The organism is Streptomyces sp. NPDC005774 (assembly GCF_042871645.1).
GTDB lineage: Bacteria > Actinomycetota > Actinomycetes > Streptomycetales > Streptomycetaceae > Streptomyces > Streptomyces pratens.
In genome coordinates this window covers 57341-114206 of the sequence record NZ_JBIAIV010000019.1, presented here as the reverse complement: position 1 = coordinate 114206, position 56866 = coordinate 57341, and the positions used below count along the sequence as shown (strand labels likewise).

47 protein-coding genes and 1 riboswitch (1 of these 48 only partly in view) are annotated in these 56866 nt (G+C 72.4%); of the genes, 14 read left to right on the top strand and 33 right to left on the bottom strand.

What is annotated here, in order from left to right:
- Window positions 1-13: 13 nt before the first annotated feature.
- The 6 genes from ACFYQA_RS19355 to ACFYQA_RS19330 form a co-directional block, all read right to left on the bottom strand.
- Entirely contained in the window at window positions 14-4660 is a 4647-nt protein-coding gene (locus ACFYQA_RS19355; protein WP_388918975.1) for a hypothetical protein, read from the bottom strand.
- An 85-nt stretch (window positions 4661-4745) separates the two neighbouring features.
- A complete protein-coding gene (locus ACFYQA_RS19350) occupies window positions 4746-5627 on the bottom strand; it encodes a hypothetical protein (RefSeq protein WP_388919034.1) in 882 nt (293 codons plus the stop codon).
- 169 nt (window positions 5628-5796) lie between these two features.
- Complete coding sequence (locus ACFYQA_RS19345; RefSeq protein ID WP_388918972.1) at window positions 5797-7323, bottom strand: hypothetical protein; 1527 nt, start codon at window positions 7321-7323, stop codon at window positions 5797-5799.
- Between the two features lie 383 nt (window positions 7324-7706).
- Window positions 7707-8909 carry a glycosyltransferase family 4 protein gene (locus ACFYQA_RS19340; protein WP_388918970.1) on the bottom strand — a complete coding sequence of 401 codons (1203 nt, stop codon included), beginning with the start codon at window positions 8907-8909 and terminating at the stop codon, window positions 7707-7709.
- Between the two features lie 162 nt (window positions 8910-9071).
- Window positions 9072-10490: a HEAT repeat domain-containing protein gene (locus ACFYQA_RS19335; RefSeq protein ID WP_388918967.1), complete on the bottom strand. Its 1419-nt coding sequence runs from the start codon at window positions 10488-10490 to the stop codon at window positions 9072-9074.
- A 362-nt stretch (window positions 10491-10852) separates the two neighbouring features.
- A complete protein-coding gene (locus tag ACFYQA_RS19330) occupies window positions 10853-11245 on the bottom strand; it encodes an ankyrin repeat domain-containing protein (protein WP_388918964.1) in 393 nt (130 codons plus the stop codon).
- Between the two features lie 314 nt (window positions 11246-11559).
- Here ACFYQA_RS19330 and ACFYQA_RS19325 point away from each other — a divergent pair, with 314 nt between their 5' ends.
- Together ACFYQA_RS19325 and ACFYQA_RS19320 are read left to right on the top strand one after the other, a co-directional pair.
- Entirely contained in the window at window positions 11560-11754 is a 195-nt protein-coding gene (locus ACFYQA_RS19325) for a hypothetical protein (RefSeq protein ID WP_388918961.1), read from the top strand.
- Window positions 11755-11806: 52 nt separating this feature from the next.
- Complete coding sequence (locus ACFYQA_RS19320; protein ID WP_388918958.1) at window positions 11807-13564, top strand: hypothetical protein; 1758 nt, start codon at window positions 11807-11809, stop codon at window positions 13562-13564.
- A gap of 66 nt (window positions 13565-13630) precedes the next feature.
- On the opposite strand, the gene ACFYQA_RS19315 is transcribed toward ACFYQA_RS19320, so the two are convergent.
- The gene (locus tag ACFYQA_RS19315) at window positions 13631-15130 is read right to left on the bottom strand and encodes a PLP-dependent aminotransferase family protein (RefSeq protein ID WP_388918955.1); all 1500 of its coding nucleotides are present in this window, start codon (window positions 15128-15130) and stop codon (window positions 13631-13633) included.
- 98 nt (window positions 15131-15228) lie between these two features.
- Here ACFYQA_RS19315 and ACFYQA_RS19310 point away from each other — a divergent pair, with 98 nt between their 5' ends.
- The 4 genes from ACFYQA_RS19310 to ACFYQA_RS19295 all read left to right on the top strand — a co-directional run bounded on the left by ACFYQA_RS19310 (window position 15229) and on the right by ACFYQA_RS19295 (window position 18698).
- A complete protein-coding gene (locus ACFYQA_RS19310) occupies window positions 15229-15894 on the top strand; it encodes a YitT family protein (protein WP_388918952.1) in 666 nt (221 codons plus the stop codon).
- Window positions 15891-16658: a glycerophosphodiester phosphodiesterase gene (locus ACFYQA_RS19305; RefSeq protein WP_388918949.1), complete on the top strand. Its 768-nt coding sequence runs from the start codon at window positions 15891-15893 to the stop codon at window positions 16656-16658. The genes ACFYQA_RS19310 and ACFYQA_RS19305 overlap by 4 nt, the downstream gene beginning before the upstream one ends.
- Window positions 16659-16707: 49 nt before the next feature.
- Window positions 16708-18057: an MFS transporter gene (locus tag ACFYQA_RS19300; RefSeq protein WP_388918946.1), complete on the top strand. Its 1350-nt coding sequence runs from the start codon at window positions 16708-16710 to the stop codon at window positions 18055-18057.
- Between the two features lie 266 nt (window positions 18058-18323).
- A complete protein-coding gene (locus tag ACFYQA_RS19295; RefSeq protein WP_003977404.1) occupies window positions 18324-18698 on the top strand; it encodes an RNA polymerase-binding protein RbpA in 375 nt (124 codons plus the stop codon).
- Window positions 18699-18888: 190 nt separating this feature from the next.
- Here ACFYQA_RS19295 and fxsA read toward each other — a convergent pair whose 3' ends face one another.
- From fxsA to ACFYQA_RS19275, 4 genes are all read right to left on the bottom strand, one after another.
- Window positions 18889-19458: an FxsA family membrane protein gene (gene fxsA / locus ACFYQA_RS19290; protein ID WP_388918943.1), complete on the bottom strand. Its 570-nt coding sequence runs from the start codon at window positions 19456-19458 to the stop codon at window positions 18889-18891.
- A 335-nt stretch (window positions 19459-19793) separates the two neighbouring features.
- Complete coding sequence (locus tag ACFYQA_RS19285; protein ID WP_388918940.1) at window positions 19794-20681, bottom strand: polyprenol monophosphomannose synthase; 888 nt, start codon at window positions 20679-20681, stop codon at window positions 19794-19796.
- Between the two features lie 533 nt (window positions 20682-21214).
- On the bottom strand, window positions 21215-22846 hold the full coding sequence (locus tag ACFYQA_RS19280) for an amidohydrolase (protein WP_388918937.1): 1632 nt from the start codon (window positions 22844-22846) through the stop codon (window positions 21215-21217).
- Between the two features lie 112 nt (window positions 22847-22958).
- A complete protein-coding gene (locus ACFYQA_RS19275; protein ID WP_042173992.1) occupies window positions 22959-23399 on the bottom strand; it encodes an Lrp/AsnC family transcriptional regulator in 441 nt (146 codons plus the stop codon).
- 267 nt (window positions 23400-23666) lie between these two features.
- Here ACFYQA_RS19275 and ACFYQA_RS19270 point away from each other — a divergent pair, with 267 nt between their 5' ends.
- A complete protein-coding gene (locus tag ACFYQA_RS19270) occupies window positions 23667-24101 on the top strand; it encodes a hypothetical protein (RefSeq protein WP_388918933.1) in 435 nt (144 codons plus the stop codon).
- Between the two features lie 515 nt (window positions 24102-24616).
- Here the strand turns inward: ACFYQA_RS19270 and ACFYQA_RS19265 are convergent.
- The gene (locus ACFYQA_RS19265) at window positions 24617-25792 is read right to left on the bottom strand and encodes an acyl-CoA dehydrogenase family protein (RefSeq protein ID WP_388918930.1); all 1176 of its coding nucleotides are present in this window, start codon (window positions 25790-25792) and stop codon (window positions 24617-24619) included.
- A gap of 328 nt (window positions 25793-26120) precedes the next feature.
- On the opposite strand from ACFYQA_RS19265, the gene ACFYQA_RS19260 reads away from it, so the two are divergent.
- Window positions 26121-27359, top strand: coding sequence for a glycoside hydrolase family 18 protein (locus ACFYQA_RS19260; RefSeq protein WP_388918927.1), 1239 nt, complete (start codon window positions 26121-26123; stop codon window positions 27357-27359).
- Window positions 27360-27427: 68 nt separating this feature from the next.
- Here the strand turns inward: ACFYQA_RS19260 and ACFYQA_RS19255 are convergent, their stop codons facing one another.
- The 3 genes from ACFYQA_RS19255 to ACFYQA_RS19245 all read right to left on the bottom strand — a co-directional run bounded on the left by ACFYQA_RS19255 (window position 27428) and on the right by ACFYQA_RS19245 (window position 29893).
- Window positions 27428-28084, bottom strand: a complete 657-nt coding sequence (locus ACFYQA_RS19255; RefSeq protein WP_388918924.1) for a TetR/AcrR family transcriptional regulator — start codon at window positions 28082-28084, stop codon at window positions 27428-27430.
- A gap of 82 nt (window positions 28085-28166) precedes the next feature.
- A complete protein-coding gene (locus tag ACFYQA_RS19250) occupies window positions 28167-28328 on the bottom strand; it encodes an SCO1431 family membrane protein (RefSeq protein WP_388918921.1) in 162 nt (53 codons plus the stop codon).
- Between the two features lie 179 nt (window positions 28329-28507).
- Window positions 28508-29893 carry a peptidase C39 family protein gene (locus ACFYQA_RS19245; protein ID WP_388918918.1) on the bottom strand — a complete coding sequence of 462 codons (1386 nt, stop codon included), beginning with the start codon at window positions 29891-29893 and terminating at the stop codon, window positions 28508-28510.
- 365 nt (window positions 29894-30258) lie between these two features.
- On the opposite strand from ACFYQA_RS19245, the gene ACFYQA_RS19240 reads away from it, so the two are divergent.
- Together ACFYQA_RS19240 and ACFYQA_RS19235 are read left to right on the top strand one after the other, a co-directional pair.
- Complete coding sequence (locus ACFYQA_RS19240; protein WP_388918915.1) at window positions 30259-30879, top strand: hypothetical protein; 621 nt, start codon at window positions 30259-30261, stop codon at window positions 30877-30879.
- Between the two features lie 428 nt (window positions 30880-31307).
- Window positions 31308-33170 (top strand): AAA family ATPase, encoded by a 1863-nt coding sequence (locus tag ACFYQA_RS19235; protein ID WP_388918912.1) that lies wholly within the window; start codon window positions 31308-31310, stop codon window positions 33168-33170.
- Between the two features lie 85 nt (window positions 33171-33255).
- Here the strand turns inward: ACFYQA_RS19235 and ACFYQA_RS19230 are convergent, their stop codons facing one another.
- From ACFYQA_RS19230 to ACFYQA_RS19190, 9 genes are all read right to left on the bottom strand, one after another.
- Window positions 33256-34452, bottom strand: a complete 1197-nt coding sequence (locus ACFYQA_RS19230) for a hemolysin family protein (protein WP_388918909.1) — start codon at window positions 34450-34452, stop codon at window positions 33256-33258.
- Window positions 34449-35792: a hemolysin family protein gene (locus ACFYQA_RS19225; protein ID WP_388918906.1), complete on the bottom strand. Its 1344-nt coding sequence runs from the start codon at window positions 35790-35792 to the stop codon at window positions 34449-34451. The genes ACFYQA_RS19230 and ACFYQA_RS19225 overlap by 4 nt, the downstream gene beginning before the upstream one ends.
- Before the next feature lie 280 nt (window positions 35793-36072).
- Window positions 36073-36582 carry a PH domain-containing protein gene (locus ACFYQA_RS19220; RefSeq protein WP_388918903.1) on the bottom strand — a complete coding sequence of 170 codons (510 nt, stop codon included), beginning with the start codon at window positions 36580-36582 and terminating at the stop codon, window positions 36073-36075.
- A 25-nt stretch (window positions 36583-36607) separates the two neighbouring features.
- The gene (gene hisG, locus ACFYQA_RS19215) at window positions 36608-37471 is read right to left on the bottom strand and encodes an ATP phosphoribosyltransferase (RefSeq protein WP_386398881.1); all 864 of its coding nucleotides are present in this window, start codon (window positions 37469-37471) and stop codon (window positions 36608-36610) included.
- A gap of 55 nt (window positions 37472-37526) precedes the next feature.
- Complete coding sequence (locus ACFYQA_RS19210; RefSeq protein ID WP_388918899.1) at window positions 37527-37799, bottom strand: phosphoribosyl-ATP diphosphatase; 273 nt, start codon at window positions 37797-37799, stop codon at window positions 37527-37529.
- 34 nt (window positions 37800-37833) lie between these two features.
- Complete coding sequence (ribH, locus tag ACFYQA_RS19205) at window positions 37834-38319, bottom strand: 6,7-dimethyl-8-ribityllumazine synthase (RefSeq protein ID WP_381213377.1); 486 nt, start codon at window positions 38317-38319, stop codon at window positions 37834-37836.
- 88 nt (window positions 38320-38407) lie between these two features.
- Window positions 38408-39697 carry a bifunctional 3,4-dihydroxy-2-butanone-4-phosphate synthase/GTP cyclohydrolase II gene (locus tag ACFYQA_RS19200; protein WP_388918896.1) on the bottom strand — a complete coding sequence of 430 codons (1290 nt, stop codon included), beginning with the start codon at window positions 39695-39697 and terminating at the stop codon, window positions 38408-38410.
- Window positions 39694-40338, bottom strand: coding sequence for a nicotinamide riboside transporter PnuC (locus tag ACFYQA_RS19195; RefSeq protein ID WP_388918893.1), 645 nt, complete (start codon window positions 40336-40338; stop codon window positions 39694-39696). The genes ACFYQA_RS19200 and ACFYQA_RS19195 overlap by 4 nt, the downstream gene beginning before the upstream one ends.
- Window positions 40335-40949, bottom strand: a complete 615-nt coding sequence (locus tag ACFYQA_RS19190) for a riboflavin synthase (protein WP_388918890.1) — start codon at window positions 40947-40949, stop codon at window positions 40335-40337. The genes ACFYQA_RS19195 and ACFYQA_RS19190 overlap by 4 nt, the downstream gene beginning before the upstream one ends.
- 144 nt (window positions 40950-41093) lie before the next feature.
- Window positions 41094-41224, bottom strand: a riboswitch (FMN riboswitch).
- A gap of 445 nt (window positions 41225-41669) precedes the next feature.
- On the opposite strand from ACFYQA_RS19190, the gene ACFYQA_RS19185 reads away from it, so the two are divergent.
- Window positions 41670-42428 (top strand): SDR family oxidoreductase, encoded by a 759-nt coding sequence (locus ACFYQA_RS19185; RefSeq protein WP_388918887.1) that lies wholly within the window; start codon window positions 41670-41672, stop codon window positions 42426-42428.
- A 79-nt stretch (window positions 42429-42507) separates the two neighbouring features.
- Here the strand turns inward: ACFYQA_RS19185 and ACFYQA_RS19180 are convergent, their stop codons facing one another.
- Window positions 42508-43716: an ROK family transcriptional regulator gene (locus ACFYQA_RS19180; RefSeq protein WP_388918884.1), complete on the bottom strand. Its 1209-nt coding sequence runs from the start codon at window positions 43714-43716 to the stop codon at window positions 42508-42510.
- Window positions 43717-43958: 242 nt separating this feature from the next.
- On the opposite strand from ACFYQA_RS19180, the gene ACFYQA_RS19175 reads away from it, so the two are divergent.
- Window positions 43959-45164 (top strand): MFS transporter, encoded by a 1206-nt coding sequence (locus ACFYQA_RS19175; RefSeq protein ID WP_388918881.1) that lies wholly within the window; start codon window positions 43959-43961, stop codon window positions 45162-45164.
- Between the two features lie 158 nt (window positions 45165-45322).
- Window positions 45323-46777: a uracil-xanthine permease family protein gene (locus ACFYQA_RS19170; protein WP_388918878.1), complete on the top strand. Its 1455-nt coding sequence runs from the start codon at window positions 45323-45325 to the stop codon at window positions 46775-46777.
- Here the strand turns inward: ACFYQA_RS19170 and ACFYQA_RS19165 are convergent.
- A complete protein-coding gene (locus ACFYQA_RS19165) occupies window positions 46759-47907 on the bottom strand; it encodes a glycoside hydrolase family 6 protein (protein WP_388919031.1) in 1149 nt (382 codons plus the stop codon). The two genes, ACFYQA_RS19170 and ACFYQA_RS19165, sit on opposite strands and share 19 nt — an antisense overlap.
- 172 nt (window positions 47908-48079) lie before the next feature.
- On the opposite strand from ACFYQA_RS19165, the gene ACFYQA_RS19160 reads away from it, so the two are divergent.
- Window positions 48080-48766 (top strand): DUF5995 family protein, encoded by a 687-nt coding sequence (locus ACFYQA_RS19160; protein ID WP_388918875.1) that lies wholly within the window; start codon window positions 48080-48082, stop codon window positions 48764-48766.
- A gap of 46 nt (window positions 48767-48812) precedes the next feature.
- Here the strand turns inward: ACFYQA_RS19160 and ACFYQA_RS19155 are convergent, their stop codons facing one another.
- The 7 genes from ACFYQA_RS19155 to ACFYQA_RS19125 all read right to left on the bottom strand — a co-directional run.
- A complete protein-coding gene (locus ACFYQA_RS19155) occupies window positions 48813-50510 on the bottom strand; it encodes a flavin monoamine oxidase family protein (protein WP_388918872.1) in 1698 nt (565 codons plus the stop codon).
- A 58-nt stretch (window positions 50511-50568) separates the two neighbouring features.
- On the bottom strand, window positions 50569-51357 hold the full coding sequence (locus ACFYQA_RS19150) for a carbon-nitrogen hydrolase family protein (RefSeq protein WP_388918869.1): 789 nt from the start codon (window positions 51355-51357) through the stop codon (window positions 50569-50571).
- Window positions 51358-51789: 432 nt separating this feature from the next.
- Window positions 51790-52203 carry a DUF742 domain-containing protein gene (locus tag ACFYQA_RS19145; RefSeq protein WP_388918866.1) on the bottom strand — a complete coding sequence of 138 codons (414 nt, stop codon included), beginning with the start codon at window positions 52201-52203 and terminating at the stop codon, window positions 51790-51792.
- Window positions 52200-54173 (bottom strand): nitrate- and nitrite sensing domain-containing protein, encoded by a 1974-nt coding sequence (locus tag ACFYQA_RS19140; protein WP_388918863.1) that lies wholly within the window; start codon window positions 54171-54173, stop codon window positions 52200-52202. The genes ACFYQA_RS19145 and ACFYQA_RS19140 overlap by 4 nt, the downstream gene beginning before the upstream one ends.
- Before the next feature lie 83 nt (window positions 54174-54256).
- On the bottom strand, window positions 54257-55459 hold the full coding sequence (locus ACFYQA_RS19135; protein WP_388918860.1) for an MFS transporter: 1203 nt from the start codon (window positions 55457-55459) through the stop codon (window positions 54257-54259).
- 130 nt (window positions 55460-55589) lie between these two features.
- Entirely contained in the window at window positions 55590-56042 is a 453-nt protein-coding gene (locus ACFYQA_RS19130; protein ID WP_332426139.1) for an Lrp/AsnC family transcriptional regulator, read from the bottom strand.
- A 136-nt stretch (window positions 56043-56178) separates the two neighbouring features.
- Window positions 56179-56866: the final stretch of a GuaB1 family IMP dehydrogenase-related protein gene (locus ACFYQA_RS19125; protein WP_388919028.1), read on the bottom strand. The gene runs 755 nt beyond the window's last position; the window shows 688 of its 1443 coding nt (coding positions 756-1443); the start codon falls outside the window, past its right edge — the gene reads right to left on this strand; its stop codon occupies window positions 56179-56181.

The window sequence follows — 56866 nt, the reverse complement described above, 5'->3', positions numbered from 1 at the left end:
CAGCCCCGCGCCCCTAGGGGGTTGCAGGTGTCGGGCGTTTGAACATCCGTGTGGCCGTGATCTCGCTGTGCGCCTCCTCGGCCGGGCCCTGCTGGGGCAGACCCGGCCGGAGATGTTCCTCCACTCTGATGTATTTCAGGCCGGCCCGGAGGTCGGCGTCGTTGCGGAGCCGGATGACCAGGGGGAACTCCGCGAGTGCCGTCGTGTCGAACAGACCGGTGGTGTAGAGGAGCTGTACACCGAGCGCGTCGGCCACGGCCCTCTGGAGCTCCAGCAGGTAGGTGGCGTTGGCGCGGCCGATGGGGTTGTCGAGGAACAGGGTGCCGGCGTGCCGGTGCCGGTCGCGGCCCCGGTCGTTGGAGCGCAGCGCGGCCATCGTGCAGTACAGGGCGATGGCCGCGGTGAGCAGCTGCCCTCCGGAGAACACGTCGCCCATCTGTCCGACGGGGACCCGCTCGGCGCGCAGCACGGCGTCCGGTTTGAGGATCTCGACGGCGATGCCCTTCGGCCGGAGGGCAGCGGCAACTCCGCGCAACAGCAGGGACATGCCGTCACGGCGCAGGTCGGAGTTCTTGCGGACGGCTGCGCGGGTCGCCTCGTCGACGACCTCGCCGAGCCGCTCGGTGAGGGTCGCCTGGTCGGTTTCCTCGAAGCGGATACGCAGAAATTCCTGCCCTGACCACTCGCCGAGCCCTTCGGGCAGCCGCGACAGTCGCTGGGCGGAGCGCAGAGTGGCGAGGGCCGATTCGACGAGCCCCCTGAGCCGGTCCACGATCGAGTCGCGGTTGCGTTCCAGCTGTTCCAGTTCGTCGGTGAGGACCCGGAGCCGGGGTGCGAAGGCGTCCGCCCACTTCTGGGCGTGCTCGGGCAGCGCCGAGGCGGGCAGCTCGCGGATCTGCTGCCGGGCGGGGGTGCGGACCTGCTCGTAGCGTGTGGAGTTGGCGTGCCGGACCAGGATGTCGCTCGCCTCGCGCACCGTGGACTCGGCGGCGGACAGGTCGGCGGCGCATCCGCGGAGTGATCTGCGGGCCTCCCCGGCGGACCGCCGGGCCTCCTCCGGGCTGCCGGGATAGGGCTCGGGCTGCTCCGGCTCCTCCTCCAAGGTGTGTTCCCGCAGCAGGTCGCGGAGCATGGCTGCGATCTCGTCGAAGCCTTCGGCCGCTTCCTCGGCGCCGCGGTGCGCGTCGAGGAGTTCGCCGTGGATCTCCCTGGCGCTGTCCAGCCCCTCCGTCCGGGAGGCCAGTTCGGCCGTGGCGGTGCGCAGCAGCACCTGTGCGTGCTCGGCGTCGCGCGGCACCATTTCCTCGGAGAGCGCGGTGTGCTGCCCGCCGTCCTCGGGTGCCAGCCGCTCGGTCTCGCCGCGCAGTCGCCCGAGCTGCTCGCTCGCGCTCGACATCCGGGTCTCCAGGAGCTGCACCAGTTCCTCGGCACGGGCGGCGGCGGCCTGCCGGCTGGGACCGTCCGAGCCGTCGGGCGACTCGAGCAGCTGCTCCGCGCGGTTGCGGACCTTGTTGCTCAGCCGGTCCAGCTCCGCGCGGGCCGCGCTCTCGTCGCTCTCCGCGCGGGCCTGCTCGGCGCGCAGGTCGGCGCCTACGCCGACCTTCTCGTACACCTGGGACGCGGCACGGTACGCCTCGCGCAGAGCGGGCAGGGAAATCCGCGACGGCTCGGTGCCGGCCCCGGCCGCATCATCGGGTACGTCCTCGGGGGCGCCCGCGATCTCGGAGCGCTCGGCGCGCAGCGCACGCGCGGTGCGCCGGGCATCGTCGGCTGCCCGCTGCGCGCCGCGCCGGTCCTCGTCGGCGGTCCGCGCGCGCTCCAGGCAGGCCTGGGCGCGGGCCTCGGCCTCGGCGGCGTCGTCGGCCAGCTCGCGCAGTTTGGCCTGCCAGCCTGCCCGTTCGCGGAGCCGGAAGGCGAGTCCTGCGAGGGCGTCAGCGGCGCGCCGGGCCTTCTGCGCGGTCTCCTGGAGCTCGTCACGCACCCGGGCGGCCTCGGCGGCGGCCTCCTCGGCCTCCGCCCGCGCGGTGCGTGCCTCGGCCAGCTCCGCCTCGGTCTCCTCTGCGAAGACGCGGGCATCATGCGCCGCGCGGGCCAGTTCGGTGAGCCGGCCGGGCGGGCAGCCGGTGCGCCAGGAGGTGAGCCGCGCGGTCAGCTCGCGGTCCTTGGCGAGCCGTGCCGCGAGCACCCGGATCTCCTCGTCGCGTGCGGTCGCACGGGCACGCAGTGTCTGCCGTTCCTCGTCGGCGGCGTGTTCGTCGTGCATGGCCGGGTTCGGCGGTACCAGGAAGACGTCGCCGGTGTCCGCGCCCGACGCCGGGGCCGGCGCGAGGAGCGCGGCAGCCGTGCCGACGGCGACCGCGGAGCGGGGCAGCAGGGCGGCGTCGCTCAGGGCCGCGCGGGCGCGGGTGTGGGAGTCCGGGTCGGTGATGACGACGCCGTCGACCAGTTCCGGGCGGGCGGCCAGCACGCGCGCGTGGTCGGCGGGGTCGACGGCCTGGGCGAGGTAGCGCCAGCCGGGCAGGGCGGGAATGCCGTGCTCGCCGAGGAACTCGACCGTGGCCAGCACGTCCGGTCCCGGCGGCAGCAGCCCGCCGTCGCCGAGGGCGCCGAGGATGCGGGCGTCGTCGGCCGCGGCGGTGCGCAGTTCGAACAGCTGGCGTTCGGCGGAGGAGACCGCCTCCTCGAGCAGTTCGCGCAGGTCGTCGGCGAATCGGTCCAGTTCCGTGGCGGTGAGGGCGCCTTCGGTGGCGGGGCCGCCGCCCGGCTCGGCGTCCGTGTCGGGGCGGGGCCACGGAACGCAGGGGCGGGCCTTCGTTCCGGGCAGACCGAGGAGCTCGGCCGGCCGTTCCTCCACGGCAAGGGCCTCTGCGGTGCGCAGCTCGCCCTCGTGGGCGCGGCTGACCGCCGTGGCCGCATCCGCCGCGCGGGCGGCGGTGAGTTCCGCACGGGCCTCGACGGCGGCGGCTTCACGCGCGTGCTCGGTCGCCCGGTGGGATGTCTCACGGGCTGCGTCCCAAGCGGTGACCGCGGTCTTCTCCGCGTCGCTGGCCGCGAGTGCGGCGCGGGCCGGGTCGGCGTCGGGGGCGCTGTCGTCGAGCCAGCCGGCCCGGACGGCCTCTGTGGTCTCCTGCTCGACCTCGGCGAGCCGTTGCCTGAGGTGACCGATCTCGCTGCGGGCGCGCTGTGTCTCGGTGGCGGCGGCCGTGGCGTCGCGGTGGGCGGTGTCGCTGACCTCCTGGAGGGCGGCGGACCGCTCCTCCTCCTCATTGGCGAGGTTCTCCGCGTTCTGCGCGGCCGTGTGCAGGACGCGTACGAGGTCGACGGCGGCCTTGGCACGGGCGGCGAGCGCGGGCGCCGCGTCCCGCTCGGCCTCCTGGATCGCGGCGGAGACCCTGGCGGCCCTGTCGGCGGCGGCGCGGTGGCGCAGCGCCGCCTCGGCGGCCTGCCAGGCCGCGTACAGGGTGCGGGCGTCCGCGAGTTCGCGTTTCTGGGCGGCGGCGGACTTCTCCGCCGCCGTCAGTGCCAGGGAGGCGTGCCGGTAGGCGATTTCCGCGGAGATCAGCGCGCTGTGCTCGCGGGCCGTCCCGGCCCGGGTGACGGCGTCGGCGGCGACGGTGACCCGGTGGGCGAGGTCTGCGGCGCGGACGCGTTCCTGGCGGCCGCGCGCGGAGAGCCTGCGGGCCAGGGTGCGGGTGCGACGCTCGGCCACGGTGTTGATCTCCCGTGCCCGGGTACGGGCGCCGGTGGCTTCGACGATCCGGCCGAGCAGTTCGACGGACCCGGCGGTGAAGTCCCGCTCGGCGATCAGCTCGGCGCGCCGGCCCAGCTTGTTGCCGAAGCCGCCGACCAGGTCGGCGAGTCCGTCGGTGTCACGGCTGTCGGTGACGGCGCGCAGCAACAGGTCGGTGAAGTCGGAGTCCTTCTTGACCGCGAAGAGACCGGCGGCCTCGCCCTCGTCGGCATTCATCTCCCGCTGGTAACGGAAGAGTTCGGGGTCGAGTCCCAGGTCGCCGAGGTGCTCGGTCCAGCGCTCGTGGGTCTCCTCCCAGTGCACCTCCAGGTGCGGATACGTCTTGCCCGCCTCCGTGAGCGCGTCCCGGAAGCCCTTCATGGTGCGGCGGCGGCCCCGCGCGCCCGACTGGCCGTCGGCGGGCGACCGTACGGCGGTGGCCTCGGCGACGGGGAGGTTGTCCAGGCTGAGCCCCGGACCGGGTCGCAGCGAGTACCAGGCTTCGGCGAACTTCCTCGGGTCGTTGGAGACCTGGCGCCCACGCCATTCGCTGACCTTGCCGACGACGACGCACTCGCCGGTCAGCACGTGCTGCCACTCCAGGGCCACATGGCCGCAGTCGTCGGCCAGCAGGAACTTGCGCAGCACGCCGGAGCTGGCGCCGCCGAGGGTGTTGCGGTGGCCTGGGAGCATCACGGAGAAGATCAGTTTCAGCAGGACGGACTTGCCGCCGCCGTTCTCCAGGAAGAGCACCCCGGCGGGCGCGGGGCGACGGGGCGGGCCGACGGGCTCCGCCGCGAAGAACTCCGCCTGCGTCGGCGCGGGTTGCGGCACGGTCTCGCCGACACCGCGCAGGTCAAGCACGGTGTCGGCGTAGCGCGCACCGGCGGGCCCGATGGAGTAGAGGCGGACCCGGGACAACTCGTACATGGCGGACTCTCGAAGTCTTCGGCAGGTGGGGGTGGTTCGGGGCAACGGAGAGCGAGGGCAAAGGACGCGGTGGTGAGAGGGCGGCTCAGGTGGAGTGGAACGGCAGGCCCGCCTCGGCCACCAGGTCCAGGTCGTCGCCGCTGTCCGCGGGCAGCAGCGTGGGGGTGCCGTCGGTGACCGGGACGACGCCCAGCTCCAGCAGTTCGGCCAGGGCCGCGCTGCCGGCCAGGTCGCGCACCTGGAGCTGGTAGCGGGCCGTTGTCCGGTAGGTGCCGCCGTTGTCGTCGCCGGTGCGTTGCAGGAAGCCGGATTCGGTGAGGAAGGTGACGGCCTTGGCGACGATGCCGGTGGTCGAGCCCGCGAGCCTGCGGGCGTCCTTGGTGGCACCGGTCGCGCTGCGTCTCGCCCAGATCCGCCAGGCCGTCTCCAGCCCGGGGGCGTCGCTGGCCGGGTCGGTGTTCTCGCCCTGTTCCGCGGCCCGCGCCTCGAGCCGGTGGCAGGTCTGGCGCACGAAGGCATCGACGCCGTTGACGGTGACCCGTCCGATGTAGCCGTCGTCGGCGAGGTCCTCGGGGCGCGGGAACGCCATGACGGCGACGGCGAGGTGCGCGAGCCCGTGCAGGAACCTGTCTCCGCCGTCGGCGGAAGTACGCCGCGCGTAGTCGCCCATACGGACGGCGAACACCGAGTCCTCGGCGGCGGTCACGGCCATTCCGGCACGCGGGGACACCTCCAGGACAATCAGCCCGAGGCCTGTGGCCACGGCGTCGGCAAGCCGCGCGAACGGCTGGTCCTCGCGGTAGCGGCGCAACAGGTCCGCGTACTCCTGGTCGCGGGCCGGCTGGAGCTTGGGCTGGAGGCCGAAAGCGACGAGCCGCGCCGCGTCGGCGGCGTCGGCGGGGGTGACGGCGCCGCTCGCCGGTGCGACGGCGGGCTCCGCATCGCTCCACTCGGCATATTCGGTCACGGACACGGTTCCTCCTCGCACGGGACAACGACGGTGGCGGCAGGGACCACGGGGAGGGCGGTGACGGCGCCGCGGGCAGCGCGGACCGTACGGGCGGCGGGGGCCATGCGAACGGCTGCCCCCGGGCCGCCGGCCGCGGCCGGCTCCCGGGCCCCAGGCGAAAGGCTCGTCACGCCGCCTCCGTCCGGTCCGCCGCCATCCCCGCCGCGTCCAGCAGGGCCGTGCCGACGATGAGGTCGGCGCCGCCGAACTCGGGGTCGTCCAGCTCGATGCCGTCGTCCACCGCGAAGAGCAGCCGCCGCTCGCCCTGGCGGTAGGCGGTGCCCACCGGAGGGCTGGCCGCATGGACCGCCAGCAGTGCCACCAGGTACGGCAGTTCGGGGTCCTGACGGCGTGCCTCTGCAAGCAGTCCGGACAGCCGTCGGGGCGCGTCGGCCGGCAGTTCCAGCAGCGTGGTCGCAGCCGCCAGCTGCTTCTCGGTGAAGCGGCTGTCGTCCGGTGTGGCGATCAGGTCGGGTTCCGGCATCTCGGCGCCCAGGTGCTCCCGCTCCACCGGCGGGGTCAGCAGGATGTCGACGAGATCGGCGACCCGGACGGACACCGGTGTACGCAGTCCGGTGCCGCGGGCGAAGAAGGTGTCGGTGACCCGGACCGCCTGCTCCAGGGGAAGTGGGAGCAGCGGTGCCAGGAGGTGTCCGTAGAGGTCCGTGCCCGAGGAGGAAGCGGAGGTGGCGAAGGACTGTCGGTCCTGTTCGGCGCGGAACAGCGGGCCGGCTTCCAGCAGCCGGGACTGCAGCTGGGTGTGCCTGCGGATGCAGTCCTTGACGATGTCCACCAGCTCGGCGGCCCTGCGCTTGTGCTCCGGTTCCTCCGACTCGTCGCGGGCCCTGCGGATGTTGGTGAGGATCGCGTTCTCGTGGCGGTACCGGTCCGCGACGTGGTCCAGGGCCTCGGCGATCATGTCCGGGATGGCAGTGAGCCAGTCCACCGCGCGCACATTGCGCCGGGTGGCGTCCAAGGCCCGGCGCAAGGATTCGGAGTACTGCACGGTCCGGTAGCGGGCCTGCTCGGCGGCGAGTTGGGCGTCGGCGAGCCTGCCCCGGCTGATGAGCACCTCGAGCTTGACCTCGGCGGCGATCTGGGCGCTGGTGACATCGGTGTCCAGGGCGCCGACCAGGACGTTGACCGCCTCGTCCGTGGTGCGGAGGTAGACGGTGCCGCCGTGGCCGGGGACCTCCTCGATCAACTTGAAGTCGTAGTCGCGGCGGACGTAGGCGCCGTCTGCGCCGAACACGCCGTACACCGCGCGGAAGCCGCGGTCGACGCTGCCGACGTTGATCAGGTTCTCCAGGACCCAGCGGGCCACCCGCTCGTGCTCACCGGCGGGTCGGCGCGGGGCCTGGGCAGCGATGCGCGGGATGAGCCGGGCCACTATCTGGTCGTGGTCGGCGCCCGTGTCGAAGTCCATGTTCAGCGTCACCAGGTCGATGGCCGCCAGGGCGATCTCCGCCATGCCGTACACCGAGTACTCGCCGGCCAGGTTGGCCTTGCGCGCGTCAAGGTCGTGCAACGGAGCGGTGCAGGCGAGCGCGCGCAGCCGCCGGGCCAGCCCTTCGTCGGCCGCCGGGCCCGGCGCGGGCCGCGGCCCCGCGCTGAGCTGGGGCGGAGCACTGTCCGTCGATGCTGGTGAAGTCACGGTGCACAGACTAGGTCCTCGGTCTGACAACGACCCAAACGACGCAGATGCGTCACGGTGTCGCGGTTGTCACACGTCCCGTTCCTCCTCCCTCGTCCTGCGTTGGTGCGCCTCCGCCCTGCGTTCGAGCGAGCAGCCGAGGTACCCCGTCGGCAGCGTCCCGGCACGTTCCCGCGGTCGCTGACGGCCGGTGCCGCCAGTTCCCGGTGGGAGTGGATGCCGGCCGTGCCCACTTCCGTTCCGGTCGCCTTCGCACGCCGCACCGCGCGCCTTCCGTGCCGCCTCGGAGAACGCGTCGAGCCGGTGGGCGGCTCCGGGAGCCTCGTGCGACGGCGCACTCGACGGGACGGTGGAGGCGGTGGATGCCCTCGACGTCCTCCGCTTCACTGCGGCAGGGCGCCGCTGAAGCCCAGGGCCTGGGAGGTGCCCGGCCGTTGCTCCCCCGCCGACAGCACGGCCAGTGCCGTCGCCACCGCCGTCCGGCGCCCGGTCAGCACGTCCGTGTAGTGGCCGATCAGCTGGTCCCCGACGGCGGCCCAGGTACGTCCTTCGACCATCGCGCGCCCCGCCGCCCCGTAGGAGACCCGTAGTGCGGGGTCAGCGGCCAGGGACCGGACCGCGTCCCGTACGGCGACGGCGTCGCGCGGCGGCACCAGGAACCCGGTGCGTCCGTGGACGACCAGGTCCAGCGGGCCGCCCGCGGCAGGCGCGACCACGGGTATGCCGCTCGCCATGGCCTCCTGCACGGTCTGGCAGAAGGTCTCGAAGGGGCCCGTGTGGGCGAAGACGTCCAGCGAGGCGAAGATGCGGGCGAGTTCATCGCCGGTGCGGCGCCCCAGGAAGACCGCGCCGGGCATGGCCCGTTCCAGGTTCGGCCTGCTCGGTCCGTCGCCCACGACGAGTACCCGTACTCCGGGCAGGGTGCTCACCTCGGCCAGCAGCTCGACCTGCTTCTCGGGGGCGAGCCGGCCGACGTAGCCGACGATCAGCTCTCCGTTCGGGGCGAGTTCCCGGCGCAGCGCCTCGTCGCGCAGACTGGGTCGGAAGCGGACCGTGTCCACGCCTCGCGGCCACATCCTGACCCTGGGGATGCCGTGCGCCCGGAGGTCGTTCCGTGCGGCGTCGGACGGGGCGAGGGTGAGCTCGGCGGCCGAGTGGACGGACCTGATGCGGCGCCAGGCCGCGGCCTGACCGGCGCCCATGTACGTGCGGGCGTACCCGGCGAGGTCGGTCTGGTAAACGGCGACGGCGGGCAGTCCGAGGCGCGAGGCCGCCGCCATGCCCCGCACTCCGAGCACGAAGGGGCCGGCCAGGTGGACGAGGTCGGCCCGGTGCTCGGCGATCGCCGCGGCGACGCGTCGGCTGGGGAGGGCGACGCGGACCTGCGGGTAGCCCGGGAGCGGAAGGGAGGGGACCCGGACGACGGGGCACGGAGCCTGGTCGTCGGGCTCGTCACCCGCGGTGGCGGGGGCGATGACGACAGGGGCGTGACCGCGGTCGACGAGGTGCCGGGCGGTCTGGAGCGCGCAGTGAGCCACGCCGTTCACATCAGGGGGAAAGGATTCGGTCACGATGACGACTCGCATACGGATGTTCTCGCCGTGCCGGACGTGGCCACGTCAACGTGGATCTTTCCGGTGGGGGAACGTCCCATGAGCGTTGCATCACACACCCACGCGGGCCGAACGTCATCCATGCGCGCCTGACCCGCGGGTCATCCCTTGTTCACACTGTGCGCGCCCGGGCGGTCACACGACGGTCTCCCCGGGGCCGATCCGGCTGCGTACGGCGGTCTGTACCTCGGCCTCCTCCGCCGGGTCGGCGGCGAGCCTGCGCAGGCGCTCGACGACCCGGGTGTCGCCGGTCTCGGCGTGCCGTGCGGCGATCTCGCGGGTGGACTCCTCGCAGTCCCAGAGGCACTCGACGGCGAAGCTGCTGCCGTAGGAGGGGTCGGTGGCGGCGAGGGCGCGGGCGGCCCGGCCGCGCAGGTGGGAGGAGGCGGTCTCGCGGTAGATGTGGCGGAGTACGGGAGCGGCGCAGGCGATGCCCAGGCGTCCGGCGCCGTCGACGAGGGTCCATAGGGTCGGCGCGTCGGGGCCCTCCCCCCGCACCGCCTCGCGCAGGGCGGCAAGGACCAGGTCGCGGTCCTGGACACCGCCCCGGCAGGCGAGGACGCGGCCGGCGGCGGCGCCCAGGGCGTCGGGCCGGCGGGCCCAGCGGCGCGCGCGGTCGACGGCGGTGAGACTCTGCATCCGTTCGAAGGCGTCGAGGGCGGCCTCCACGACGGGCGCCGGCCCGGTGGCCACGGCGTGCTCGATCAGGGTGAGGGCGTCCGGATCGTTGCCGTCGGCGAGGTAGCGCAGGGCGGTGCAGCGGGCGCCCTCCGTGCCGTCCTCGGCTGCACGAAGGATCTCGGGCCGGTCCTCGGGGCCGGCCACTGCGGTGAGGCAGCGGGCGGCCGGGACATGCAGGGCGGCGCCGCGCTCGATTCCTTGCTGGGCCCAGGCGAACACGGCCTGCACGCTCCACCCGGGGCGGGGCCCGGTGGGGCGCATCTGCCGCTGCCAGCGGTCGAAGCAGCCGGCTTCCTGGGCGGCCCGCACGCGCGTGGCGACGGATTCGCGCGGGTCGTCGGCCCACAGGCGCCAGGGGCGCGGTTCGAAGGCGTCGCGGACGGTGGCGGCCAGTTCGGCCTCGCCCTCGGGGTCGGTGGCGAACCGTGCGAGCACGGGGGCGGCGAGGGCGCGCAGGCCGGCGTCGTCGTCCCGGAGGGCCAGTTCGTCCAGGGCCCAGGCCCAGTTGGCACCTTGGGCGGCGTACCTGCGCAACAGGGCGAGCGCGTCCCGCCTGCCGTAGGAGGCCAGATGTCCGAGCACGGCGAGGGCGAGGCCGGTGCGCGACTCCTCGGTGTCGAGGATGTCCTCGGCATCGAAGAGGTGGGCCTCGATGGTGTCCAGTTCGCCGTGCAGGTCGAGGTAGAGGCGAGCGTAGTAGAGCGAGCGGTTCTCCACCTGCCAGTCGTGGCGCGGGTCGTGGAGCACGCAGTGGTTCAGCACCTCGAGCGTTTCGGAGCGCGGGGCGGTGAGCGCGTGCAGCGTGCCGTCGCCGCGACCCCGCTGGAGCAGGCCGAGCAGCGTACCGCTGGGCGCTATGACCGGATCGAACATGGGAAACAGCCTCACATCAAGCGTCGACGCAACCGGGGACCTGCATTACCTGGCCGCGTGCCAACACGTCGGGGCGCCCGCCGTTTCCTGCTTGCTGTAGACCATCTTCCTCTGCCTCTCGTCGGGGCCCATGCGGGCCGCATCACGGCCCGCGTGGTGCGGCAACATCTGCCCAGCCATCGCGTCCGTGAATCACGTCGTCATGATGACCCGGCGGTCACATCTGCCGCGACCGAATTCCGGCGGCCTCGTACCGCCTCCCCGTTTACTGTGGGTTTCCGCCGCTGTTCCCGTGCCTTCGCCGGTCGGAGCGTGCGCGCCCGTGCGGCTCAGTGCCGCTCGGCGCGTTTCGCCGGTGCGCTTCAGTTCGCGCCGAACAACTCGAGCAGCTCCGCGCGGTCGAACATCCGGGCCGTGTCGACGGCCGAGGGAGTGCCGGCGGCCGGATCGGCACCGCCCTGCAGGAGTGCCTTGACCACTTCGGTGTCGCCCTTGAAGGCGGCTCCCGCGAGCGGGGTCTGTCCCCGGTCGTTGATCCGGTCGACGTCGGCGCCGCGCTCCAGCAGCGCGCGGACCGCGTCGGCGTGGCCGTGGTAGGCGGCGAGCATCACGAGCGAGTCGCCGCGGTCGTTGGTGAGGTTGGCCGGCACGCCCGCGTCGACGTAGGCCACGAGTTCCCCGGTCCGGCCGCTCCGGGCCATGTCGAAGATCTTGGTCGCCAACTCCACGACCTCTGGGTCGGGGCCTTCAGTCATATCGGCCGGACCACCTCTCACCACGGATCATTCCGCATATCGGGGACGGGGCGTACGTCTGCGAGCGGTGCAGAGCCGTACAGGTGAATCGCCAGAATACTGGCTCGCGCGGCACATGGGCCGACGTGCCCGAGGTAAAGATCACGGCAGACCCGACCGTGCGCAACCGCCCACGTCGTTCAGGCCGGGAACAGTCCGCCGACCGGGCGAAATATGCCGATCTTCACCCGCTTGCACCTTTTATCGTATGGATACATCCTGTGATCCTGGAAGTACTCATGGTGACTGCCCCCCCGTGAACCAGGAGAACTCACATGATCCTCTCGATCTCAGGCGTCGTCCTGCTCGGCATCGTCCTCTTCATCTTCTGCCGCAAGGACGGCCTGAAGACGCTGCACGCCGTGGTGGCGCTGCTGTTCGGCTTCTATCTGGCCAGTACGGCCATCGCGCCGAGCATCAAGGCCGGCGGTGAGAGCCTGGCCGGCCTGCTCGGCGGCATCAGGTTCTGACCCCAGTCCCCCAAGCCCCCGCCCACCCGTATCCCATGCCCTGGAGGCAGCAGTGGCCCGGCGTCCCCTCCCCCGCATCCTGAGCAACCGCGGCGCCCACCTCGCCCGGAGCCGGGAGCTGGCCCGGACGGCGGCCGACAGCGCCACCGACATCCTCCACCCACTGATCACGATCGTGCGCGGACTGCGCCGACTGGCCTCGGCCGGACGGCGCAGGGTGGCCGACACCCCCAAGGACCGGCGCGGCGCACTGCTCTTCCTGGTGGCGTCGGTGCTCCTGGTCGTGCTGCTGCTCCCGTACGGTCCGTTGCTCGCCGCCATCGCCCTGATGGCGGCGGCGGCCTGGCAGGGCCGGGACCGCGCCCCGGCCGCGCCCGAGGGCCCCGACGAGTCGCAGGCCCAGCGCCTGAAGTCGCTGTACGACGCCCTGGTGCCGTACTTCTCCTCGGCCGGTGACCCCGACCCCCTCTACACCCACGGCGGCTCGTGGGAGAAGGCCTTCCCGGCGTACGAGTTCGACGGGACAGGCCGCATCACGCACCTGGTGGTCGTCTACCCCGCTTACTACACCGACAGCGAGGCGGAGTCCCGCGCGCGGATCGAGCATCTGCTCGCCGCCAAGTCGGGGCGCGGCCGCGAATACCACTTCGACTGGGACGAGGAGGGCAACCAGCTCACGGTCCAGGTCCTCGCACCGCTGCCCGCCGACATCACCGCCCAGCGTTTCGTCACGTCTCCCGGTGAGACGGTCCTCGGTTTCACCGACCCCACGCAGGTGCGCCGGACCCTGCCGCTCGCCCACGGCAAGGAGCAGCGCGACGTCCCCCCTGTCGTCTGGCGCACCGGCGTCCGCTCCACCGAACCTCATCTGCTGGCGGCTGGGCAGCCCGGCAGCGGCACTTCCACCCTGCTGCGCTCCGTCGCCCTCCAGGCGCTGCGCCACGGTGACGTGGTGATCGTCGACGGTGGCGGCACCGGCGAGTACGCGTGCCTGACCGGCCGGGAGGGCGTGCTCGCCGTCGAGTGCGACCTGGCGGGGGTGTCGGAAAGTCTCCGGTGGGCCGCGCACGAGACGGAGCGCCGCCTGATCGCAGCCAACCGCGCCCACCAGGCGGGCGATCCGCCTCCCGACGACACCAAGCGTCCGTTGTGGATCCTGCTGGACCGCCCGAGCGCGTTCACGCACCTCGCCGCCGCCGACGGCCGGGAGGACCCCCAGTCCCTGCTCCAGGTCCCGCTGCGGCACGGCCGCCCGGCGAACGTCACGGTCGTCGTCGCCGATCAGCTCGACAGCCTGGAGGCCCTCAGCGACGCGGTACGGCAGCACACACGCGCGCGCGTCGTCCTCGGGCCCGCGACTTCGGAGCAGGTGAAGGCCGTCCTGGGCGCTCCCCCGCACACCACCCCCCTCGATCACATCCCCTCAGGGCGCGGCTACGCCCGCCTGGGCTCGGGTCCGGTGTACCGCCTCCAGGTCCCGGCCACACCGAACCCGTACGACGACACGACGAGCGCCGACCACCGGCAGGCGGTACTGGACCTGCTCCCGGCCCGGTCCGCTCAGGACGACGCACGGACGGAGCCGACGCAGCCGGAGCGGAAGGTCCCGGAACCCGGCCCCGTGCGCAGAACTCCGGCGGACGCGGCGTTCCCGGGCAAGCACTCCATGGAGAAGAAGCCCGTGGACCTGACCGCCACGGACAAGACCGCCACCGACACAGACGCGGCGGACGCGGCGGACGCGGCGGACGCGGACAAGGCTCCGCTGGAGCCGGTTCCCGCGAAGGCGGAGGCCACCGAATCCTCCTGAGGACCCGGTGCGCACCCGCGGACACACCCGCGCCGCCGCCCCCGGGCGCAGGCACCGATCCGTCCGCTACGCCACGAAGATGCGCGGCGCCTCCGCCCCCGACGTCCCGCCGTTCTCGACCACCCGCGCCGCCGCGGCCAGCCGCACCGCCGCCTCCTCGGCCACCGCCCCGCCCACGGTGAAGGGCAGTCGCACATACCCCTCGAACGCCCCGTCGACCCCGAAGCGGGGCCCCGACGGTACCCGTACTCCGACCCGTTCTCCGGCCTCGGCGATCCGCGATCCCGAGAGCCCTCCGGTGCGCACCCACAAGGTGAGGCCGCCCCGCGGAACCTCGAACTGCCAGTCGGGCAGCTCCCGGCGCACCGCGCCGACCAGCGCGTCCCGGTTCTCCCGGGCCTGTGCGCGCCGGATCTCCACGGCCTGCTCCCAGCCGTCCGTGCCGAACAGCCAGTTCACCGCCAGCTGCTCCAGAACGGGCGTGCCCAGATCGGCGTACGCGCGTGCGGCGACGAGGCTGCGGATCACCTCGGGGGCCGCGCGCACCCAGCCGATGCGCAGGCCGGCCCAGAAGGCCTTGCTCGCCGAGCCGACCGTGATCACGGTGGACCCGGCCGGGTCGAAGGCGCACACGGGGCGCGGCATCTCCACGTCCGGGTCGAGCCAGAGTTCGCTCATCGTCTCGTCGGCGACCAGCACCGTGCCCGCCGAGCGGGCCGCGTCCACGAGCCGGCGGCGCTGGTCCTCGTCGGCCAGCGCACCGGTCGGGTTGTGGAAGTCGGCGACGACGTACGCGATGCGCGGTGCCGCCTCGCGAAGCACCTGACGCCAGCGGTCCATGTCCCAGCCGGCCAGCCCCTCCGCCATGGCCACGGGGACCAGCCGGGCCCCGGCCTCCCGCATCAGCTGGAGGATGTTGGCGTAGGACGGCGACTCGACGGCGATGCGCTCGCCCCGTCCGCCGAAGAGGTGGCAGATGGCGTCGATGGCGCCCATCGCCCCGGTCGTCACCATGATCTGCTCGGGCATGGTCGGAATGCCCCGCGCGGTGTACCGGTCGGCGATCGTCGCGCGCAGTGCGGGCAGTCCGGCCGGGTAGTCGCCGTGGGTGTGCGCGTAGGGCGGCAGTTCCTCCAGAGCGCCCTGCACGGCGCGGGTGAGCCAGGGCTCGGGCGCGGGCAGCGCGGCACAGCCGAGATCGATCACCGAGCCGAGGGCCTCGGGGGGCAGCGGTTCCAGCCCCCGCGCGGGCACCGGGTTTCCGGCCGGGACGGCGGTCCAGCTGCCGGCACCGCGCCGCGACTCCAGGAAACCCTCTCCTCTCAGCGCCTCGTAGGCGGCCGCCACGGTGGTGCGGCTGACGGACAGGGCCAGGGCCAGTTCCCGCTCGGCGGGCAGTCTGGCGGCCACGGGAACGCGCCCTTCGAGCACCAGGAGCCGGATGCCGTCGGCGAGGGCCCGGTAGGCGGGCGGGCGGCGGGTGCCGGGGCCGGCCGGGCGGTCCTGCTGGGAACTGAGCAGCCGGGCGAGCTGCGTCACACCCACCGCTGAGGTCCACCGTGCCATGCTAATCAGTCCACCTTCCTCGAATTGGCCATAGATGAGATCTCCATCCACGCCACAGGGTGTCACGCATCGGTCCACTTCCACCACAGGGGGACACTTTGTCCAGCCACCCGCCCCGGCAAGGACATCTCGTACGACGGCTGTTCCAGCTGTACGCCGGACTGGCGTTGTACGGCGCGAGCTCTGCGCTGCTGGTCAGGTCCGGACTCGGCCTGGAGCCGTGGAACGTGCTGCACCAGGGCCTGTCCGAGCGCACGGGCCTGTCGATGGGCGTGGTGCTGACCGTTCTGGGCGCGGCCGTGCTGCTGCTCTGGATCCCGCTGCGCCAGCGTCCGGGGCTCGGAACGGTCTCCAACGTCCTGTTGGTCGGCGCGGCCATGGACGCGACCCTGATGGTGGTGCCCGAGGTGCACGGCACGGCCCTGCGCGTGGTGATGACGGCGGCCGGCATCGTCCTGAACGGCGCGGCGACGGGGCTGTACATCGCGGCGCGCTTCGGTCCGGGGCCACGCGACGGGCTGATGACGGGGCTTCACCGGCGTACAGGGGTGTCGATCCGGCTGGTGCGCACGGTGATCGAAGTCGCGGTGGTCACCACGGGCTTCGTTCTCGGGGGCACGGTGGGCGTGGCGACCCTGCTGTACGCGGTGACGATCGGCCCGCTCGCCCAACTGTTCCTCCGCCTGTTCTCGGTCCCCCAGGCATCCGACGGCCGCACGGTCGTTGCCGCGCGTCAACCACCTGGAGCGATACTGCCTCCGTGACCCCACCGATACGCCACCCCTACCTCGACCATCCCGGCCCGATCGCCTTCGCCCACCGAGGCGGGGCGGCCGACGGCCTGGAGAACACCGCGCGCCAGTTCCGGTGCGCCGTCGAGGCGGGCTACCGCTACATCGAGACCGACGTCCATGTCACCCGTGACGGCCGGCTCGTCGCGTTCCACGACGCGACCCTGGACCGGGTGACGGACGGAGCGGGCCTGATCGCCGACCTGCCGTGGCGGGACGTGGAGCAGGCGCGTGTGGCGGGCCGGGAGCCGGTGCCCCTGTTCGAGGAACTGCTCACCGCCTTCCCCGAGGTGCGGTGGAACGTCGACGTCAAGGCCGAGCCGGCCCTCCTGCCCTTCCTGGAACTGATCGAGCGCATGGACGCCTGGGACCGGGTCTGCCTCGGCTCGTTCTCCGAGGCCCGCGTGATGCGCGCCCAGCGGCTGGCCGGGCCCCGTCTCGCGACGTCGTACGGCACCCGGGGGGTGCTGAACCTCCGGCTGCGCTCGTGGGGGGTACCAGTGACGGTGCGCCGGTCGGCCGTCGCCGCCCAGGTACCGGAGGCCCGGTCCGGCGTCCCGGTGGTGGACCGCCGCTTCGTGCGCACCGCCCATGCACGCGGGCTCCAGGTGCACGTGTGGACGGTCAACGAGCCCGAGCGGATGCACCGGCTCCTGGACCTGGGTGTGGATGGCATCATGACCGATCACATCGACACACTGCGCAAGGTCATGGAGGACCGCGGCATCTGGGTCTGAACACCCCGCCCGGCCACCGAGCGCGTTCACGGGGGAAGCGAGGGCACCGGTGGGCAACGGCACCGTGCGGTCACCGGCGGCGGACGAGGCGGCCGGCCGGCGGTACGAGCAGCGCGGCTGGTACGTCTACGACTGGGCGTGCTCCGTGTACTCCACGAGCGTGCTCACCGTGTTCCTCGGCCCCTACCTGACCTCGGTCGCCGAGGCCGCCGCGGACACTGACGGGTTCGTGCATCCGTTCGGCATTCCGGTGCGCGCGGGGTCCTTCTTCGCGTACGCGGTCTCCCTGTCGGTGATCCTGGCGGTGCTCGCGATGCCGCTGGTGGGCGCCGCCGCCGACCGCACCGGCCGCAAGAAGCCTCTGCTCGCGGCCGCCGCCTACACCGGGGCCGCCGCGACGGCGTGCATGTTCCTCCTCGACGGCGAGCGCTATCTGCTGGGCGGCGCGCTGCTGATCGTGGCGAACGCGGCGCAGTCCGTGGCGATGATGCTCTACAACTCCTACCTGCCGCAGATCGCCACACCGCAGGAGCGGGACGCGGTCTCCTCGCGGGGCTGGGCCCTCGGCTACGCCGCGGGCGCCCTGGTCCTCGTGGCCAACCTGGTCCTTTACACCGCTCATGACAGTTTCGGGCTCTCCGAGGGCATGGCGGTCCGTATCTGCCTGGCGTCGGCGGGCCTGTGGTGGGGCGCCTTCACCCTGGTGCCGCTGCGGCGACTGCGCGACCGCCGCGCCCCCGCGCGGGAAGCGGGCGCTCCGACCGGCTTCCGGCAGCTCGCGGCAACCCTCCGCGACATGCGCCGTCACCCGCTGACACTCGCCTTCCTCCTGGCGTACCTGGTCTACAACGACGGTATCCAGACCGTGATCTCGCAAGCCTCGGTCTACGGCTCGAAGGAGCTGGGACTCGGGCAGTCCACTCTCATCGTGGCCGTGCTGCTGGTCCAGGTGCTGGCGGTGGTGGGCGCGCTGGCGCTGGGCCGGCTGGCCCGGATCCACGGAGCGAAGCGTACGATCCTCGGCTCACTGGTCGCCTGGACGGTGACACTGGCCGCCGGGTACTTCCTGCCCGCCGGGGAGCCGGTGTGGTTCTTCGTCCTGGCCGCGGGGATCGGCCTGGTCCTCGGCGGCAGCCAAGCGCTGTCCCGGTCGCTGTTCTCGCACCTCGTGCCGCCCGGCAAGGAGGCCGAGTACTTCTCGGCGTACGAGTTGAGCGACCGCGGGATGAGCTGGCTCGGGCCGCTGTTGTTCGGGCTGACCTACCAGATCACGGGAAGCTACCGGGACGCGATCATCTCGCTGGTGGCCTTCTTCGTACTCGGTTTCGCGCTGCTCGCGCGGGTGCCCGTGCGCCGGGCCATCGCCGACGCGGGGAATCCCGTTCCGGAGAGGATTTAGCGCTCGGCACGAAAGGGCGGTAGTGTACGCGTTTGGCCTGCCAGGTGTACCGTTACTGCGCGTCAAAGATGCCGAAACGCTGTGTCATATCTGTCATCAGATGTGACAAACCAGGCGCCGGTGGGTACTGCACTGGTTGAGAAGGCTGCGGCTACGACGGCGACACATGGCCCGGAACGGGAATCTTTACCGCCGACCGGACGTTGACCGGATGACGACGACAGCGACACCTGTCCTGTGGGCGACAAGCCCGGGAGGCACGATTCATGAGTGAGCGAGCTCTTCGCGGCACGCGCCTCGTGGTGACCAGCTACGAGACGGACCGCGGCATCGACCTGGCCCCGCGCCAGGCCGTGGAGTACGCATGCGAGAAGGGGCACCGCTTTGAGATGCCCTTCTCGGTCGAGGCGGAAATCCCGCCGGAGTGGGAGTGCAAGGTCTGCGGTGCCCAGGCACTCCTGGTTGACGGCGACGGCCCCGAGGAAAAGAAGGCCAAGCCCGCGCGTACGCATTGGGACATGCTGATGGAGCGACGTACCCGAGAGGAACTCGAAGAGGTTCTCGAGGAGCGTCTCGCCGTTCTGCGCTCCGGCGCGATGAACATCGCGGTTCATCCCCGGGACAGCCGAAAGTCGGCTTGATCCCGGCGAAGGATCCGGGCGGGAGAACTCAGCACAGCAACGCAGAGGACCGCGGGCGCCGTACCTACTGGTACGGCGCCCGCGGTCCTCTGCGCGTCCGGCTGACCTGTCGGCGCCCGACGCCCGCCCCCCTTCGGCTCTCGGTCCTCCGCCCTCGACTCCCAGAGTCCTCAGCGGTCCTCAGTGACTTTCAGCGGGAGAGCGGCGGGCGGGGCCCCTGCGGGAAGTCGCCCGGTGTGGCCCCGGGCTCGTCCCTGATCACCTCGCCCTGGACGACCTTGCCGTCGGGCCGGTGGATACGCGTCTGCTGGAAGGCATCGCCCAGGGAGCCCCCGCCGGCCTCGCGGAGCTTGCGCTCGGCGTAGCGGCTCACGGCCTTCTGGACCGGGGGCACGAGCAGCAGCAGACCGACCGCGTCGGAGACCAGGCCGGGGATGATCAGCAGCAGTCCGCCCAGCATCATCAGGCCGTTGCCCTCGCTGTTCGGCCGTGGCTCGGCCGACCCGCCGTTCTGCTGCTGTTGCAGCGTCTCGGTGAGGTTCTTGAAGGCGCGCCGACCGGCCCGCTTGATGACCACCGAGCCGAGCGCCAGACCGGCCAGCAGCACCAGAAGGACCACCAGCCCGTTCGACGCCCCGGCGACGACCGTGAGCAGCCAAATCTCCAGCACCAGCCACGCGGCGACGCCGAGCGGCAGGGAGGTGCGCAGCCTGGAGCGCCGGGGCCGGGCGGGGTTCGGGGTCTGAGCGCCAGTCGTCATACTCCCAGTGTGCCGAACACCGGCTCAGTACGGGATAAGAGCCCCGAACGAAATGGGAGTCCGATCAGCTCGCGGCGTCTGGTGCGTGCGATCGCAAGGCGCCGGAAGGTCCTCGATGGAGGTCCCCCGCTCGAGCGGAGCCGAGAGTGGGGGAGGAACTACCAGGGCCTTTTGGCAACGCGGCTGGGGGTCCCCCTGCTCGCAGAGCTTGGGGGAGTGCGTGCCAGGCGCCGCGAACCGGGCGCCCATTTTGTTCGAGGCTCTGAGCGGGGCCTCCGGAACAGCGTGCCACCAAGAGCGCGCGATGCCGGGACGGTCCGAACGGACAGGCCGGCCTACGGCTTGACCTGCTCCGTATGTCCGGACGGCTCCGCCTCCGTCGGCCCGGCGGTCGGCTCTGCCCGCTCGCTCGTCCTCGGCTGCCCGGCCCGCTTGTCGTCCTCGCGTCCGAGGACCTTGCCGACCCTCTCCCCCACGCCCCACGCCGTGACCCGCCACAGCGCCTCGACGAGGATGTCGCGGCTCATCTTCGAATCGCCGAGTTCCCGCTCGACGAAGGTGATGGGCACCTCGACGACGTGGTAGCCGGCCTTGACCGCGCGACGGGCGAGGTCGACCTGGAAGCAGTAGCCCTGGGAGGCCACCTCGTCCAGGCCGAGACCCTCCAGGGTCTCGCGCCGGAACGCGCGGAAGCCGCCGGTGATGTCACGCAACGGCAGATCGAGCGCCACGCGCGAGTAGAGGCTGCCGCCGCGCGAGATGTACTCACGGGACTTGGGCCAGTTGACCACCCGGCCACCGGGTACCCAGCGTGAACCGAGCACCAGGTCGGCGCCCTTGAGCGCGGTGAGCAGACGGGGCAGTTCCTCGGGCTGGTGGGAACCGTCGGCGTCCATCTCGACCAGCACGCCGTAGCCGTGCTCCGTGCCCCAGTGGAAGCCCGCGAGGTAGGCGGCGCCCAGGCCCTCCTTGCCCTTGCGGTGCAGCACCTGGACCTGGTCGTCCCCGGCGGCCAGTTCGTCGGCGAGCGCGCCGGTGCCGTCGGGGCTGTTGTCGTCGGCCACGAGAACGTCCGCCTCGGGAACGGCTTTGCGCACCCGGCCGACGATCGCCTTGATGTTCTTCGCCTCGTTGTAGGTCGGAATGATCACCAAAGTCCTGCCGAGCGGGCCGAAAGTCCTTCCCTGGGCATCCGCCGCGCGGGTCCCGTCGCCGTCGTTCACTGCAGCCCCTTCATCATCTGTGCAGGGTCCCACCATAGTGGTCACAGCAACCTGCGATGACGTGAAAGGGCGTTCGTACGGTGCTGTGGATTTTCGAGGGTCTTTCGGGGATCGGGCAGCAGCGTGCCATCGCGCGTACGGCGGAGGGGGCCCGGCGCCCTTCGGGCCGACCTGGGACCCGCTGGCTGCGAGTCGACCTGAAGCCGTTGTCTACTGAGCGACCGGGCCCCGCCCGGGGTCACACCTTCCCGACCCGCGGAACGTCCCCTCGGCGCCGCGCCGACGCTGAGCCGGCCCTCAGTGACGATGGACCGTGCGGCACACCGTCCCTGACCCGGCGGCGCCGCCGCGAGTGAGCGGAAGTCCCCCGGTCGGGCGTCGGTGGCCCCGGCCGAACCTACCGGCCTCCCGCCGCTGTCTGTCAACAACTGTGCGACCCGCGCCACGTGGTTCTCGTGCCTGGCCACCAGGAGGACGCGCAGGTCGCGCGGCGGGGGCACTCCCCATGATCGTCGCCGGGCGGCCGGCGTGGATCACTCGCCCGGCCGTACGAAGACCGTGCGTCCGCCGACCACCGTGCGCCGGCAGACGGGCAGCTCGCCGCCCGGGGTCAGGTCCGGCAGACCGGGAGTGCCGGAGCGGGGGTCGGTGGACCAGCGTGCCACCCGGTCATCGGGCGCCTGCACCACGAGAGCGCCGGTGTGCCAGACGGCGTAGTCGGCAGGCGCGCCCGGCACCAGGACGCCTGCCTCGTCGCGCCCGATCGCCCGCCAGCCACCGCGCGTGTGCGCGGTGAACGCGGCGCGCACGGAGACGCGGTGCTCCGGCGTGCGGTGGAAGGCGGCGGCCCGGACGGTGCCCCACGGGTCGAGAGGGGTGACCGGGCTGTCGGAGCCGAAGGCGAGCGGGACACCGGCGCGCAGCAGGGCCGCGAAGGGGTTCAGGGTGCGGGCCCGCTCCGCGCCCAGGCGCCGGGCGTACATGCCGTCCTCACCGCCCCACAGGGCATCGAAGGCGGGCTGGACGGAGGCGGTCAGGCCGAGTTCGGCGAAGGCGGCGATGGTCGAGGGGGTGAGCATCTCGGCGTGTTCGACGCGGTGCCGGGCGGCGCGGATGCGGTCGAGGCCGACCTTCTCGGCGGCGGCGCGCATTCCCCCGGCCACCGCGGCGACGGCGGCGTCGCCGATGGCGTGGAAGCCCGCCTGGAGGCCCGCCTCGGTGCAGTCGACGACGTGGGCGGCGATCGCGGCGGCGTCGAGGTGGGCGGTGCCCGTATGGCCTGCGTCGGCGTACGGGGCGTGCAGGCACGCGGTGTGCGAGCCGAGGGCGCCGTCGGCGAACAGGTCGCCTGCGGCGCCGGCCGCGCCCAGTTCGCGCGCCTTGGCGACGTTCCGCTCGGCCCAGTAGCCGACGACGCGCGGGCCGGGGCCCTCGGCGGCGAGCCGCAGCAGGCCGGTGAAGTCGTCCTCGGAGGAGATCTCCGGGCCGCCGCACTCGTGGACGGTGCCGATGCCGAGCGAGGCGGCGTGCGCCAGCGCGGCGCGTTGGGCCTCGGTGCGCTGGGCGTGCGTGACGGCGCCCAGGGCGGCGGCGCGTACGGCGTGATGGGCGTCGCCGGTGAGAGGGCCGTCCTCGCGGGTGATCTCGCCGACGCCCTCGCGGGCGACGAGGTCGAGCAGCGCGGTGCCGACCACCGCGGAGTGGACGTCGATCCGGCTGAGGTACAGGGGGCGCCCGCCGGTGGCCGCGTCGAGTTCCGCGCGGGTCGGTGGACGGCCGCCGGGCCAGCGGGCGGCGTCCCAGCCGTGGCCGAGCAGGACCCTGTCGGCCGGTCGGGCGGCGGCGAACTCCCGCACCCTGGCCAGTGCGGCCTCCAGGGAGGGCGCCCCGGACAGATCGAGGCCGGTGAGCGCCAGTCCGGTGGCCGTGGTGTGCACATGAGCGTCGGTGAACGCCGGGGTGACCAGCGCCCCGTCGAGGTCGATCACTTCGTCCACCCCGTCCGCGAAGGAGTCGGCGGCACCCTCGGAACCGACCCAGGCGACCTGACCGCCCTCGACGACCATCGCGGTGGCGAAGGGGTCGGCGGGGCTGTGGACCTCTCCGCGGCGGAGCAGGACGGTGCGCGGCGGGTCTGTGTGCGGCGGGGCGGTGCGTTCGCTCATGGCCCCCAGTCTCACCCCTCGGAGGGCCCGGCCCGCACCCAGGGCCGTTGTTCACGCCCTGGGTGCGCCCTGTACGCCCGCGCATGTCGACGTTCCCGCGCGGGTGACGGTCTCAGACGCGTGGCGGCCGGGCCTCGTACGGCGTGGACAGGACCACGGTCGTCCGGGTGGAGACACCCGCCAGCGAGCGCACCCGCGCGAGCAGTTCCTCCAGTTGGTGCGGGGTGGCCACGCGCACCTTGAGGATGTAGTTCTCGTCGCCTGCGACGCTGTGGCAGGCCTCGATCTCGGGCACGCCGGCGAGGCGGTCCGCGATGTCGTCGGGGGCGCTGGGGTCGAACGGTTTGACCGAGATGAAGGCGGTCATGGGCAGGCCGACGGCATCCGGGTCGACCACTGCGGCATAGCCGCGGATGACGCCGCGCTGTTCCAGTCTGCGCACCCGCTGGTGCACGGCCGACGTGGACAGGCCCGTGGCCTTGCCCAGGTCTGTGTAGCTCATCCGCCCGTCCTTGACGAGCAGCTGCACGATCTGTCGGTCCAGCTCCTCCATGGCGCAAGAACCTACAGTGCAGTTGATCCCGTCGGATACCTGAGCTGTCCAGGTCATGGCCGGTTCGTGATGTGCCGGGCGCCCCTCCCGTTCCGGGCGGGGGGACAAAGCCGTCGCAGGGGGCACCCGCGGTCGGCATGTGACGAACACCACAGCTTTCGAACGGTCTCCATGATGGTCTCGTGATTACCCCCTATGGGGGACGGGAAGTGCTTGCTGTGGTCGAGGCCGCAGCGCCTTCACGGCCCAGCCCGAGGGGGAGAACCCATGCAGAGTCTTAAGCGCCCTGGTCGCAGCACGCCCAAGCAGCAGCAGCCGGTCGTCGAACTCGTCCCGGAGTACGTCGATCCCGACGCGCTCGACGACGAACTCGACGCATACGACACCTTCGAGATGTACCGGGTCATGTGCCCGGACTGCGCGCAGCCGATCGCCCTGCTCGCGGACGAGGAGGTCCTGCCGGAGCACGCGCTGTGCGCCACGCCGTGGAACCCGTTCGGGCTGACGGTCTGCGCCGGTACGGGCCGCAGCGCCGACGACGCCCGGCCGGCGGACGAGTCCGCCACGCCCCAGGAGCAGGACACCGCCCTGCTGCTGACGCTCCCTCAGGGGCTCGACTGGCGCACCCAGCCGTTCTCGCACGTCGGGGGTCCGGCTTCGCGCCCGATGAGGGTCCCCGCCATGCGGCGCTACGCGGCCTGAGCCGCCCCTGCCCGTCCCTGGCCTCCCCGTCCGGCACCGAACGGCCACGGACGCGTGCCGGTACGCCGGGTGCACCCGGCGTACCGGCACGCGCGTCGTACCCGCCGCGCGCACCGCGACCGGCACTACGCGGTGCGCCGCCGGGCGCCGGAAGCCGGACCATCCGGCCGTCCCTCCATCCGGCCGCGAACGCACGCACTGTTCGGACGGTCGGTGACCTGCCCGGCCGCTCCCGCGTTGCCCAGGCATGACGGCCCCCACGCGCTCGACGACCGGGCGTCGACGACTCGTCCTCACCCCGCCGCCCGGACCTCGGCCCGCACCGCAGCCCATGGCCCGTACCCCGGTCGCGCCACTGACCGTATCCACTGCGCCGCCATCACCGCCCCAGCTGCCGGATCCGCCGATCTACCGGGAACTGATGCGGGCCTGGGCCGATCAGGGCCGCGCCCTGCCCGGACGGCACGACCCGGAGTGGGCCCGGCTCGCGGCGCCCTGGCAGGGACTCGGTCGGTTCAGCTCGTCTGCGGTCCCGCGAGATGACGGGCGATGACCATGCGCTGGATCTGGTTCGTTCCCTCGACGATCTGCAGAACCTTGGCCTCGCGCATGTAGCGCTCGGCCGGGAAGTCCGCGGTGTAGCCGTAGCCCCCGAGGATCTGGACGGCGTCGGTGGTGACCCGCATCGCCGTGTCGGTGCAGTGCAGCTTCGCCATGGCCGCCTGCTTGGCGAACGGCCGCCCGGCGTCCCGCAGTCGGGCCGCCGCGAGATACAGCGCGCGCCCGGCCTCGATCTGCGTGGCCATGTCCGCGAGCATGAACCGCAGCCCCTGGAAGTCGGCGATCGGCCGCCCGAACTGCCGTCGCCCGGACGCGTAACCGAGCGCCTCGTCGAGCGCGGCCTGCGCCAGGCCGATCGCGCAGGCCGCGATGCCGAGCCGTCCGCCGTCCAGCGCCGACAGGGCGATCGCGAAGCCCTGTCCCTCCTCGCCGATCCGCCGGTCGTCGCGGACCCGTACGCCGTCGAAGTGGACCTGCGCGGTGGGCGAGCCCTTCATGCCCATCTTTTTCTCCGGTACGGCCGCGCTCAGCCCTTCGGCGTCGCCGGGGACCAGGAACGCGGTGATTCCGCGCGGGCCCTCCTCACCGGTGCGGGCCATGACGGTGTAGAAGTCCGCGATGCCGCCGTGCGTGATCCACGCCTTGGTGCCGGTGAGCGTCCAGTCCCCCCCGCCCTCACGCACCGCCCTGGTGCGCAGTGAGGCCGCGTCCGACCCGGAGGAGGGCTCGGAGAGGCAGTAGGCGCCGAGCAGGCCCCCGCCGAGCATCGCCGGCAGGTACTCGGCCTGCTGCTCCTTTGTGCCGTGGGCGGCGAGCGCGTAGCAGGCGAGGGTGTGCACGCTGACCCCGAGGCCCACGGTCAGGCGGGCCGCGGCAAGTTCCTCGAGGACCTGGAGGTAGACCTCGTACGGCTGGCCCCCTCCGCCGTACGCGGAGTCGTAGGGCAGGCCGAGCAGTCCGGACCCGGAGAGCAGGGTGAAGGCCTCGCGCGGGAAGCGGGCCGCGTCCTCCTCCTCTGCCGCCTTCGGGGCGATCTCGCGCTGTGCGATGTCGCGGACGAGCGAGATCAGGTCCCGCGCCTCGTCCGTGGGCAATTGCCGGTCCACCGGCTGCGGGGCGTGGTCGGACATGGCGACGCTCTCCTCCCTGTTCGGGCACGTCGGCGGCTCTGCGCCTCGGGTTGGGGGCGGCTCCGCCGGGTCGTTCCGGCGCCTGGCCGAGGGTTCGGCCTCCGGGTCTCGGAGGCAGCCGGCCAGCCGCTGTGAGCTGTGAGTATGCCCGATCGAGCAGGGCACGTCACTTGTTAACGACCGCTTACTCCAAGAATTTTCCGGACATCGAAATTGGTCCGCACCATTGACCGCACTGGTCTAGTCCTCCTACTGTTTCGCTCCACCGAGTCACCGCGTTCATGCCAAGCGACTCACGTTTCCCCTCCCCCACGAGGAGACACACCGCATGCCATCCCCCCACCGCCATCGCCCCCTGCGGGCGCTCGTGTCCGCCGCCTGCGCCGCCGCGCTCGGTGCCGGACTGCTCGCCGGCGCAGGCACCTCGACCGCCGCCGCGGCGGCCCCGGCTCAGGAGGCCGCCGCAGATTCCAAGGTCATCGGGTACTTCACCGAATGGGGCACCTACGACCGCGCGTACTACGTCAAGAACATCGAGACCTCGGGTTCCGCGGACAAACTCACGCACATCAACTACGCCTTCGGCAACGTCACCGGCGGCAAGTGCGCGATGGGCGACAACTACGCGGCCACCGAGCGGGCCTACACCGCCGCCGAGTCCGTCGACGGCGTGGCCGACACCTGGGACCAGCCGCTGCGCGGCACCTTCCACCAACTGCGCGAGCTGAAGCGGAAGCACCCCGGCCTGAAGGTGCTGTGGTCGTTCGGCGGCTGGACCTGGTCCGGCGGCTTCGGCGAGGCCGCGAAGGACCCGGCCGCGTTCGCCCAGTCCTGCTACGACCTGGTCGAGAACTCGAAGTGGGCCGACGTCTTCGACGGCATCGACATCGACTGGGAGTACCCGAACGCCTGCGGCGCCACCTGCGACACCAGCGGCCGGGAGTCCTTCACGGACCTGATGTCCGCACTGCGCGCCAAGTTCGGCTCCGGCAGCCTGGTCACCGCGGCGATCACCGCCGACGCCACGGACGGCGGCAGGATCGACGCGGCGGACTACGCCGGCGCCGCCGGGTACGTCGACTGGTACAACCCGATGACGTACGACTTCTTCGGCGCCTGGGACGCCGCCGGTCCCACCGCCCCGCACTCGCCGCTGACCGCCTACGACGGCATCCCGAAGGCCGACACGCACACCGCGGCGACCATCGCGAAGCTCAAGGGCCTCGGCGTCCCGGCCTCCAAGCTGCTGCTCGGCATCGGCTTCTACGGTCGCGGCTGGACGGGCGTCACGCAGTCCGAGCCCGGGGGCACCGCGACCGGTCCGGCGACGGGTACGTACGAGCCCGGCATCGACGACTACAAGGTGCTCAAGGAAAAGTGCCCGGCGACCGGCACGGTGGGCGGTACCGCCTACGCCAAGTGCGGCAACGACTGGTGGAGTTACGACACCCCGGCCACCGTCGCGAGCAAGATGGAGTACAAGGAGCAGCAGGCTCTCGCCGGCACGTTCTTCTGGGAACTGAGCGGCGACACCGCGAACGGTGAACTGATCGGCGCGATCAGGTAACCGCGGGCGTGCCGGGGGGGCGGAGGCTCCACGGGGGGACCTCCGCCCCCGACACGGCGCCCGTCGTGTCAGACGTCGCGCCGGGCGGGCTCCGGGGCCGGGTGCGCGGGGTCCAGTTCGTCGATGGCGCGCATGGCTCCACCGAGCGTCTTCACCAGCAGCTCGCACATGGTCTCACGGGGCAGCCCGGGGCGGTCGATCCAGTCGAGGGTGGCGCCCTCGACGCTGCAGACCCAGGAGAGCAGGCCCATCCGCGCCACGGGCGTGATGTCCGCGGTTCCGTACGCGCCTTCGGCGATGGTCGCGACGATCGCCTCGCGCACCCCGTCCCGGACGGCGTGCACCTCGGCGTCGAAGCCGACGCCGCCGCTGACGATCGTGCGGTACGCGGCCTGGTTGTGCTCGGCGTAGCGCAGGTAGCTGTCGACGGTGCGGTGCACCCGCTGGGCGGGCGGCAGTTCGACACCGCCCGCGGCGAAGGCGACCAGGCCGGCGACCGAGTCCTGGATGATGGCGAGGTAGTAGCCCCGCTTGGAGTGGAAGTAGTAGTAGATCAGCCCCTTGGCAACATGCGCCTGACGTGCAATGTCGTCCATGGAGAGCGCGTCGTACGACGTGTCGGCGAACAGTTTCCGGCCGATGGCGATGAGTTCGGCACGACGTGCCAGCGAACGCTCGGTGCTGCGCGCTCCGGGGCGCACGGCGGCTTGCTGACTGATATTCAATCCTGACCTGGCTTCCTGCGAAGGGCGGGACATCCGCAGTATGGCAGGTCGGCCCTCGCGGCAGGCCGGAGCGACCCGGAGGTCAGAGAAGTCCGAGTTGCGTCACGAACATCGCGACGACCATGACGAGGGTCCATCCCATGACGTGCTCGAGGATCTTCGGGCCGTCCTCCCGGGGGCCGCCGGTGCGGACACCGGGGACGGCGGCGGCGGGGGCGGTGACGGTGGCTGCGTTCGCGGTCATGGCTTCTCGCTGGTCTCGGGGACCGTGGACTCCCCCACGGCGCTGTCCACCTTGCCACCGCGAGCGGCTTTTGCGGCCGAGAGCTTGGTCACACGGTACGCGCCAGAGGGCGCGGCGGGCTCCCACCGATCGTCCGACGACGGTCGGACGACCGGTGGGAGCCCGCCGCACGGACTGGTTCAGCGCACACCGACGGCCGCGAGCGCCCGGCGCATACGCGGGGTGGGGCGCGCGGGGAAGAAGAGGTAGCAGACTCCGCCGGTGCCGGAGGCGACCTTGCCGGAGGCGTTGTACCGCTTGGTCCTGAGCCAGATGTTCTCCCATTCGCGACGCCGGTAGACGCGCCGGACGGACTCGCCGTCCGGGGAGGCGGGGTCGTTGGCGATGACGTCGCCGTCGGGCGTGAAGCCGATCACGGTCATCAGGTGTCCGGCGGTACCGTACCCCGCTCCGGTCAGTTCCTCCTCGAGGAAGGACTGGGACGTGATGGCCGGGATTCCCGCCGCGATCAGCGTCTCCAGGTCGGTCAGCGAACCGAGCCGGGTGACGACGCCCTGAAGGCCCTCGAAGGTGGCGGCGTAGGCGGCGTTGAACGGCCAGTTGCCGCAGCCCTCGTACTGGTGGTCGTAGGTGTGGCGGGCCGCGTGGCACACCTGCGGGTCGGCGTAGGACGGGTCGACCCAGGCCAGCTGCTCCTCGGTGAGCCGGCCGCCCCAGTACTCGATGATCATCTGCGAGGAGGTCGGGCTGCACCAGGCCTCGCCGCCGTTGTCGTACTCCGGGTACTGACCTTTGTGGATCTCCTGCGAGTAGCGCGGGACGATCAGTTCCCGGGCCGCGCCGGGTGGGGACGCCGGGACGGTGAAGCGGTCGGGCACGTCGGAGCCCATCGCGCCGATCCGCCACACGGTGGGGGTGAGTTTCGTGCCGGAACGGCGGTGGAGGGTCAGACGCAGCCGGTACGAGACCAGGCGCAGGCCCGAGGCCACGTCGTCGACGGCGAGGGTGTCGGTCCAGACCGTGCTCCGGCCGTCGCTCTGGTCGTCCACCGAGGCGCGAAGGATGTCCTGGTCGCCGGCCGCCCAACGGCCCATCACGTACCAGGGTGTGCCGGTGCCGTCCGTGTACGTGCCCTGCAACTCGGCCTGGATCCAGGTGCCGTCGGGGGTGCGCGCGTTCCAGGAGACGATGGCCTCCGCCGCCGGCACGGTGAGCCAGTGGACGGGCGAGGTCCAGGTCGCGTACTCCCAGGCGGTGGTGCGGCCGGTGTGCGGATCGGTGTAGTCGGTGGTGCCGGCCGCCTTCGCGATCACCAGGCCGGGGCGGACGCCCGCGACGGCGCGGGTACCCTCGGCGCGGCCGGTGCGCCAGTCGCCGTACGAGGTCCAGGCCCGGTTGTCGACGCGGCGGGCCGCGGCCGCTTCGGGGTCCGCGGAGCCGCCCGCCGAGCCGGCGGACCGGCCGGTCGCGGCGTGGGCGGACGCCGGGCCCGCTCTCGACGCGACGGCGGTGACGACCGCCGCGGCCAGGAGGGTTCTGCGGGACGACTGTTCGGCTCTGCTCATGGGTGAAGGACCCCCAGGTGTCGGAGTCGGACTCGAAATCGCTCCACCCTGTGGACGCGGGTCGGAGGGACCGTATCCACCGGGTGGAACGACGCCCGCCCACTATGGACGCACCGGGGCGGGCCCCGCCAGCACCCCGGGCCGTGCCGCGCCGACCGTCATCGGACTCGACCAATGGCACGCGTGGCGGCGGCCGGCAGCTCGGCGGTTCGGCGGTTCAGCGGTTCAGCGGTTCGGCGGGTACGTCGGCCCGTCGGCCCGTCCGGCTGTGCGGATCGTTCCGGGAGGGCGGGCAGGTCCTAGAGTGGGGCTCCGTCACCGTCTCTCCCCACCCCGTCCCGACCCGCCTCACCCTGGAACCAGTCATGCACGATCTCGTCTCCCGCATTCACCGGCTCGCCCCCTCCTGCGGACCGGTCCGGCTGGTCGGTGTCGACGGACACGCCGGCTCCGGGAAGTCCACGTTCGCCGGGCGGCTGGCCGCCGCGCTGGGCGGCGCCCCCGTGCTACGGCTCGACGACATCGCCAGCCACGAGGAGCTGTTCGGCTGGACCGGGCGGCTGCTGAGCCAGGTGATCGGTCCACTCGGCCGCGGTGATCAGGCGTCCTACACCCCTTACGACTGGCGGGCCCGCGCCTTCGGACCGCCGCGCCCGCTGCCGCCCGCCCCGGTGGTCGTCGTCGAGGGCGTCGGCGCGGGGCGGCGGGCGCTGCGACCGTATCTGGCGCTGCTGCTGTGGATGGATCTGCCCCCGGAGGAATCCTGGTCGCGGGGGCGGGCGCGGGACGGGGAGGAACAGCGGGACTTCTGGGACGGTTGGGTCGGGGCGGAGCAGCGGCACTTCGCCGACGACCCGTCACGCCCCTTCGCCCACCAGCTGGTTCGGGAGCACGGGAAAGGATACGAGGTGCTTTCCGGGCCTGCCGGGGCCGCTGATCCGAACCCGCCCCTCACACACGGTGACGAGTCGTCCGCAGTGTGTTGAACTTGTGAAGACCCGCTCCCGGGCAAGTCGCCGGAGTGCTCCAACTCCGCTTGACCGGGGGCCGTACAGGTCTTACGTTCTCAATGTGCGGCCATTCGGAGCCGCCCGCAGACGCGAAGCCCCCGGTTGTTCCCCCGTGATCGGGGGCTTCGTTCTGCCTTCTCCGCCCCTTTTGAACGCCGAGCGGCATATGACGATCACCCTCGGTCACAGCGCGGTGCGGACGCCCCTCTCCCCTGCCGTCCCGCTGCGGGTACGGCCCCCTACGGAGGTCGCGGCGCCGCAGGTACGATGCCTTCGGTGCGACCTACGGACGCTGCTTCGCGCACCGTGCAACTCCGGTCCGCGGCACAGCGGTTCGCTCCAGGGCAGCCGGCGGGCGAGGGCCGGTGGGGCATACCGACGGGGCACGGTTTGTGGGGGACGTGATGGACTTCGGCACGCAGGGCCCGCAGGCCCCTGCCGACCTCGCCTGGCTGCGGGGTGTGGACGCCTACACGATGGGCGCCTATCCACAGGCCGAGGAGGAGTTTCGGGCCGCGGTGCGGATCGACCCGGGGATGGCGGACGGCTGGCTCGGCCTGCACGCGCTGCGCGTCGACACGACGGTCTCGCTGCTGCGGATGTTCCGGCACCGGGACCGCTTCGGCGAACAACGTGCCCGGCACCGCCGCACCCTCAACTCCTGGTACTGGCTCGGATGGTGGGTGCAGCCGGTGCTGGAGAGCCCGCGCGATCTGCTGCTCGCGCACGCCTCCCACTGGCTGGACGGCCGCCATGTCCCCGAGCTGGACCGCGCCCTTGCCGGGCTCCCTCCGGTGGACACCGACCCACAGGTCCGCTTCCTGCACGCCTGCCGGGCCTATCTGGTCAAGGACTGGGAGCAGTTGGTCCGGCACACCGACCCACTGCACGGTGATCCACTGCTCGGGATCGAGACGGGTCTGTTCGGCGGGATGGCCCGGGTGCGTCTGGAGATGTACGGGCAGGCCGAACCGCTGCTGTCGGCGGCTCTGATGCGCTGCCGCAGCGAGCAGCCGCAGCGCAAGGAGCTGCGCTACTGGCTGGCGCGCGCCCACGAGGGCACCGGTCGCAGCGCCGCCGCGCTCCCCTTGTACCGGGCCGTGCACCGGGTCGACCCCGCGTTCATGGACACGTCGGCCCGGCTCGCCGCCATCGCCGAGGGGGACGGCTACGACGACCCGGCCGACCTCGGCACGGTCACGCTCGGCGGTGCGGGCGGGGATCTGCTGGACGGCCCGGACACCCTCGACCCGCTGTTCGACACCGAGGGCCGTGATCTGATGCTGTCCGAGCAGGAGCCGCCCGTGCCGCCGGCCACGGGCCCCTCGGTGCGTGCGAGGACGGGCGACCCGGTGATGCCGCTGCCGACCGGCCCCACCGATCCCACCCTGCTGGAGGAAGCGCTCGCTGAGCTGGAGCGCATGGTCGGCCTGGAACCGGTGAAGCGCCAGGTCAAAGCGTTGTCGGCGCAGCTGAACATGGCACGGCTGCGGGCCGGGCAGGGGCTGCCGGTGCAGCCGCCGAAACGGCACTTCGTCTTCTCCGGGCCGTCCGGCACCGGCAAGACCACGGTGGCCCGCATCCTGGGCCGGGTCTTCTACGCCCTCGGGCTGCTCGGCGGCGACCATCTCGTGGAGGCCCAGCGGGCCGATCTGGTCGGCGAGTATCTGGGCCAGACGGCGGTGAAGGCCAACGAACTGATCGACTCCGCGCTCGGCGGGGTCCTCTTCGTCGACGAGGCCTACGCGCTCTCCAACTCCGGCTACGGCAAGGGCGACGCGTACGGCGACGAGGCGCTCCAGGTACTGCTGAAGCGGGCCGAGGACAACCGCGACCATCTGGTGGTCATACTGGCCGGCTATCCGGAGGGCATGGACCGTCTCCTGGGTGCCAACCCCGGTCTGTCCTCCCGTTTCACCACCCGCGTCGATTTCCCCTCCTACCGGCCCCTCGAACTCACCTCGATCGGCGAGGTACTGGCCGCCGAGAACGGCGACGTGTGGGACGAGGAGGCGCTGGACGAACTGCGGTCCATCGCCGGGCACGTGGTGGACCAGGGGTGGATCGACGAGCTGGGCAACGGGCGCTTCCTGCGGACCCTGTACGAGAAGAGCTGCGCGTACCGGGATCTGCGGCTGTCGGCGTATCCGGCGTATCCGGGCACGCTGACCCGGGAGGATCTGGCGACGCTGCGGCTGCCGGATCTGATGCAGGCGTACGGGGAGGTGCTGTCCGGGCGGAGGCCGCAGGACCCTCCGGCGGCATGACACCGCCGGGCCCCACGGCTCCTGGCCCGGCGCACCCGCCGGTGCGCACTGTGGCGCTTGCTCCCGGAGCACCGCGCCCCTGACGTCAGCCGGTGAGCGCTCCCTTCCGGGCACTGCTCCCGGGTTCGGTCACCCCGACAGCCGCCCCCGTGCCGGACCGCGTTCTGCCGGCCGGCGCCGATCCGGTGCCGGGACGCGTTCCGGGGTCCGGCCGCGATCCGCTGCCTGGCCGCGTCGCACCGTTCGCCCGCGTGCCCGGTCTCTCGCGGTGCGCCGGGTCCCGGACCTCGCCCACCAGAAGTTCCAGAACGTCCTCCAGGGCCACCAGGCCTCGTACCCGGCCGGACGCGTCGGCCACCTGGGCAAGGTGGGTGGCGGCGCGGCGCATCACGGTGAGGGCGTCGTCGAGCGGGACGTCGGGCCCTAGCGCCGGCATGCGCCGCCAGAGCTGCTGCGGCACCGCCCGGTCGGGCTCCTCCAGGTCGAGTACGTCCTTGACGTGCAGGTAGCCCATGAAGGCGCCGTCGGGTGCGGCGACCGGGAACCGGGAGTACCCGGTGCGGGCGGTGAGTTCCACGATCCGGGCCGGGGTGACCTCGGGGCCGACCGTCACCAGTGACTCGTGGGGCAGCAGTACGTCCGTCACCGGGCGAGAGCCCAGCTCCAGGGCGTCCTCCAGACGTTCTGCCTCCTCGGGGTCGAGGAGGCCCGCCTGGCCGGCGTCCTCGACGAGCCGGTTGAGCTGCTGGCTGGTGAAGACGGCCTCGATCTCGTCCTTCGGTTCGACGCGGAAGGCCCGCAGGACAGCCCGGGCGCAGGCGCCGAGGGCGACCGTGACGGGTCTGCACAGGCGGGCGAACCAGACCAGTCCGGGGCTCAGCCACAGCGCGGCCTTCTCGGGGGCCGCCATCGCGAGGTTCTTCGGAACCATCTCGCCGATGACGAGGTGGAAGAAGACCACGACGGCGAGCGCGATGACGTAACCGAGCGGATGAACCATGCCGTGCGGCAGACGCATCCATCCGAAGACCGGCTCCAACAGGCGGGCGACCGTCGGTTCGGCGACCGCACCGAGGGTCAGTGAGCAGACGGTGATGCCGAACTGGGCCGCCGCCATCATCTGTGGCAGATGTTCGAGCCCGTGGAGGACCTGGCGGGCCCGTGCGGTGCCGAGTGGTTCGATCTGGCTGCGGCGCACGGAGACCAGCGCGAACTCGGCGCCCACGAAGAAGCCGTTGGCGAGGACGAGCAGCGCGGCGAACAGGAGGTGCAGCAGATTCATCCGGCCGCCTCCACGAGCGGCGGGGCAGCCTCGGCCGCCCGGACCAGACGGACGTGCTCGGCGCGGTTGTGTCCGACGCGGCGCACCGAAAGCCGCCAGCCGGGCAGTTCCGCGCGGTCGCCGACGGCCGGGATCCGGCCGAGCAGCGCGGCGACCAGACCGGCGACGGTCTCGTAGGGCCCCTCGGGCACGCCGAGGCCGGTGCGGAGCAGAACATCGACGCGGACGCTGCCGTCGACGTCCCAGGCGGGGCTGCCGTCCTCCGGCGGGGCTGGGACGGGCTCGGAGGCCTCGCTGAGCAGGTCGTCGTGTTCGTCGAGGACCTCGCCGACGATCTCCTCGACGATGTCCTCCAGGGTGACGACACCGGCCGTACCCCCGTACTCGTCGACGACGACCGCGATGGGCTGCCCACTGCGCAGCCGTGCCAGCAGCGGCCGTACGGGCAGGGATTCGGGGACGAGCAGCACCGGGCGGGCGATGCCGCCGACGGGGGTGCGCAGCCGGTCGGGCGGGGGCACCGCGAGGGCGTCCTTGAGGTGGACCATGCCGACGACGTCGTCGATCCGCTCCCGGTAGACGGGGAAGCGGGACAGGCCGGTGGCCCGGGTCAGGTTCACCACGTCCTCGGCGGTCGCGGAGTCCTGCAGGGCGCTGACCTTCACGCGCGGGGTCATGACGTGCTGCGCGGTCAGTCCGGCCAGGGACAGGGTCCGTACGAAGAGGTCCGCGGTGTCCTGTTCCAGGGTGCCGGCCCGCGCGGAGTGCCGGGCCAGGGAGACGAGTTCACCGGGGCTGCGAGCGGAGGCCAGTTCCGCGGTGGGCTCGATGCCCAGGGTGCGCACGAGCCGGTTGGCCACGGCGTTGAGTCCGGCGATGACCGGGCGGAACATGCGGGCGAAGGCATGTTGCGGGCCGGCGACGAACCGCGCGACCTGCAGGGGGCGGGACACCGCCCAGTTCTTGGGCACGAGTTCGCCGATGACCATCTGCACGGCGGAGGCCAGCAGCATGCCGATGACCACGGCGACGGTGGAGACCGCGCCGGTGGGAACACCGATGCCGGTGACGGGGCCGTGCAGCAGTTCGGCGAGCGCGGGTTCGGCGAGCATGCCGACGACCAGGGAGGTGAGGGTGATACCGAGCTGGGTTCCGGAGAGCTGGAAGGACAGCTCCTTGAGTGACTCGACGACCCGGTGGGCCCGCCGGTCTCCGCCGGCGGCAGCCTGTTCGGCGTCCGGCCTCTCGACGGTGACCAGGCCGAACTCGGCGGCCACGAAGAACCCGTTGGCGAGAACCAGCAGGAATGCGGCTGCGAGGAGCAGCAGGGGGGTGGTCATGATGCCGCCGCTTGTGCACGGTCGCGGACCTCGGGGAGCGGGTTCGCGCTATGTCGACAGGGGGCGGCGCACGTACTGCAGGACGATCCGTCCATCGCCGGAGAGGGTCACTCCTCGGATAGCTGGAGCCCCTGGGGCACCGGGCGGGGCGGCAGGGGCGAGGGCGCGGTCGTCGCGCCTGTGTCCGACAGATTAATCAAGACAGGGGCGACTGCGGCAGGGTGGACGACCCCGAGGTGTCCCCGACGTGTTCCCGAGGTGTCCCTGACGTGTTCCCGGATCAGCCCTGGGAGGTTCCGGGGCCGTTGGTCGTGGTCCGTGCCACGGCGAGCGCCCGCAGGGCCCGCGCGTCGGCGATGGCGCGCTCCCGGGCGATGCCCGGCTGGATGCCGAGCACCGGCAGGCTGGTGCCGTCACTGAGGTCGAGGAAGACCCAGGGGTCACCCGGACGGAGGTTCACCTGAAGGATCTGGGCCCACTCCAGCCGGCGCCGGGTCACGATGTTGACGACGGTGACGCCCGTCTCGTCGGCGTCGACCCTGGGCCGGGCCAGCAGGACCAGGACTCCGGCCAGGAGCCCGGCGGTGAACACGAAGCTGAGGCGCTCGCCCGGGCTGAGCTGCCTCAGCAGCAGCGCGATCAGGGAGATGGCCGCGAAGAGCGCGACGGCCGCGAAGAGCAGCACCGCGCGGGTGCGGCCCGGTCGGAAGGTGACGGGCAGGGCGGGCAGTTGGTCCGACGGGGCGCCCGGGACGGAATCCGGGGAGGTGTCGGGGGTGGGGTCCGGCATGGTGCGGCTCCGGGATCGGTCCGGGTCAGAGACGGCAGGCGTGGATGGCCGTGGTGAGGATGGCGCGGGCGCCGAGGTCGTAGAGGTCGTCCATGATCCGCTGGGCCTCCTTGGAGGGGACCATGGCGCGGACGGCGACCCAGCCCTCGTTGTGCAGCGGGGACACGGTCGGGGACTCCAGGCCGGGGGTCAGCGCGACGGCCTTCTCCAACTGCTCGACCCGGCAGTCGTAGTCCATCATCACGTAGGTGCGGGCGACGAGGACGCCCTGGAGGCGCCGCAGGAACTGGCCCACCTTGGACTCGGCGGTGTCGTCGGCCCCGGTCTCGGCGCCGGTGCGGCGGATGACGACGGCCTCGGAGGTCATGATCGGTTCGCCGATGACCTCCAGGCCCGCGTTGCGCAGGGAGGTACCGGTCTCGACGACGTCCGCGATGACCTCGGCGACGCCGAGTTCGATGGCGGTCTCGACGGCACCGTCGAGGTGGACCACGGAGGCGTCGATGCCCTGCTCGGCGAGGTGCCGCGCGACGATGCCCTCGTAGGAGGTGGCGACCGTGCTGCCGTTCAGGTCCGCGATGCTCTTGGCGGCGCTGGGCTTGGCGGCGAAGCGGAAGGTGGAGCGGGCGAAGCCGAGGGGCAGGATCTCCTCGGCTTCGGCTCCGGAGTCGATCAGGAGGTCGCGGCCGGTGATGCCGATGTCGAGACGGCCGGACGAGACGTAGATGGCGATGTCGCGGGGGCGGAGGTAGAAGAACTCGACCTCGTTGACCGGGTCGACGATCCTCAGTTCCTTCGACTCCCGACGCTGCTGGTAGCCGGCCTCATGCAGCATCTCCGCCGCAGGGCCTGCCAGTGAACCCTTGTTGGGGAGTGCGATGCGCAGCATGAGGTCGGCTTCCTTTGCGGTCCGGCGTTGTCAGGGGTGGTAAGGGTGCTCGCACTCACAGGTGGGCGTAGACGTCGTCGAGGGAGATGCCTCGGGCGACCATCATCACCTGAACGTGGTAGAGCAACTGCGAGATCTCCTCGGCAGCCGCTTCTTTACCCTCGTGCTCGGCGGCCATCCAGACCTCTGCGGCCTCTTCGACGACCTTCTTGCCGATGGCATGGACGCCCTTTTCCACCAGTTCGGCGGTGCGGGAGGTGGCGGGGTCGCCGTGTGCGGCCTTGTACTGGAGCTCGGTGAAGAGCTCCTCGAACGTCTTCTTGGACATGGTGGTCCTTACCCTACGCGGTGTCGGGGGCTGCTCACCGCCATGGTTCGGATACCGAACGCAGGGTGGCCGCGGTCGCCACCGCCGCCGTGACCGCCTCGTGCCCCTTGTCCTCGGTGGAGCCGGGCAGTCCGGCGCGGTCCAGCGCCTGTTCCTCGGTGTCGCAGGTGAGCAGTCCGAAGCCGACGGGCACGCCGGTGTCGGTGCTGACCTGGGTGAGTCCCTGGGTGACGCCCTGGCACACGTACTCGAAGTGGGGTGTGCCGCCCCGGATGACGACGCCGAGGGCGACGACCGCGTCGTAGCCGCGTCCGGCGAGGACCTTGGCCACGACCGGGAGTTCCCAGCTGCCGGGGACCCGCAGCAGGGTCGGCTCGTCGATGCCGAGGTCGTGCAGGGCGCGCAGGGCGCCGTCGACCAGTCCGTCCATCACCTTCTCGTGCCACTGTGCCGCGACGACGGCGACGCGGAGGTCCCCCACGTTGCGTACGGACAGTTCCGGTGCACCCTTGCCGCTCACGTCTCTCCTCGGTGATTCTCTTGCCGGCCGCCGGGGGCAGGCTCTCCTGCCGGTTGCCGTGGTGGGTGGTTGTCCCTGGCGGGCGCTGTCACTGGTTGCCGCAGGTGGGCACGGTCGGCGTGTCCAGCCAGGGCAGGTCGTGGCCCATCCGGTCGCGCTTGGTGCGCAGGTAGCGGATGTTGTGCTCGCCGGCGGTGACGGGCATCGACTCGCGGCCGGTGACCTCGATGCCGTGCCGGACGAGTGCCTGGGACTTGTCGGGGTTGTTGGTCAGCAGGCGGACTCCGCGCACCCCGAGGTCGGCGAGTATCCGCGCGCCGGCGGCGTAGTCGCGGGCGTCGGCGGGCAGGCCGAGTTCGAGGTTGGCGTCGAGGGTGTCGCGTCCGCGTTCCTGGAGTTCGTAGGCGCGCAGCTTGGACATCAGGCCGATGCCGCGCCCCTCGTGTCCGCGCAGGTAGACGACGACGCCCCGCCCCTCAGCCTGGATGCGGTCCAGGGAGGCGTCCAGCTGGGGGCCGCAGTCGCAGCGCTGGGAGCCGAAGATGTCGCCGGTGAGGCATTCGGAGTGGACGCGCACGAGGACGTCCCGGCCGTCGCCGATGTCGCCGTGGACGAGGGCCACGTGTTCGACGCCGTCGATGGTGGAGCGGTAGCCGTAGGCGGTGAACACGCCGTGGGAGGTGGGCAGCCGGACCTCGGCCTCGCGGCGGACGGCGGGCTCGGAGCTGCGGCGGTGGGCGATCAGGGCTTCGATGGAGATGATCGTCAGGCCGTGCTTGCGGGCGAACGGAATCAGTTCGGGCAGGCGCAGCATCCGGCCGTCCTCGCCGGCGATCTCGACGATGGCTCCGGCCGGGCGCAGTCCTGCGAGGCGGGCGAGGTCGACGGCGGCCTCTGTGTGGCCGTTGCGTTCGAGTACGCCACCGGAGCGGGCGCGCAGCGGGAAGACGTGGCCGGGGCGGACGAGGTCGGTGGGCTCGGCGGTGCCGCTCGCGAGGAGCTGGAGCGTGGTGGCCCGGTCGGCGGCCGAGATGCCGGTGCTCACGCCGTGGGCGGCGGATGCGTCGACGGAGACGGTGAAGGCCGTCTTCATCGACTCGGTGTTGTCCTCGACCATTTGCGGGAGGCGGAGCCGGTCCAGCTCGTCGCTCTCCATGGGGGCGCAGATCAGTCCGCGGCATTCGCTCATCATGAAGGCGACGATCTCGGGGGTCGCCTTCTCGGCGGCGACGACGAGGTCGCCCTCGTTCTCGCGGTCCTCGTCGTCGACGACCACGACGGGGCGGCCGGCCGCGATGTCGGCGATGGCCTGTTCGACCGGGTCGAGCATGAGGTCCTCGGACTCCTCGGTGCTGTAGAGGATCGGTGCCGTGTTCATGCCGGCGCTCCTTCCAGGGCGGGGCGCGCGTCCTCGCGGGAGCGCAGCCACCAGTCGCGCAGTCCCCACAGGACCAGCGCGCCGTAGATGACGTAGACGAAGCCGGAGAAGGCGAAGCCGTTGGCGAAGTTCAGCGGTACGCCGACGAGGTCGACCAGCAGCCAGGCGAACCAGAACTCGACCATGCCGCGGGCCTGGGCGTACATGGCGACGATGGTGCCGACGAAGATGTACGCGTCCGGCCAGGGGTCCCAGGACAGGGACGGGAAGGCGGTGAACAGGCCGCCGACGGCGAGAGTGCCGACGGCCGCCAGGCCGATCAGCGCGCCGCGCTCGCGCCAGGTGGCGAACCGCACCGCGAGGGAACCGTCCTGCGCCTGCTGCCGGCCGCGGTTCCACTGCCGGAAACCCCACACGGCGACGAGCATCACGACGATCTGCTTGCCCGCGCTGCCGGAGAGGTGGGCGGTGGCGAAGGCCGTGAAGAGGATGACGCCCGAGAGGAACTGGGCGGGCCAGGTCCAGATGGAGCGCCGCCAGCCGAGGGCCAGGGCGGCCAGACCGATCACGTTGCCGATCATGTCCGACCACTTGATGTGCTGGCCGAAGAGGGTGAACGCCTCGGAGTTCAACCAGTTCACTTGGTGACCCCCTCGCCGGTCGCACGGTCGCCGATCAGCCGCTCGACGTATTTGGCGATGACGTCCACCTCGAGGTTGACCGGGTCGCCGCTCTGCTTGAGCCCGAGGGTGGTCAGGGCGAGGGTGGTGGGGATCAGACTGACGGTGAAGAAGTCCTGCCCGGCGTCGACGACGGTGAGGCTGATGCCGTCGACCGTGATGGAGCCCTTCTCCACGACGTAGCGGGAGAGTTCGGCGGGGAGCGAGATCCTGACGATCTCCCAGTTCTCGGACGGCTCGCGCCCGAGGATCCGGCCGGTGCCGTCGACGTGCCCCTGCACGATGTGGCCACCGAGGCGGGCGCCCAGGGCCATGGGGCGTTCGAGGTTGACGCGGGAGCCGACGGCGAGGGCGCCGAGGCTGGAGCGGTTCAGGGTCTCGGCCATCACGTCCGCGGTGAATTCGTCACCCTCGTGGTCCACGACGGTGAGGCAGACACCGTTGACGGCGATCGAGTCGCCGTGCTTCGCGCCCTCGGTGACGGCGGGGCCGCGCAGCCGGAAACGACAGGCGTCGTCAAGCGTCTCGACGGCGGTGATCTCGCCCAGTTCTTCGACGATTCCGGTGAACACTTCCCGGGTCCTCCTGCCTCTTCGGGCACGGACTCCGGGGCTGCCGATGACGGCAGAAGTACGGACGAAGACACCGGGAGCGACGCCGGACGGGGCCCGCCACGAGGACGGACCGGTACGGCGGCGCGCATGGATGCCCGCCCGCCGCGCACTGCCTCCCATCCGGACTTTAACCGTCGGTCCAGGAATTTCACCTGGTCAACCGGCCACTGGAAGCGGCCGGGTCGCGGACTGTAACCGCCGGTTCGGACTTTCACCGACCCCGGAGTGCGCTGCTGCTGGTACAGGGCCAGTGTGCCATGCCCGTCCACCGTCCACGCGGGCACCGGGTGTGGGCTGCCTCACAGGAGGTGACACCGCACGCCGTCACCGCCGGGCGGGCTCCCGGCGGACGGCTCACGCCCGCCCGACCGCCGCTCCCTTTCGCACCTTTGGACGTCGCCGGAGTACGCCGGAACACCCCCGCAGTTGGTCCATACCTATTGACGCAATGGTCTAGTCCTCTTACCGTCTGCTGCAGTCCCTTCCAGAGACCGGCCCGGCGGCGGTGACGACGGCCCTTGCCCGCCGCCGGGCCTCACCACTGTGCCCGCGGGGCCTCGTCACCGTGCCCGCCGGTCCCGTGTCACATTCCCGGCGGCGGTTCCGTCTCCCTCCTGATGAACTTGACGAAGGTGCGCCGGCGGGAGCGCCTTCGTCCGACGACAGGAGCTGAACGGCATGACCACGACCCTGGTGACCGGCGGTACGGGAACCCTCGGCCGGCACGTCAGCGAGCGGTTGCGGACGGGCTCGCAGGAGGTGCGGGTGCTCAGCCGGCACTCCCGGCCGTACGCCGTCGACCTGCGCCGGGGCGGCGGTGCGCTGGACACGGCCGTCACGGGGGTGGACACGATCGTCCACTGTGCGAGCACGCCGCGCGGCGGCGACGAGGAGGCGGCGAAGAACCTCGTGGCGGCGGCGCGGCGGGCCGGGGTGGGACACGTCGTCTACATCTCGATCGTCGGTGTCGACCAGGTGCCGTTCGGCTACTACAGGACCAAGTTCGCGGTGGAGCGGCTGATCGAGGAGTCGGGGCTCGGCTGGACCGTGCTCCGTACGACCCAGTTCCACGACCTGGTGCTCACCCTCCTCCAGGGACTGGGCAAGTCTCCGGTGATGCTGCTGCCGGCCCGTGTGAAGGACCAGCCGATCGCGGTGACCGAGGTCGCGGACCGTCTGGCGGAGCTGGCCCGGGGCGGACCCGCGGGGCGCGTCGCGGACATGGGCGGGCCGGAGGTGCGCACGCTGGAGTCCCTGGCGCGTTCCTACCTGGAGGCCACGGGCCGCCGCCGCGCGGTGCTCAAGGTGCCCCTCCGGGGCGCGGCGTACCGCGCCTTCCGCGCCGGCGGCCATCTCGCCCCGGAGCACGCGGTGGGCAAGGGCACCTTCGAGGAGTTCCTGGCGGCGCGGGCGGAGCACGTACGCGCGGGCAAGTGAGCGCGTACCGGGCGGGCGCCCCGGGTGATTGAGCCGCCGCGGACGCAGAGGCGCGCACCCGGTGCCGGGGGAGCGCGTCTCAGGGGGCGTGGCCCCGCACGGTGGGGCCGAAGAGTTCGTCCTGGGCGTGGTCGCGGGCCGTCAGGAGGGCGCCTCGCAGCACCGCTTCGCCGCCCAGGACACTCGCCCGCACCTCGGTGGGCAGCGGTGACATCCGGGCCGTCCGGTCCCGCACGCGGGCGGCGAGTTCCTCGCCGCCCGCCTGTCCGATCTCCCCGCCGAGCACCACGCACCCGGGATCCAGCAGCGCGGCCACCGACGCGACCCCCACGGCGACACGGTCGGCGAGGGCGTCGAGGAAGCGCGCGTCCGCGGAGCCCGGCTCCTTCCCCGCCCGTGCGGCGGCCGCCCGTACCGCTCCCGCCGCCGCCGGTTCCCCTCCCGGCTCGGCCACGACCCCGTACTCCCCCGCCAGTTCCGCGACCGCCGCCGCCGACGCGAGGGAGTGGAAGCCGCCGCCGCAGTCCGTGGCCGACGGCAGGCCGGGCGTGCCCGGGACCGGCAGGAAGCCGATCTCACCCGTGCCGCCGGAGGCGCCCCGGCGCAGGGCGCCGTCCAGGATCACGGCCGCGCCGGTGCCGTGGCCGAGCCACAGCAGGACGAAGGTGTCGCGGTCGCGGGCGGCCCCGTCGCGCTGCTCGGCCAGGGCGGCGAGGTTGGTCTCGTTCTCGAGGCTGACCCGCGCCTCGGGCAGCCGGTCCTGAAGCGCGGCGACCAGCCGGCGGTGCCATTCCGGCAGCCCCGTGGAGTCGCGCAGGTCGCCGCTCGCGGGATCGATCAGCCCCGGGGCGCCGACGCCGACGGTGTGCAACCGGTCGGCTCCCGCATCCTTCAAGGTCCGCTCGACCAGGGTCACCGCCCGCTCCACGGCCGGGCCCGTCCCGGCGGCCGGCGCGATCGGTGCGGAGGCCTCGGCCAGGACCGTGCCGACGAGGTCGGACACGACCACCGCGACGCCCTCGGTCCGCACGTCGAGTGCGGCCAGGTGCGCCCGGTCGGCGACGATCCCGTAGACCTTCGCGTTCGGCCCGCGCCGTTGTTCCCCGGCCTCTCCGACCACGGTGATCAGCCCGGCCGCGGTCAGCCGCTCGGCGAGGTCGGCGACGGTCGGCCGGGACAGCCCGGTCAGCTGCTTCAACTGCCCGGCCGTCAACGGTCCTTCCTGCTGGAGCAGCCGCAGGGCGAGCCGGTCATTGATGGCTCGGGCGGTGCTCGGGGATGCGGCCATGGCGTGATCCTTCCAGATCGGCGGTCCGCCGTCGGCGGGCGGCGGCGATGACGGCGGCCGGACCGGACCGGCCGGGCGAGCAGGCCGGCGGGGCGAGCAGGCCGGAGCGAGGGGCGCCGGACCGGACTGTGCCGTGCCATGCCGGGCCGGACTGACGAAAATCCCCTTATCTTTCAGGCAGGGTCCCTGATAGTTTACCCCGCGCGTCAGGGATGCCTTGGGCGACCGGGAGGGGCGGGACCATGAGTGCAGAGGTGTACGGGCAGCACGAGGTGCGGCGGGCGCGGTACGCCGTGGGGGCGGTGTTCGCCGTGCACGGCGCCGTCACGGGCTCGTTCGCCACCCGTGTGCCGTGGATCCAGGACCATGCCGGCGTGAGCCCCGGGCAGTTGGGGCTCGCGCTCGCCTTCCCCGCGCTCGGCGCGTCCCTCGCGATGCCGCTGGCGGGGCGGGTCAGCCACCGCTTCGGCGCCCGGGCCGCACTGCGCGGGCTGATCGCTCTGTGGACGCTCGCGCTGGTCCTGCCGTCCGTCGCCCCGAACCTGCTCACCCTCTGCCTGGCCCTGTTCGTCTACGGCGCCACGGCCGGCATGTCCGACGTGGCGATGAACGCCCTGGGCGTGGAGGTGGAGAACCGGCTCGACCGGTCGATCATGTCCGGGCTGCACGGCATGTGGAGCGTCGGCGCCCTGATCGGTTCGGCGGCCGGCACGCTCGCCGCGCACCTCGGTGCGGACGCCCGGCTGCACCACACGCTCGCGGCCGGTGTCCTGACCGTGGCGGGCGTCCTCGCGGCCGGCCACGTCCTCGATCTGCGGTCCGCCCCGGACGAGGAGCCGCCGCCGAGGTTCGCGCTGCCGCCCCGCTCCGCACTGCTGATCGGCGCGATCGGCTTCTGCGCCGTCTTCGCGGAGGGCGCGAGCCTCGACTGGTCGGCGGTCTATCTGCGCGACCGGCTGGAAGCCTCGGCCGGTCTCGCGGCGGCCTGCACCACCGGGTTCACGCTCACCATGGCGGTCGCCCGGATCGCCGGGGACCGGGTGGTGGACCGCTACGGTGCGGTGCGCACGGTCCGCGCGAGCGGTGTCGTCGCCGTCGGCGGTGGACTGCTGATCGTCCTCGCGCAGCACCCCGCGGCGGCGATGGCAGGCTTCGCGCTGATGGGTCTCGGCATCGCGGTGGTGGTGCCGCTGTGCTTCGCCGCGGCCGGCCGCAGCGGCAGCAACCCGAGCCTCGCCATCGCGGGCGTCGCGACCATCACGTACACCTCGGGGCTGATCGCTCCGAGCGCGATCGGGCTGCTGGCCCAGGCGACCAGTCTGATGGTGTCGTTCGTCCTGGTCACGGTGTTGTCGTGCGGCCTGGCCGGCTTCGCGGGCGTGCTGCGCGGCGGGGACCGGGTGAAGATCATCCGGCCGGACGCGGCCGTTCCCGGCCCACGGACCTGAAAGCCCCGCGGACCGTCTCGCCGGACTCCCTCCCCGGGGCCGCGGATCACGCTCGGGTGCGGGCGGGCCCGGCCCCGCCCTCCCGCGTGACCGGAGCATGCCCGATCAGCCCTCACAATGGTCCGGACACGCTGCACGAACGACGAAAGCGACAGCTCATGGATCTCGGCGTCCGCTGGACACTGCACGGCGACGGACGCACACCGGCCCCCGGTGCGGTGGTCCGTCCCGACGAACGGCTCTCGTGGCCCCGCACCGCGGGGTTGGGGGCCCAGCACGTCGTCGCGATGTTCGGGGCGTCGTTCGTCGCACCGGTCCTCATGGGTCTGGACCCCAATCTCGCGATCATGATGTCGGGCGTCGCGACCATCGTGTTCCTGCTGGCCACGCGCGGCCGGGTGCCCAGTTATCTGGGCTGCTCGCTCTCCTTCGTCGGCGTCGCCGCGGTCATCCGGGCCCAGGGCGGGTCCAGCGCCACCGTCACCGGCGCGGTGTTCGTGGTCGGGGCCGCGCTGTTCCTGGTGGGGCTCGCGGTACGGCACTTCGGAGCGCGGATCATCCACGCCGCGATGCCGCCGATCGTCACCGGTGCGGTGGTGATGCTGATCGGCTTCAACCTGGCGCCGGTCACGGCCGCCACCTACTGGCCGCAGGACCAGTGGACCGCCCTGTTCGTGATGCTGTTCACCGGTCTGGCGGTGGTGTGTCTGCGCGGTTTCTGGTCCCGCATCGCGATCTTCCTCGGGCTGGTCTTCGGGTACGTCCTGTCCTGGGGCCTCGACCGGGTCTTCGGGCAGATCCACTCCGCGGACGCGAGCGGTGAGGTCACCGATCACTGGCGCCTGGACCTGTCGGGCGTCGGCCAGGCCGACTGGATCGGTCTGCCGACCCTGCACGGCCCGTCGTTCGAGTGGTCGGCGATCCTGGTCGCCCTGCCGGTCGTCATCGCGCTGATCGCCGAGAACGCCGGGCACGTCAAGGCCGTCGGCGAGATGACCGGCGACAACCTCGACGACAAGCTGGGCACGGCCATCTCCGCCGACGGCGTCGGCTCCATGCTGTCCACCGCCGTGGGCGGCCCGCCCAACACCACGTACTCCGAGAACATCGGCGTGATGGCGGCGACCCGCGTCTATTCGACCGCCGCGTACTGGGCGGCCGCGGGTTTCGCCCTGCTGTTCGGCCTCTGCCCGAAGTTCGGCGCGGTCGTGGCGGCCGTCCCCGGAGGTGTGCTCGGCGGCATCACCGTCATCCTGTACGGCATGATCGGCCTGCTCGGCGCCCAGATCTGGACCAACGCCAAGGTGGACCTGCGCAATCCGCTGAACCTGGTGCCGGCCGCCGCCGGCATCATCATCGGCGTCGGCAACGTCACGCTGGAGTTCACCGACACCTTCTCGCTCAGCGGCATCGCGCTCGGCACGCTCGTCGTCATCACGGGCTACCACGCGCTGCGCGCCTTCGCGCCCGCCCACCTCAAGACGCAGGAGCCGCTGCTGGACGAGGGCACCTCGTCCTACGACACGAGCGGCAACGACGCCGAGGCCGGCACGAGCGGCGGGAAGGGCGACGGCGAGGCGGACGGCGAAGGCGGTCAGCGCGCCAAGTCGTAGGCGTACGACGGGGTGAAGGTGCCCGGCGCCCCCTTGCAGCCGTCCGACTCCCCCGGCAGCTTGACCCACAGGTAGGCGTCGATCCCCGCCTCGCCGGTGCTGAGTGTCGGGGCCCGGCCGAGTGTGCGGCCCGCGGGGTCGCACCACTCGCCGTCGGCCGGAGCGCCGTTGCCGTTGCGGCTGGTGTCGATCACCGCGCCGAGGCCCGGCGGGCCGCCGAGGGCGTCGAGCACCCGCCGGTCGTAGGCGATCTCGCCGGCGGTGGCGTGGAAGTTGGAGACGTTGCTGAAGACGCCGTCGGAGGAGGCCGCCGACGCGGCCCCGGCCTGCCGCAGCCAGCCGGCCTGTTTCACGGGCGCGTTCCACCCGGAGTGCCCGGCGTCGTAGTAGACCCGTGCCCGGGGGTTGGCCTCCTTGAGCACCCGTCCGGCGCGGGCCAGCGAGGCGAAGCGGGCGGTGCGCTCGCCCGCGGAGAGGCATTCGACCTGGGCGAGGGAGTCCGGCTCCAGGATCACGACGACCTCGCCGGACCCCAGCCCGGCGGCGAACCGGTCGATCCAGCCGTCGTAGGCGTCCAGGTCGGGCGCTCCTCCCTGGGAGTGCCCGCCGCAGTCACGGCCGGGTATCGCGTACGGCACGACGACGGGCACCTGCCCCCGCGCGGCGCCACCCGAGGTGACCGCGCGGACCCGCGCGGTCAGGGTGTCCGGTGAGTAGTCCGCGAACCACACCGCCGCGGGCCGGTCGCCGATGCGGGACTCTATGACCGCCCGGCGCGGATCGCCGGGGTTGGCCCGCACCCAGTCCAGGACCTGGGACTCGGGGTGGCGGTAGAGCCGGGTGGACGCCGCGCCGGACCGCTGCTCCGGCGCGCTCCCGGACGCGGACGCCGTGGCACTCGCCTTCCCCCGCTCCCCCTCCTTCCCGGCCTTCTCAGGACCGGGCTCCGGAGAAGCGGACGGGGAGGGTTCGGCGGGCGACGGGGACGGCACGGCGGGCAGTGGTTCCAGCCGGGGCGACGCGGTCACCCCGGGCGGCCGTGCCTCGTCCGAGCCGCGGTCCCCGCCGAGGGCGGAGAGCATCCCGGTGGCGGTGCCGACGGCCACCACGACGGAGGCGGCCGCGACCATGGTGCCGCGCCGGGCCACGCCTCTGCGCGCGGATCGCCGAGCGGCCAGGCGTTGGGCACGCGAGCCTGACACGTACTGCTCCCCCTCCCCCACGGCGGGCGCGTTACCCCGTTCCGGGGAAGCGTCGGTCCCGCCGCCACGGGCACCACACTAAAGGTGCGAATCTGCGCTCATGGCGCGATGCGAGCAAGTCCACACCCCTGTAGACACGGCCGTCTCCCGTATGCGCGCCCTCGACTCCGCCCTGCCCCGCCGGGACGGGATCGCGGTCTTCAACCGGGTCTACCTCACGGTGACGACGGAGGCCGACCGGCGCATCGACGCGGGTCCGCTCGCGGACGCGCGGGCGGCGGTCACCCTGAACGTGGTGTTCGCCGAGCGCTATCTGGCCGCCGTCGAGGCGGTGTCCGAGGGGCGCCGCCCGCCGGCCTGCTGGCGCCCGCTGTTCCAGTTCCGCCACCATCCCGGCGTACGTCCGCTGCAGTTCGCGCTGGCGGGCATCAATGCGCACATCGGTCATGATCTGGCGCTCGCCGTCGTGGACACCTGCCGTACCCTCGATTGCGAACCCGCTTGGCTGGAGGACGAGTTCGAGCAGGTGGGTGATCTGTTGACCGCGCTGGAGGAGCGCATCCGCGAGGACCTGATGCCCGGTCCCGACCTCCTCCAGCTCGCCGATCCCCTCACCCATCTGGCCGGTGCGTGGAGCCTGGACCGCGCCCGGGACGCCGCGTGGACGACGGCCCGCGCGCTGTGGGCGCTGCGCGGGCTGCCGGACGTCGCCGAGGAGTTCGCCGCGCGTCTCGACCTGGCCGTGGGCTTCGCCGGGCGCATGCTGCTCACACCGCTGCCCGGCTGAGCGGAACCGGGGCCGGCCGGCCGCGGCGCCCGCGGTGCGGCCGGGTTCAGTCGTCGGAGAGTTCCACCGGCGCGATCTCGTCGTACACGTCACCGGGCCCGGGGTTGGACGCGTCGGTCCCTCCGCCGAAGTGGTGCATGACGCCCCAGACGGCGTTGAGCGCGGTCTGGACGGCGCCCTCGGCCCAGCCGGCCGTCCAGGAGATGTCGTCGCCGGCGAGGAAGACGCCCCGCTTGTCCTCGGGCAGCCGGTCCTGCATGAAGTGCGTGAACAGGCGCCGCTGGTACCGGTAGTGACCGGGCAGGTTGGCCTTGAACGCGCCCATGAAGTAGGGCTCGTTCTCCCAGGAGACGGTGACCGGGTTGCCGATGATGTGCTTCCTGACGTCGACCTTCGGGTAGATCTCGCCCAGCGACTTCAGCATGACCTCCATCCGCTCGTTCGGTGACAGCGGCAGCCACTTCAGGCTGTCGTCGCACCAGGTGTAGGACAGGCAGATGACGGCGGGCCGGTCCGGGCCGTCGTCCAGCAGATAGGTGCCCCGGGTCATGCGGTCGGTCAGCGTCATCGACATGACGTCCCGCCCCGTGTCCTCGTCCTTGTCGAGCCAGAAGGGCCGGTCGACGGGCACGAAGAGCTTGCTGGACTCCATGTAGTGGGTGCGCTCGATGGCGGTCCAGTGGTCGATCGGGAAGAGCGCGTCGTCACAGGCGATCTTTGACAGCAGCATCCAGGACTGGGCGGTGAAGACGGCCGCCCGGTAGGTACGGACGTCTCCGTTCGCGTCCGTCACCGTGACGCGGTGGCCCGCGGTGCGGTGCAGCCGCGTCACCGCCGGTCGCGGCTCGCCGTCCACGTGCAGGGTCTTCAGCGAGGTGCCGTAGGGCCAGTGGACGAGCTTCTCCGGTTCGCGCTCCCACAGGCGCAGCGGCAGCTGCTGCGAGCCGCCGACGATGCCCCGGTGGTGGTCGTCGGCCTCGGTGTAGACGACGCGCAGGATCTCCAGGATGGAGTTGGGGAAGTCGGTGTCCCAGCCGCCGGTGCCGAAGCCGACCTGGCCGAAGATCTCGCGGTGCCGGAAGGACCTGAAGGCCTCGGAGTCGCAGAGGAAGCCGTAGAAGGTCTGGTCGTCGAACTTCTCGACGAGCCGGGACCAGATCTCGCGGATGCGCGGGACGTCGCGCTCGCGCAGGGCGCGGTTCATGTCGGAGAAGTCTGCGCCCTCCTCCAGGCACCGGGCCCAGGCGTCGGCCACGTCCCGGTAGACCTGCGGGAGGCCGTCGAGGGTCTCGGCGTAGTGGGACTCGCCCTTGAGGTCGACGACGGTCGACGGTGTCGACGCGGCGAGGGGGTTGGGAAACGGACGGGTCTCGAGGCCCACCAGGTCGATGTAGTGCTGGAGGGCCGTGGAGGACGGCGGGAAGCGCATCGCGCCCATCTCGGCGGTGAGCGCGGGGTCGCAGCCCTCGAATCCGACGGTGCGCAGCCGGCCACCGATCCGGTCGGCCTCGTACACGACGGGCTTGAGACCCATCTTCATCAGCTCGTAGGCGGTGATGATGCCGGACAGGCCGCCGCCGATCACCGCGACCTCGGTGCCGTGTTCCGTCGCGGGGATCTGGCCGAGGCCCGCCGGGTGCGCGAGGAAGTCGTCGTACGCGTAGGGGAAGTCCGGGCCGAACATGGTGATCGGCGGCTGCTGCTCGTCGGCGTGCTCGACGGCGTTGGGCACCGTGGACGTCATGGGGTGCGGACTCCTTGCACGGAAGATGTCGGAGCGGGGGCGGGCGCGGGGGCGGGGTTCAGCCGAGGGGCCCGTACAGGGCGGGGCGGCGGTGCCGCAGATACGGGTTGTGCTCGCGGGAGGCGGCGAGGAGCACGGGGTCCGCGTCGGCGATCACCAGTTCCTCGCCGCGTCCCGCCCGGGTACGGGCGGTCCCGTCGGGTCCGGCGAGGGTGGAGAGTCCCGCGAACTCCCACTCGCCCTCGTGGCCGGCCCGGTTGACGTACGCGATGTACATCTGGTTCTCGAACGCCCGTACCGGCACGAGGGACTCGGCGACGAACTGGAACGGATGCATCAGCGCGGTGGGCACCAGCAGGAGATCGGTGCCGGCCAGGGCGTGGGCGCGCGCGTTCTCGGGGAACTCGATGTCGTAGCAGGTCAGCAGGCCGACGGTGAGGCCGTGCAGTTCGGCCTGGACGACCTGTTGGTCTCCGGGGGCGAAGTGGTCCTGCTCGAAGGGGCCGAAGAGGTGGGTCTTGCGGTAGTTCGCGAGGCGGGTGCCGTCCTCGGAGACGAGCTGGGTGGAGTTGTGGACCGTGTCGCCCACGCGCTCCGGGTAGCTGTAGGCGATGGCGAGCCCGTGCCGGGTAGCCGTCCGGGCGATCGCGTCGGCCGCGTCGCCGTCGGCGGGCTCGGCGAGCACCGCGATGTCGTCGCCGATCGCGTATCCGGTCAGGAACAGCTCCGATGTGACGAGCAGGCCGGCGCCGGCCGTGGCGGCACGGCCGGCGGCCTCGTCGAGGACCTTGAGGCTCTCGCTGACGGAACCGGGCCGTCCGGAGCTCTGGAGCAGGGCGGTGCGCATGCGTGTTCCTCGTCGGTACGCGGGAGGGCGGGGGGCGGGCGGAGGGCCGCCGGGAGGGATCGCCTAGACGGTACGGTCGGCCGGCTCGGCCGGGCAAGAAGTGGCCGTTGCGCATCGGTGAGCGGATCATTGCGTCCGGTGCGGGATCAGCGGCGATTCGTTGCGTGCTCCCGACCGGGGCCTGCCTGCGACCGGAGTCGCAGGGGGCAGGCACGGCGTCGGGGCCTCGGCGACCTCCCTCTCACGCGCGCAGAGGCCGCCCTCCACCGCTGTACGCGATACGCCACCGCGTGAAACCCGGCTGGGACGCTCTCCGTGGTCTCCGTCGTCACCACCGCGTCCGGCGCACGGAGCCGGTGCACCGGCGTCACCGTCCGCGACCGGGGCCCGACCGCGACGTCGCGTGGGCGTGTCGGTAAGCGGGACGGGGGGTCACAGCTCCCGGAGCCGTGCCACGATCTCGCGCAGGAGTTCCGGGTCGGTCGCCGGCCCGCCCGGGCGGCGCGGTGCGCCGATCCACACCAGGCCGGCTCCGGCCAGGTCCGCGAGGAGCACCCGGACGACGGTCAGCGGCAGGTCGGCGGCCGCCGCGAGTTCGACGACCGGCAGGGGGCCCCGGCGGCGCACCAGGTCGAGCAGGCGGGTGCGGGTGTGGTCGACACCGGGCTGTGCCAGGCCGGACTCCACGGCACTGACCTGGGACAGCAGGGTGATGGTGGGCCCGCCCGAGGGACGGGTCCGGCCTCGCGTGACGGCGTAGGGCCGCACCATCAGGCCGGTCTCGTCCTCGTACCAGTGGTCGTCGTGCGGGTGATCGTCGTCGTACCGGTGGTCGTCGTCGGTCACGGCAGCGAGGACACGCCCTCCGTCTCCTCCGTCTTCTCGGGCACCTCTGACACCTCGGACTCCAGGTGCGCCAGTACTTCTCCGGGCAGCAGGACCGCGGCCGTCGTCCCGCCGTACGGGGACTCGTGCAGCGTCACCTCGATGGCATGCCGTGCGGCGAGCCGTCCCACCACGTACAGGCCGAGCCGGTCGTGGCGGGAGGGATCGAAGCCATCGGGGTGGTCGAGGGTGCGGTGAGCCTCGTGGAGCGGCCCGGAGTCGAGGCCGGGTCCCCGGTCGTCGATGCGCAGGACGTAGCCGCCGCGCTCCCGGCCGGTGCGCAGTGTCACCCGGGTGTGCGGGGGTGAGAACACCGTGGCGTTCTCCAGGAGTTCGGCGACGAGGTGGACGACGTCCGCGACGGCATCCGCGGCGACGCCGACCCGGTCCATCGGCGGGACCTCCACGCGCACGTAGTCCTCGATCTCGCTCACCGCGGAGGAGACGACGTCGGCGATGGGCACGGGGCGGCGCCATCTGCGGCCCGGGGCGGCGCCGGAGAGGATGATCAGGTTCTCCGCGTGGCGCCGCATCCGGGTGGTGAGGTGGTCGATGCGGAACAACTGCTCCAGCATGTCGGGGTCGTCCGTGTGCCGTTCCAGCGTGTCGACGAGTTTCAGCTGCCGGTGCACCAGGGTCTGGTTGCGCCGGGCGATGCTGAGGAGAACCGCGAACAGCCCGCGGCGCAGGGTGGCCTGCCGGACGGCGGCCTCGACGGCGGCGAGGCGGGCGGCGTTGAAGGAGCGGCCGACCTGGCCTATCTCGTCGGACTCCGCCTCCCCGTCGGCCAGCGGCGGCGCCTCGGCTGCCGCGTCCACCTCCTCGCCGGCGCTCAACCTGACCATGACATCGGGCAGCTGGCGGGTGGTCAGCAGGTCCGCCGCGTCCCGCAGTTCCTCCAGCCGGCGGGAGATGCGGCGGGCACCGCGCACCGCCCACCACAGGGACAGGCCGATGGCCGCCAGCCCGAGCCCGCCCACGACGGCCGCCTTGATCAGCTCCTGATGGGCGAAGCTCCGGCCGCGTTCGGCGGAGTTGAGGGCCGCCTGGGTGCACAGCTCCATGTAGCGCTTGACGGCCCGGTCGGTGGTCGTGCGCCAGGATTCCGCCACGACGGCCTCACCGGCGCGCTCCGGCCCCGCCCGCAGCAGCGCCTCCTCGCTCCGGGTCAACTCGCCGTGCAGTTCGCCGCGCTGGAATTCCTGGAACAACGCCCGTGAGTCGGCCGGCAGGTCGGCCACATACGTCCGCTCGAAGACCCGGCGGTGCCCGATCGCCGCGGTGAGCGTGTCGTACTGCCGGTCGGTCAGTCGGCCGGCCGCGCGCGCCCCGGCGACGAGGGCGTCCTCGCGGGAGACGAACTCCCGCACCCGGACGAGTTCGACGACGACCTGCGCCTCCCGCGCGAGCTGCCCGGCCTGCAGGGCGGTGAGGGCGGACTGGATGTCGAACCCGGGTTCCACGAGCGCACCGTACTCGTCGACGGCCCGGTCCCAGGAGATGTCGCGGGCCAGCACTCGATGGCGCAGTCCCTCCAGTTCCTCGACGGCGCCGACCATGGCGTCGAGGGCCTGGCGCTGCGGGCCGGAGAGCCGGTCGCGGTCGCCGTCCCGGATCGCGTCGCGCATGGCGTTCACGGCGCGGTCGGTGCGGCGGTGCTGCTCCATGAGGTCCAGGGTCGCCGACTTGCGGTGGCCCGTCCCCAAGTAGGTGGCGGCCAGCCGCCGTTCGATCTGGATCTGCCCGATCGCTGTGTCGACGGGCGTGCCGAAGTCCTCGTACACACCCTGCAGCCGGGTCAGTGCGCGCAGTTCGCCGGTGACCGACACCATGGCGAAGGTCCACAAGGCCAGCAGGGCGAGCGCCGGTGCGAACGCAAGCGCGACGATGCGGGCGCGGACCGTGGCGGGACGGCCGATGAGTCGGCGCATAGCTCTCCCCAGGACGCTCGGATGGCTGGGCGGCGAAGCAGACACCAACGGTTGTTACCCATCGGTAGCGATTGGCGCACAACCTACGGGACGCCTCTCGGCGAGCGCAATGGCCTCGTGAGGATCAGGAGCAACGCCGTCACCAGATACGGCACCGCGAACACGGCGAAGGCCGTGCTGTGCGGGCTGTGCGAGGCGATCAGGGCGTAGCCGCCGAACACCGCGACCGTGGCCAGCTCGGTGCCCAGGCCCGCGAGCGAGGTCAGGGTGGCCCGTCCGGTGTCCCCGATGCGCCGCTGGAGTCGCGCGTCGGCCAGCACGGTCGCCGCCTGGAAGCCTCCGAAGGCGAGGGCGACCAGACCCAGGCCGGCCGGCGTGCCGGCGAGCGTGCCGACGGCGAGAGCGAGTCCGGCGCAGGCGAGCAGGGCCGCGAGTCCGTTCGTGCCGAGGCGTTCGCCCTCGCCGGCGAGCAGGCTCCCGACGGTGGCACCGGCCCAGATCAGCAGCAGGAGGTACGGGACGGTCCCGTCCGCGACGCCGGTGTCCCGCACCAGCAGCGGCGTGTACTCGTCGAGGGCGCCCCACACCGCGCCGACGGCCGGTACGAGCAGCAGCGCGCCGCGCACCGACCGGTCGGCGCGTGCCTCGGCGAGTCCGGCGCGCAGGGGGGCGGTCCGGCCTCGGTGTCCCGTCGCCGGGGTCCGGTGTTCCGGGAACCGGAGGGCGGTGGCCGCGGTCAGCAGGCACGCCAGGATGCCGGCCGCGCAGACGGCGGTGTGGCCGCCCCGGTCGAGCACCGGACCGGCGAGTCCCATGGCCGCCATCACGGCCACCAGGCCGGCCGCGCGGGCCCGGCCCATGATCCGGGCGTACCGGCCGGCCGCGTCGAGCCGCTCCAGTTCGTCGTGGACCAGGGCCTCCAGCGCCCCGGAGGCGAGTGCTCCGCCGGCGCCCCACAGGACGAAGCCGGCCGCGAAGGCGCCGTACGAGGGCACCAGTGCCCACAGGGTGAAGCCGGCGGCGGTGAGCAGCGGGCCGAGCCACAGGAGCAGACGGCGGGAGACGGCGTCGGCCCAGACGCCGGAGGGGACCTCCAGCAGGACGCCGGTGACCGACCAGAGGGCGAACAGGGAGGAGATCTGCCAGACGGTGAGACCGGTGTCGCTGAACAGCAGCGCGTACACCGGGTAGAGCAGCACGAAGTCTTCGAGGAACGCGTAGCCGTACAGCGTGGTCGTCAGCCGTCGGACGCGGAGGTCGGGCGCACGCGTGGGCGTGGAGGTCATGAGGCCTTCCCGTAAGGGCGGTTCGGACACCGGACGTGGAGGACGTACGGCATCCGAGGCGGCCCTCGGGAGGCGTTACCGGTGGATCAATGTCGCCAGGTCATGACCTCGAGGATAGTGCGGGCGGCCCTCAGGCGGGCGGTCCGGACGAGAATCGTCGCAGCAGCGGTGACAGCACCAGCACGGACTTGGTCCGCTCGACGAAGGGTTCCCCCGCGATCCTTTCCAGGACCCGTTCGAAGTGCCGCATGTCGGCGGCGAAGACCTGGGCGACCGCGTCCGCCTCCCCGGTGACGGTGGAGGCGGACACGACCTCCTGGTAGCGCTCCAGGCCCCGCTGGATGGTCTCCGGGGAGGTGTTGCCTCGGCAGTAGATCTCGACGAAGCCCTCGGTCTCCCAGCCGAGGGCGACGGGGTCCACCCGCACGGTGAAGCCGGTGATGGCGCCGGTGGCGCGCAGCCGGTCCACGCGTCGCTTGACGGCGGGCGCGGACAGGCCGACGAGCTTGCCGATGTCCGCGTAGGAGCGGCGGGCGTCCTCGGCGAGGGCGTGCACGATGCGTTCGTCGAGATCGTTCAGCACTGCGGGCGGTTCACTTCGTTTCTGGGAGGTCCGGGGCGGGACCGACGGGATCGACGGGTTCGGCAGGGGCGGCAGGACCGGCGGGGTTCGCGAAGGCCGCCCGGGGAGCCGGGCGGCCGGAGAGCCGGGGCCCCGGTCAGGTCCAGCTGGAGTGCAGCGGCTTGCCTTCGGCGTAACCGGCGGCGCTCTGGATGCCGACGACGGCCTTCTCCCCGAACTCCTCCAGGGAGCCGGCACCCGCGTAGGTGCAGGAGGAGCGGACACCCGCGATGACCGAGTCGATCAGGTCCTCGACGCCGGGCCGGGTCGGGTCGAGGAACATGCGGGAGGTGGAGATGCCCTCCTCGAACAGCGCCTTGCGGGCCCGGTCGTAGGCCGATTCCTCCGAGGTGCGGTTGCGTACGGCGCGCGCGGAGGCCATGCCGAAGGACTCCTTGTAGGGGCGGCCGTCCGCATCGTGCTGGAGGTCGCCCGGGGACTCGAAGGTCCCGGCGAACCAGGAGCCGACCATCACGTTGGACGCGCCGGCCGCGAGGGCCATCGCCACGTCGCGCGGGTGGCGGATGCCGCCGTCGGCCCACACGTGCTTGCCGTACTTCTTCGCCTCCGCCGCGCACTCCAGGACCGCGGAGAACTGCGGCCGGCCGACGCCGGTCATCATGCGGGTGGTGCACATGGCGCCGGGGCCGACGCCGACCTTGACGATGTCCGCGCCGGCCTCGATCAGGTCGCGGACGCCCGCGGCGGAGACCACGTTGCCCGCGGCGACCGGGACCTGCGGGTCGAGGTCGCGGACCAGCTTGAGGGCGTTGATCATCGACTCC

Bases quoted from the DNA above. Each gene is read 5' to 3' on its own strand.
- ACFYQA_RS19355 (WP_388918975.1), bottom strand. From the start codon at position 4,660: ATGTACGAGTTGTCCCGGGTCCGCCTCTACTCCATCGGGCCCGCCGGT.
- ACFYQA_RS19340 (WP_388918970.1), bottom strand. From the start codon at position 8,909: ATGCGAGTCGTCATCGTGACCGAATCCTTTCCCCCTGATGTGAACGGC.
- ACFYQA_RS19335 (WP_388918967.1), bottom strand. From the start codon at position 10,490: ATGTTCGATCCGGTCATAGCGCCCAGCGGTACGCTGCTCGGCCTGCTC.
- ACFYQA_RS19330 (WP_388918964.1), bottom strand. From the start codon at position 11,245: ATGACTGAAGGCCCCGACCCAGAGGTCGTGGAGTTGGCGACCAAGATC.
- ACFYQA_RS19325 (WP_388918961.1), top strand. From the start codon at position 11,560: ATGATCCTCTCGATCTCAGGCGTCGTCCTGCTCGGCATCGTCCTCTTC.
- ACFYQA_RS19315 (WP_388918955.1), bottom strand. From the start codon at position 15,130: ATGGCACGGTGGACCTCAGCGGTGGGTGTGACGCAGCTCGCCCGGCTG.
- ACFYQA_RS19295 (WP_003977404.1), top strand. From the start codon at position 18,324: ATGAGTGAGCGAGCTCTTCGCGGCACGCGCCTCGTGGTGACCAGCTAC.
- fxsA (WP_388918943.1), bottom strand. From the start codon at position 19,458: ATGACGACTGGCGCTCAGACCCCGAACCCCGCCCGGCCCCGGCGCTCC.
- ACFYQA_RS19280 (WP_388918937.1), bottom strand. From the start codon at position 22,846: ATGAGCGAACGCACCGCCCCGCCGCACACAGACCCGCCGCGCACCGTC.
- ACFYQA_RS19275 (WP_042173992.1), bottom strand. From the start codon at position 23,399: ATGGAGGAGCTGGACCGACAGATCGTGCAGCTGCTCGTCAAGGACGGG.
- ACFYQA_RS19270 (WP_388918933.1), top strand. From the start codon at position 23,667: ATGCAGAGTCTTAAGCGCCCTGGTCGCAGCACGCCCAAGCAGCAGCAG.
- ACFYQA_RS19265 (WP_388918930.1), bottom strand. From the start codon at position 25,792: ATGTCCGACCACGCCCCGCAGCCGGTGGACCGGCAATTGCCCACGGAC.
- ACFYQA_RS19260 (WP_388918927.1), top strand. From the start codon at position 26,121: ATGCCATCCCCCCACCGCCATCGCCCCCTGCGGGCGCTCGTGTCCGCC.
- ACFYQA_RS19250 (WP_388918921.1), bottom strand. From the start codon at position 28,328: ATGACCGCGAACGCAGCCACCGTCACCGCCCCCGCCGCCGCCGTCCCC.
- ACFYQA_RS19245 (WP_388918918.1), bottom strand. From the start codon at position 29,893: ATGAGCAGAGCCGAACAGTCGTCCCGCAGAACCCTCCTGGCCGCGGCG.
- ACFYQA_RS19240 (WP_388918915.1), top strand. From the start codon at position 30,259: ATGCACGATCTCGTCTCCCGCATTCACCGGCTCGCCCCCTCCTGCGGA.
- ACFYQA_RS19235 (WP_388918912.1), top strand. From the start codon at position 31,308: ATGGACTTCGGCACGCAGGGCCCGCAGGCCCCTGCCGACCTCGCCTGG.
- ACFYQA_RS19230 (WP_388918909.1), bottom strand. From the start codon at position 34,452: ATGAATCTGCTGCACCTCCTGTTCGCCGCGCTGCTCGTCCTCGCCAAC.
- ACFYQA_RS19225 (WP_388918906.1), bottom strand. From the start codon at position 35,792: ATGACCACCCCCCTGCTGCTCCTCGCAGCCGCATTCCTGCTGGTTCTC.
- ACFYQA_RS19220 (WP_388918903.1), bottom strand. From the start codon at position 36,582: ATGCCGGACCCCACCCCCGACACCTCCCCGGATTCCGTCCCGGGCGCC.
- hisG (WP_386398881.1), bottom strand. From the start codon at position 37,471: ATGCTGCGCATCGCACTCCCCAACAAGGGTTCACTGGCAGGCCCTGCG.
- ACFYQA_RS19210 (WP_388918899.1), bottom strand. From the start codon at position 37,799: ATGTCCAAGAAGACGTTCGAGGAGCTCTTCACCGAGCTCCAGTACAAG.
- ACFYQA_RS19200 (WP_388918896.1), bottom strand. From the start codon at position 39,697: ATGAACACGGCACCGATCCTCTACAGCACCGAGGAGTCCGAGGACCTC.
- ACFYQA_RS19185 (WP_388918887.1), top strand. From the start codon at position 41,670: ATGACCACGACCCTGGTGACCGGCGGTACGGGAACCCTCGGCCGGCAC.
- ACFYQA_RS19180 (WP_388918884.1), bottom strand. From the start codon at position 43,716: ATGGCCGCATCCCCGAGCACCGCCCGAGCCATCAATGACCGGCTCGCC.
- ACFYQA_RS19175 (WP_388918881.1), top strand. From the start codon at position 43,959: ATGAGTGCAGAGGTGTACGGGCAGCACGAGGTGCGGCGGGCGCGGTAC.
- ACFYQA_RS19170 (WP_388918878.1), top strand. From the start codon at position 45,323: ATGGATCTCGGCGTCCGCTGGACACTGCACGGCGACGGACGCACACCG.
- ACFYQA_RS19165 (WP_388919031.1), bottom strand. From the start codon at position 47,907: ATGGTCGCGGCCGCCTCCGTCGTGGTGGCCGTCGGCACCGCCACCGGG.
- ACFYQA_RS19160 (WP_388918875.1), top strand. From the start codon at position 48,080: ATGGCGCGATGCGAGCAAGTCCACACCCCTGTAGACACGGCCGTCTCC.
- ACFYQA_RS19155 (WP_388918872.1), bottom strand. From the start codon at position 50,510: ATGACGTCCACGGTGCCCAACGCCGTCGAGCACGCCGACGAGCAGCAG.
- ACFYQA_RS19150 (WP_388918869.1), bottom strand. From the start codon at position 51,357: ATGCGCACCGCCCTGCTCCAGAGCTCCGGACGGCCCGGTTCCGTCAGC.
- ACFYQA_RS19140 (WP_388918863.1), bottom strand. From the start codon at position 54,173: ATGCGCCGACTCATCGGCCGTCCCGCCACGGTCCGCGCCCGCATCGTC.
- ACFYQA_RS19135 (WP_388918860.1), bottom strand. From the start codon at position 55,459: ATGACCTCCACGCCCACGCGTGCGCCCGACCTCCGCGTCCGACGGCTG.